Here is a 57,671-nt window from a genome sequence, read left to right on the forward strand (position 1 = left end):
ACTGATGTATTATTGCTCTTGTTAATTCCATCATAATAAAGGAGATTAGCATTATCTACAGTAATCTTGCGAGTCCAATAGCACTATATTGCGGTTTCAGTATTGATCTTACAGCGGCTTATTGAAAACAGAATATACCTTTGTTACTGTTACTAATATACAAGCTAAGAAGGAAGGTTATTATGTCTTCAAAAACTCAAACGTTTAAAGCGACAAATAAACATGTGAAAATCATTGGCCGGACCCACTATTACAACGATGTACGGTGGCTGGCCCTCTCAGGCGGCGGCATAGAATTTTCATTCTATGGCACGAAAGCGGAGATCACCCTCCAGGGCGATTCAATGGCATCAACCGGCAATAATCTGGCCAGAATCGGCATCAGTGTAAACGGCAAAAGGATTATTGACGATCAGGTGGATCAGCCGCTCCGGTCATACACGGTTTTTGAAAGCGATACTGCGCAGAACGTCACGGTAAGGCTCATCAAACTCTCCGAGGCGGCGATGTCAACGGTGGGGATTCAGGATATTGCCGTCCATGCCGCCGATGGAATTAAGCCAACTCCGGATAACGTACATACCATCGAATTTATCGGCGATTCCATTACTTGCGGCTATGGGGTCGATGATGAGCATGAACTGCATTCTTTTTCCACAGCTACAGAAGATGTTACAAAAACCTATGCTTACCTAACGGCGCAGCAGCTTGAGGCTGACTACAGCATGGTTTCGTACAGCGGATACGGCATTATTACAGGCTATACGGAAAATGGCCACAAGCTTACCACGCATCTTCTTCCGGATTACTATGAGAAAGTGGGCAAGTCTGAGGGGAAGTTTGACGATCGCTTGCTGCCCCAAGACGTACCGTGGGATTTCAGCCAGTTTGTGCCTGATCTTATTGTCATCAACCTCGGAACGAACGATGATTCTTACACGAAAGAGGATACTGCCAAGCAGACGGAATATGCTGAAGAATATGTTGAGTTTCTGAAAATGGTCAGACGAAATAACCCCCATGCTCCAATAATGTGTACGCTGGGTATTATGGGGGACAGGCTGTATCCCTATATCGAACAAGCAGTGGAGCAATTTATCCGGGAAACAGGGGACAGCAAGATTACCGCAATGAAGTTTGACGAGCAGCTGCCAGCAGACGGTTACGCAGCCGACTTCCACCCGTCCCGAGCCACACACAGCAAAGCGGCAAAAAGGCTGACTTCTCAGATTAAAGAGCTTATGAAGTGGTGATAGAAGTAACTCAAAGCAATCCCAGAGCTTTCCGTAAGGCATATTCACTTGATTGGGCGCCTTCTTTTGAATAGTGTGCCTCTGCAAACATGGGTGACAAATGATGGTACCCGGGGTAGACCTCAAGCTCCACCAAGACTCCGTCAAAAATCAGCTGTTTTACAAATAGAAGGGTTTCATCTATAAATAGATCAATCGTGTCTTACATCTAATTGAGGCATCATTTTCGTCTGACTCTGACGTGATTCTATTCACGAAGATTGGGTTAGATCGGTTGTCGGGATCAAATCAACTGCGCTGCTTAATTTCCATAATTGCCTCATGCAAAGTATCGCCTTTCCAAACCGGGCTTTGCATGAGTGGGAAAAGTACCAGACAATCGTGTTAGATTCTCCAACTATAAGTACCTCCTTTCATTTTTAATGATAGCAATAAAAAAAGGGAAAAGCTTGAAATCGAATCTCCTTTAGAATAAAATAACCTTAAAAACTAAACACTGACGATTCTGTAAGATTTATCTTTCGGACTGACTGGAAATGGTGATCTGACACTGGAATATAACGTTAATTTAGACGGCGGCATCACAGCAACCCGAATGAATCTATTGAAGCTTAGGCACTTTAGAGAAATGAGGGGGACATATGGTGGCAAAGATCAAGGTAGTGTATACTTCACAAGTTACACGAAATGGCGAAGCTTTGCCATTTTTTTGTTGTGGTTAATTGTTATTAACAGGCATTCGATAGAAACCGGGTAATGGAATCATAAGGACTTGAACGGTTATGGAGGAATCATTGCATATGAAACCAAGTATCTTCTATCCTTTAACTCATCCACAACAAAGAATATGGTCCATCGAACAGATTTACCCGCAAACCCCGCTGCACAACATTGGAGGAACCATCCGAATCAAGGGGCCTGTTCAGTTTTCGGTATTAGAAAAGGCTATTGCTCTCTTCATCCAAAGTCATGATGCATTAAGGCTGAGAATGGCTGTCCAGAACGGGGAGCCAAGGCAATACATCAATAATCATAATAATGATTTTCCATTAGATTTCATAGATTTCTCCACACACAGTGAGCCGGAACGGGAGCTTGCAGACTGGGTGGAATCCATAGCACAAAAGCCATTCGTCCTCGAAAACGAACGGCTTTTTTATTTTGCCATGTTTAGAGTCTCTGAACACGAAAATGGCTATTTGGCCAAATTCCATCATATCGTGGCAGATGGCTGGTCCATGAATATCATGACCGATCAAATAAGCAGGACGTATACCCGGCTTTTGCAGGGAGAAAAAGTGCAGGTTCAGCCTGAACCTTCTTATCTGGAGTACAGGGACCAGGAGCAAACTTATCTTGCTTCAGAGCGGTTTCACAAAAACCGGTCCTTTTGGCTCGAGAAATACCGGGCACTTCCTGATTCTTTTCTGAATGCCAGCTCGGATAGATTAGCCGGAAACAGAAAAACGTACGAATGGGGTCCTGGGCTCTCTGCCCGGATCAAGGGTTTGGCTTCAGCGCATAACTGTTCCTTGAATACCTTCTTTGTTACGGCGTATTTGCTGTATGCCCACAAGATTACGGGGCAAGACGATTTGGTCGTCGGCACGCCAGTATTGAACAGATCCGGACGGCAGCAAAAAAGCACCTTTGGGATGTATACCAGTACAATGCCGTTTCGCTATGTGATTGACGGTTCCAGTTCGGTACTGGACACGATGATCCAGATCAACAGCGAGCTACAGGCCTGCTATTTCCATCAAAGATATCCTTATAACCGGTTAGTACAAGAGCTTGAGCTTAAGAAAAAAGGTTTGGATCAATTATTTAATGTCTGTGTCAATTACTACAATACCAAGCTGGGTACAGAAATCAACGGATACCCTGTTGAGAGTGTCGAGTTCTACAGCGGGCAGCAGATGTATTCCATGCAGCTCGTGCTTAAAGAATGGACGGGCTCCGGAAGCATTACTGCAAGCTTTGACTATAAGCAAAACGATTTCACGGATGAACAAATTGATGATATGTACGGTCATCTCACGAGGCTAATCACGGCAATGGTGTCCGGCCCGGAAGCGAAGATCAGAGAAATCAGCATCCTGTCCAAGGAAGAGTGGACAGAACGGGTGGATACTTTTAATGCGACGAAAGCCTCCTACCCGCATGACAAAACCGTCTGCCAGCTGTTCGAAGAACAGGTGGAAAAGACACCCGGCGCAATCGCTGTTAGCTACAGGAATGAGCACCTGACTTACAAGCAGCTCAATGAGAAGGCCAACCAGCTCGCAGGATTTCTTATCGAAAAGGGTGTCAGCAGAGAAACCATTGTCGGTTTGTTGACCGCACACTCGATGGAAACGGTAATTGGCGTCCTTGGTATCGGCAAGGCAGGCGGAACCTTCCTGCCCATCGATCCCGGTAATCCGGCTGAGCGGCTGGGTTATATCCTGCAAGACGCCGGCGCGGAATTTCTGCTTACTAATCTCTCTCCCGTGGATGAATGTGGCTTTGACGGCCAGATCATCAATATGGAAGGGATTAAATACGATGCATACGGGACCTCCAATGTGAAGCCGGTAAGCAAACCGGAGGATTTAGCCTACGTGATCTACACCTCCGGTTCCACGGGGAGACCCAAAGGCACCATGATTGAGCACCGGGGATTAGTGAATTATATTTGCTGGGCTAAGAAGGTCTATGTGAAGCAATCGGAGGAAGTGTTTCCGCTCTATTCCTCACTTGCGTTCGATCTGACGATCACGTCCCTCTTCACGCCATTAATCAGTGGTGGGACCCTCCTTGTGTACCGGGACGATGAAGATGAATATGTCCTGTACCGGATTCTGCAAGAGAATCAGGCCACCATCGTGAAGCTTACGCCATCCCACCTATCCTTGTTGCTGGACCGGGGCAGCCTGAATTCCTCCGTCAAACGTTTTATTGTTGGAGGAGAAAATCTAAAAGTCAGTCTTGCCAAAAAGATATATGACAGTTTTGGTGGAAATATCGAGATCATCAATGAATACGGGCCAACTGAAACAGTGGTCGGATGTATGATCCATAATTATGTCCCGGATACAGACACAAGAGCAGCCGTGCCTATTGGAAGACCTGCCGATAATGTGCAAATTTATCTTTTGGATAACACGCTGGCTCCGGTCCCTGTTCATGCTGTAGGTGAAATCTATATTGCTGGCGACGGGGTGGCAAGAGGATACTTGAACAACCCTGGGCTGACTGCGGAGAAATTTATAGACTGCCCGTTTGCTCCGGGGAAGAGGATGTATAAGACCGGGGATCAAGGGAGGTTCCTGCGGGATGGAACACTGGAGTATATCGGCAGGCTGGATAAGCAAATTAAGATCAGGGGATATCGCGTTGAGCTGGAGGAGATCGAGAAGCACCTGCTCCATCATACCGGAATAGCAGAAGCGGTCGTTCTGAACCGTCAAGACAAAGGGCAGAATGCAACTCTTTGCGCCTATATCGTTTCCAAACGGAAAATTGCAGCCCAGGAGTTAAAAGAGTTCCTGATGGAGCAGTTGCCTGACTACCTCATTCCGTTACATTTTATCGAAGTACAGGAAATTCCCCTAACCGTAAACGGTAAGGTAGATACAGTATTATTGGAGGAAATTGCACTTCCGGGAAGAGAAGAGAATGCGTATGTCCAACCTAGAAATGAACAAGAAGAGCAGCTTATTCAAGTGGTTGGGGAGGTTTTACGGGTCGGCGATGTAGGGATGAAGCACAACTTTTACCATCTGGGCGGAGACTCCATTCAAGCCATTCAGATCGCTTCGAAACTGAGCCAAAGAGGCTTCAAGCTTAAAGTGAAGGACATGCTGTCATTTCCCATCCTGGAGGAGATGGCTACATTTATTGAAGCGGCGCAGTCAAAGGGGATTGAGCAGGGAGCAGCTGAGGGGAGCATATCGCTTACTCCCATCCTGTCCTATTTTTTTGCGCAGCATTTTGCAAAGGAGGATCACTATCATCAAAGCGTGATGGCAGTGGTTAAGAGGGAGATTGGGCTGAATACGCTGGAAAAAGCGTTAAGTGCACTAATCCGGCATCATGATTCCCTGCGGATCAATTGCAAGGGTGACAGCGGTGAGTTGTTCTATAATCAAGAGCATTATCATACCCGCCCATCTATTGAAGAATATGATTACTCAGACTTATCCCTGCCCGAACAAGAGGCTAAGCTGGGGGAAGAGGGGTATAGGCTGGCTGCTAGCTTCGATCTGCAGCAAGGCCTTTTGGTGAGAGCGGCTGTATTTGATCTCGGCCCTGTCCGGAAAATGCTGCTGATCGCCCATCATCTTGTGGTAGACGGTGTATCCTGGAGAATTATCCTGGAAGATATGAATACATTGGTGCGGCAGATCCATCGCGGCCAAGAAGCGGCACTCCCTTTGAAGACAAGCTCCTATCAGAAATGGGCCAAGGCATTGGAAACCAGCCGGCAGACGCTAGGGTTGCAGGAAGAAGTGTACTGGAATTCGATACTGCAGAAGCCTTTCACGTTGTCAGCGGACCATGACCAAGGAGCGGACATCCTCGCAAGCTGCCATACATTAATATCTGATCTTGGGCGGCCTGAGACTGCGGCGCTTCTGTCTGAAGCCAATGTTCCTTACAATACAGAACCACTTGATTTGCTGCTGACGTCTTTACTGGTGGCAATCAAAGAATGGACGGGCAGCAGAGATATGGTCATTGAAATGGAGGGGCATGGACGGGAGGATATCGATGAACTTGTTGATGTCACAAGGACCGTAGGATGGTTTACAAGCTTGTATCCATTCGGCATCACCTTGAACGAGGAAACCCTGTCCGGGCAGATTAAACAGGTTAAAGAGGAACGAAGAAGAGTGCCCGGTAACGGAATGGGGTTTGGATTATTGCGCCAGCTTGGCCGTATTGCAGATAACCGTCTGCGCAAGTTTATCCGTTTGAATTACCTTGGGGAATTTATTCAAGGTCACAGCGGCGAATATCTGACCCTATCGGGAGAACAATTTCAGTACAATGTAAGCGGAGACAACCATCTTACAAGTTTGCTGGACATCAACTGCTTGGTGATCGATGGCCATTTACAGCTAAATCTGACATACAGCCGGAATAAATTCCTGGACACGACCATGGAGCGGCTGCAAACGTTTTGGATCAGAAATCTGAAGCTGGTGATTGAACATTGCAGCAATACTGAAAGAAAAGAATATACTCCCTCCGACTTTGATACGGTTGATATTTCCCAGGAGGAGTTAGACAGCCTGTTCAGCTGATGGCGAAAATTCAGGATGCGAGGTTATGGAATGAAAAAAGGGATAGCGGGATGGCTCGTCTTGTTGTTGTTCACTATGGTACTGCCACTGCATGCATGGGCAGAACCGGCTGCTTCAAACAGTTTGTCTAATGAGGAAACTGCCGGCATTGAAGCCTGGATCAACAAGAATATGCGGGAAGGCAAAATACCGGGTGCATCCGTTGTTATTGTTAAGGGTGAGCAGACGGTCTACAGCAAAGGCTTTGGGGATTCCGATGTGGGAGCTAAGCGCCCTGTGACTCCGGAGACGCTGTTTGAGCTTGGTTCGACCAGTAAGGCTTTTACTGCATTAGCTGTACTATCGCTGGAAAAACAAGGTTTGCTTCATTTGAAAGACCCTGTACAGAAGTACCTTCCCTGGTTTCAGGCTGCCTATGCCGGAGAAAACGGCTCTGGTAAAAGCCGTGCGGCTGAAATTACCCTGGATCAGCTTCTTCATCATACCAGCGGCCTTCCATTTGATACGATCAGCGATATTCCCGTTAGCGGGGATGACCAGGCGCTGGAGCGTACGGTTAAGGCCGTGGTTGGGGAGAAGCTTGATTTTTACCCGGGGGACAGGTTTCAGTATGCTTCCATCAATTATGACATCCTGGGGCTTGTGATCGAAAAAGTAACGGGAGAATCATATGAGACTTATCTGAAAAATAACGTATTGAACCCCCTGGGTTTGAAAAACACCTACCTTTTCCGTACAGAAGCAGAGCAGCATGAAATGGCGAGGGGGTATAAGCTCGGATTCTTAAAAGCCCGGGAATATCAGGCTCCTGTGTATCGTGGAAATACGCCTGCCGGTTATGTCATTTCAAATGGCAACGATATGGCAGCGTGGCTGAAAATTCAGATGGGAGAGCGGGCGGAAGCAGCGATGGATGCCGGCTTGATCGGCCGCTCCCATGAGCCGGACCGGTCCGTCTTCCCCAGTCTGGACGGTTCTTCCTATGCGGCAGGCTGGTTTGTCTATCAGAAAGGGAGCGGAGAGCTTTCCCATGGAGGCAGCAATCCGAATTATTCCTCTTCCGTGGTGTTCCGCCCGGAGGAGAAGCTCGGGGTCGCCGTATTGGCGAACCTTAACTCCTCCTACACCCAGGCGATGGGGCAGGGGATTATGGAAATTCTGCACAACAAAAAGCCGCCTGAACAGGTGTCCGATCAATATGCCAGTGTAGACAAGGTTTCCCTTGTCATTCTCTGTATTGCGGTCCCGTTAATCCTGTTAACGGGCTGGTTTTTCATTATAACCCTCAAGGAAATCATCACCAAGGAAAGAAGGCTTCGCCGGAAAACCGCTAAAAATATGTATGGGCTGGCCGTGCTGCTGGGATTTTTGGGGCTGCTCAGTTATTGCTTATATAACATTCCATCTGTTTTATTTAGCGGGCTTTCATGGGAACTTGTGGAAGTATGGGCCCCATCAAGCTTTATGACTGCGATTCCAAGTTTATTCATCGGGGTCGTTTTCTTTTCCGTATACTACTTCACCACATCACTGTTCCCCAAGGCGCGGGACCGGAGCCTGTTTCCTATCATCTTCCTTAGCACCATAAGCGGCTTTGGAAATGCAATCATCATCTTCATCATTAATGAAGCACTGAATCATACGAACCGTTTTCAGACGGGGTTATTTTCGTTTTTCGTGATGGGTCTTGCTGTTTATGTCTTTGGCCAAAGGCTGGTTAGGACGAAGCTGATTACCCTGACCAATGAAATGGTTTTTCAAAAAAGAACAGATCTGATCGACAAGATTCTGCGTTCTTCTTATCAAAATATCGAAAGTATCGAAAAAGAACGGATCTATTCGGTACTAAACAATGATACGGAAACGATCAGCGGCGTTACCAATATTCTCATTTTTGGCGTGACCAGCCTGGTCACTTTGCTGTGTTGCTTCGTCTATTTAGGAACCATTAATCTGCTTGGCCTGCTGATCTCGATTGTGGTTATTTTATTTGCAGCCGGACTGTATTTTTTGGCGGGAAGACATGCCAATCAAGTCTGGGGAGAGACCAGGGATATTCAAAATACCTTTTTCAAGTTCATCAATCACATGGTCAGCGGTTTCAAGGAGCTTAGCCTTCATAAAGGTAAAAAAGAAGAGTTCCAGGAAGAGCTTAAGCAAAGCTGTGATACCTACCGGATCAAACGGATTCAGGGTGACTTAAGCTTCGCCAATGTATTTGTGATGGGAGAACTGCTGTTTACCTTTGTAATCGGAGTTGTAGCCTTTATTTTTCCGCTGCTCTTTAAGGACATTTCGAACAGCTCCCTCAGGGCCTATATCTTTGTCTTTCTGTATATGACAGGGCCGGTCCACGGAGTGCTGGATGCCATTCCGAATTTCGTTCGGGTCCGGATCAGCTGGAACAGGCTGAACGAGCTGTCCAATCAGCTGGATACGGTTGAGGAAATGTATGAAATCCCAGCTGATAATGAAGGGTCCGAAGACGGCCCCCTCCATTTGGAGGCCAGGGATATTACTTACCACTACGAAACCCAAGAAGGCGAACAGTTTGCGGTGGGGCCGCTGAATCTGAGTGTCCGTTCCGGGCAGGTTACTTTTGTTACAGGCGGGAACGGGAGCGGGAAGTCTACCTTAGGCAAATTAATAACGGGCTTATATAAGCCGGATCAGGGAGAAATTCTGCTGAATGGCCGGCAGGCAGCACCGGAGGAACTGAGCCAGAGCTTTTCTGCTATATTTAGTGATTTCCACCTGTTTGACAGGCTTTACGGAATGGAAACCGGCGGTAAAAGTCAGGAGATTCAAGAATATTTGCAGAAGCTGGACATTGAACACAAGGTCCAAATCCAGCAGGGGGCCTTTAGCACCGTCAATCTCTCAACCGGACAGCGGAAGCGATTAGCGCTTTTGATCAGCTGCCTGGAGGATCGTCCGATCTATCTTTTTGATGAATGGGCCGCAGATCAAGACCCGGAATTCCGGGATTATTTCTATCATGTGCTCATTCCGGAGTTGAAGGAAAAGGGAAAATGCATCATTGCGATTACGCATGACGATAGATATTTCGATATGGCTGACCAATTGCTGAAAATGGAAGTGGGACTGCTCGTGGGTGAGCCGGAGAAACAACATGCATAACAAGTTATGGCGGGCAGGTCTAATGATCCTTAAATGAAGGGAGGCCAAAGGGGATCGGGGATCGCATCATCCGTAATGTACACTAACTCTCTCAACTATTAGGAAAAGGTGGCAGCCGCAAATGAATACATTCGAAACGATCGGGATTATTGGCGCAGGGGTAATGGGTTCCGATTTGGCCTTGGATTTGGCAAGCCAGGGGTACCAGGTCATCCTGAAAGATATCCATGAAGAGGCACTGGACAAGGCTAAGGCGAAGATCAGAGAAGATTTCAAGCTAGTAAAGCTGATGAAAAAAGAGCTGCAAGTGAAAGAAATTGAACAAGTGCTTTCTAACATCAGGTTCACTACTACATATCAAGAGTTCCATGCCGTTCCCTTTGTGATTGAAAATATCACGGAAAACTGGGAGGCAAAGCAACAGGTATATCTCGAACTTCGGGAGCATTGCGAGGAAGATACCATTTATGGTGTGAACACGAGCTGCATTTCCATCACTAAGGTGGGTGCAATACTTCCCAATCCGGAGATGGCAATCGGCATGCATTTCATGAATCCGGTTCCGCTCAAGCAGATGGTAGAGATCATTAAAGGCTATTATACATCCGGGGATACGATCCAGAAGATCAAAGACTTTTTGAAAGCGATTGGCAAGAAGCCTGTTCTGGTCAACGATTCGCCGGGTTTTGTGACCAACCGCGTCCTAATGCCCATGATTAACGAATGCATCTGGGCCGTGCATGATGGGGTCGCTGCACCGCAGGATGTGGATAAAATTTTCCGTTTAGGCTTCAGCCATAAAATGGGCCCGCTCGCTACCGCCGATTTGATTGGGCTTGATACGATCTTGAATTCCATCATGGTTCTGTATGAGAGCTATAACGATCCGAAATATCGCCCCTGTCCGTTGCTGGTCAAGATGGTGGACGCAGGGCTGCTGGGGAAGAAGAGCGGCAAAGGCTTTTTTGATTACACTTCGGTTCTCGCCCCTAGCCGTGTGTAAGCTGGTATACCAAATCTAATGTGAAGGAACCTGAGGATGGAAATTAAAAACGGAATTAAATGCGTTGTGTGGGATTTGGACAATACCCTCTGGGATGGTGTTCTGTCCGAAGGGGATGAGGTAACGTTAAAACCGCAAATCAGGGAAATTCTGGAGGAACTGGACCGCCGGGGAATTCTGCTGTCCATCGCCAGCAAAAATAATATCGACGATGCGATGAACAAACTGAAAGAGTTTGAAATTGACCACTATTTTCTTTATCCCCAAATCCATTGGGAGCCAAAATCAAAGTCACTGGATGCCATCCGCCAGTCGATCAACATCGGCATGGATACGCTGCTGTTTATTGATGACCGGCCTTTTGAGCTGGATGAGGTAAAAAGTGTTCATGCAGCCATCAATTGCGTTCATGCCGATCGTTACCAGGAGCTGCTTGACCATTCTTCGCTGATCCCCGCCTTCATCACAGAGGACTCAGTAAAAAGAAGGCTCATGTATCTGGAGGATATGAAACGAAAACAGGAAGAAGAAGCGTTCTCGGGAACAAGCGAGGAGTTTCTAAAATCGCTGGGCATGAAATTCATCATCAGTGAGGCCGGGGAGGAGGATTTGAAGCGTGCCGAAGAATTAACCGTACGCACCAATCAGTTGAATTCGACGGGGCGGATCTACAGCTACGACGAGCTGAATCACTTTCGGGAATCACCCGGCCATAAGCTGTATGTCTGTGAGCTAACCGATAAATACGGCTCTTACGGCAAAATTGGCATCGCCTTGGCCGAGCTGACAGAAACCCATTGGCATATCAAGCTGCTGATTATGTCATGCCGGGTGATTTCGCACGGGGTTGGCACGGTTCTGCTGACGCATATCATGCAGCAAGCCAAACAAGCCAATAAAAGGCTGTTAGCTGACTTTAAGAATACGGAACGCAACAAAATGATGTACGTCTCTTACAGGTTCTCCAACTTCAAAGAGATAGCCAAGGCGGAGGACGGATTTGTTATCCTGGAAAATGATTTGACAACGATTCAGAAATTCCCTCCTTATATCGAGCTTCTCGTCAGGTAATATTGCCCGGAAAAAATAAAAAATAAAGGAGTTTTTACAATGAGCATGCATGAGCAAATCCGCAATTTTATTCAGGACAATCTGGTGGTTTTTGATGATGATGTTGAATTCAGCAATGAAGACAATATTTTTGAGCTGGGCTTCGTGAATTCATTGTTTGCCATGAAATTGGTTACGTATATTGAGAGTGAATTCAATACGACCATTGAGAGTGAGGAAATGGATATCAACAATTTCAATACGATAGATAACATCGTAAACTTTATCCATTCGAAAACGGTCTATCAATAAGGGCACAGTATGATTTATACGACGAAAAACACTGGGGCCGTTTTTAATTGGGATGAGTATTTTATGAAGCTGAAGAACGGGGAAGTTGCGGCGTTTAACGTGGAGTCGTATTTTCATAATGTCAGGGATTTGCTGAGCGAGAACGCTCACTTGCTGGCCCTGGTCTTGGGGGATGTATTGCGCAAGCTGTTGAGGGGCGTTCAGATCCAGCCGGAGCCAAGAGTCCTGGAGCTGGGGGCGGGTACAGGGTTTCTGACTCGTCTTTTAGTAACCATGTACGGAGGCAGCGGAGCTTTGGTGGATAATTGCCGGACCTCCTTTGACGCCTATAACCGGATAAAGGACAAGAGTGAGAACCGCATTACGTATCAGTTGGAAGACTTGTTTGCCTTGAAGGTGGCAGAGCCGTTTGATATTGTTTGCAGCTTTGGACTCATCGAACATTTTAAAGAGAAGCAGGAGATTCTGTCCATCCACAGAGAGCATTGCCGCCCGGACGGATATATCATTTTGATCGTACCGATGGACAGCTTTTTGACACGGGCCTATTACGAGGTTCATCCCGAAATCAACCTGGGGTATAGAGAATTGTTAACCAAGAAGACCGCATTGGAACAGATTCAGACATGTGGGCTGCAGCCGGTCCGGGCAGAAGCCAGCCAGGGCTATGTTTATGATTTTTTGACGGTTTTGTGCAAGGGATAGCTGTTGGGTCTTTTTCAGAACATACACTCTAATGATGGGATGAATGAAAAATGGCGATGACTAGAAATATTTCACACAGCATTCTGGAAGAAGTGAAGCAGTTCGTCGAGGAAGATATCCGGCCCTTCGCGGCTGATTTTGAAGCACAGCAGGCACTGCCCCCGGAGTTAATCCGGAAGATGGGGCAACAAGGATACCTGGCCGCGAGCTTCCCTGAGGAGTTCGGGGGGCTGCAGCTGGACCCGCTTGAATACGGCAGTCTGGTTGAAGAGATCGGCAAGGGAGCCTTGTCCGCTGCCATGCTTCTTACCGTAAGCACAGGTTTGGTAGGCGAGACGCTCATCCGTTGGGGAACGGACTACCAACAAGAGAAGTATGTGCTGCCCATCGCCAGGGGAGAAAAGATCGGCGCTTTTGCGTTGACCGAGCCGGGAGTGGGAAGCGGAGCGAAGGATGTTGAAAGCGCTTACGTAAAAGTCGGAGATAACTACCGGATTACAGGCCGGAAAAGATGGATATCCTTCGGCGAAATCGCTGATTTTTTTATCGTCATTGCTGCCGAACAATCGAACAAGGCCGTCAGTGCTTTTCTCGTGGACCGCAATCTGGAAGGCGTGAATATATCCAAAATGAAGGGACTGATGTCGTGCGCCGCCTCACAGCTTGCTGACGTCGAGCTAACCGATGTTGAGGTCGGACCGGAAATGATGGTTGGCAAGGAAGGGATGGGTTTTGCCGGCATCGCCAATTTTGCCTTGGACTATGGGCGCTTCAATGTAGCATGGATGGGTGTAGGTTTGGCGCAGGAGGCCTTGGATGTGATGGTTACTTACGCCAGAAAAAGAAGCCAGTCCGGGCAAAAAATCTTTCACCATCAGCTCATCAAGGGCATTATCGGAGATAATGTCACGAATGTTATGGCTGCACGTTCGTTATGCAAGGAGGCCGCGAGGATGAGAATAGACAATCACCCGGATGCTGCCATCCAAACGACAGCAGCCAAGTATTTCTCGTCTACCGTTGCCAACAAGGCTGCCGCCGATGCGATTCAGGTTCTCGGAGCCAACGGATGCAGCAGCCGGTTTCCGGTGGAACGTCTGTTCAGAGAGGCAAAGGTCCTTGAAATCATTGAAGGGACTTCACAGCTTCAGCAGCAAATGATCGCCTTGTATGGCGCGAATAAATATTATCAGCCAAAAAGGATCAAGGAAATATGAAGAAATTGGATGCAAATCATGTGAGTGACATCATCTCTCTTAGTTCGATGCAGGAAGGGATGCTTTTTCATTATTTGAAGGAGCCCAGCAGTACCCTGTATTTCGAACAGGTGAGTTTGCACATTGCATCCCGGGTTGATCTCTCCGCTTTTGAGGCGGCATGGCAGCATGTTGTCTCCAGCAATGAGATGCTCCGGGCGGTTTATCGCTGGGAAGGCGTCAAAGAGCCTGTGCAGATTATTCTGAAAGAGCGGTCCCAATTCCTGCAAATTATCGATGCTTCTTCCCAGAGCACAGATGAGCGCAGTGTATGTATTGCAAAGATTATGGATGATGACAGAAACAACAGGTTTGATCTAACGGAAGGGGCTTTCCGCGTCTGTCTGTACCTGTTCGCTGAAGCCGACTATCAAATGCTTCTGAGCCATCATCATATTTTGTTCGACGGGTGGAGTACGGGGATTATCCTGAATGAATTCATGGAAGCCTATCAGCTTTTCCTGAATCATCAGCAGCCATCCGCTGCACCCAAGAAGAGATATAAGGAATTTATCGGGCTGACCCGAAACAAGGACAAGGCGGAGCAGGAAAAGTTCTGGACCGGATATTTGCAGGATGTTAATCCCGTATGGCTGCAGGATATTCTTCCGGCCAGTCCATCCGGGAATCAGGCGGAAGGGAACAAGCAGCTTCGTATGGAGCTGCCCCTTGCTCTCTATGAAGAGATAAAGCAGGAGGGGAAATACCCGGTAAGCTGTTACCTTTATGCAGCATGGGCGCTCCTTCAGGCTTTTTATACCGACAGCAGGGACATTGTGTTTGGCACAACCATTTCGGGCCGGGAAGAGGCTATGCATGGATGGGAAGATACAGTCGGCTTATTTATTAACACGCTGCCGCTCAGGCTCAGGATTGACCCGGAAGAAACCTTCAAGGCTCTTCTGGAGAAAGTATTTGCATCTCTGAATGCAAGACAACTGTATGGCTCCACACCGCTCAGGGATATCAAACGCTACAGCGGGATGCCTTTTGAAAAAGAATTATTTGATACGATTCTGGTGATTGAGAATTATCCTTTGCAAAATAACTTGAATAGTCGGAATATGATTATCGATTCCTTCTCATATAGAGAGGAAACCAACTATCCTCTGTCCATCTCGATTACATTATGGAATTCCATTGAATTCGTTGTGGATTATAACAGCCAGATGTATAGTGAGTCATTTGTTAACGAGGCAGCATCCCGCTATCAGTTGATCCTGTCTGCGCTTGTTCAACATCCGGCAGCACCGGTTGCTGCTGCTGATTTTTTGTTTCCGGAAGAACAAAGGAAGCTGCTGCAGGAATTTACGAATACGTACGTTGCGGTTCCAGCCGAAAAAACCATTCATCGGCTATTTGAAGAGCAAGCGGACAAGGAGCCTAACCGGATTGGGCTTCGTTATGCAGGTCAGGTCTACACTTACCGGCAGCTCAATGAACAAGCCAATCAGCTGGCGAATTGTTTAATCGACAAGGGGATTAAGCCTAACCAGCTGGTTGGCATCTGCATGGACAGACGGCCTGAACTGCTGATCGCGATGCTTGGAATCTTGAAATCGGGAGGAGCTTATGTACCGGTTGATCCAATGCTGCCAGAGGAACGCATCGCAGCCATGGTGCAGGACGGGCAGATTCAAGTAATCGTCACCGTCCAGAGGTACACGGAGGCCATAATGGGCATGGATGGGAAGCAACCGGTCCGCCTGACGCTCTTATGTATGGATCAAGACATGCTGCAGGGACATTACGGTTTGCAGGACATCGGCAGATACTCCCGTGAAGCCGGCATCTCTCCTTCAACCCCGGAGGATCTTGCTTACGTGATCTATACGTCGGGATCGACCGGGACGCCCAAGGGCGTTATGGTCAGCCATGGAAACGTAGTGAATTTTATATATGGCATGGACCAAAAAATCGGATTCCGGCATGACGATAAGATATTGGCGCTCACGACCTATTCCTTTGATATATTCGTCCTGGAATCCTTGCTGCCGCTTTGTTTGGGCATGAAGCTCGTGCTCGCCACCGATGGGGTACAGAAAGACCCTGATGCCATATTGCGGCTCATCGAACAAGAGTCCATCGATGTTCTCCAAGCGACGCCGTCACGTATGAGAATGCTTGCAGACTCTTCCTTAGCCGGTTGTCTTCAGCAGCCGAGAAAAATTCTGATCGGCGGGGAAGCCTTTCCCGAAGATCTGTACCAATCCTTGCGCGGAATCACGGAGCATCAGATCTACAATGTGTACGGACCGACGGAAACGACCGTTTGGTCTACCGTGCAGGAGCTTGAGGATACCATGTCTATTGGGCAGCCCATTGCCAATACAGGCATCTATATTTTATCCAAAGACAAACATCTGCGCCCCTTGGGTTATCCGGGAGAACTATGCATCTCCGGGAAAGGTGTGGCTAAAGGATATCTTAACCAGCCCGAATTAACCGGCGATAGGTTCATTGCGAATCCGTTTCATCGGGAGGAAAGGCTGTATTGTACCGGGGATTACGCGTATTGGCTGCCGGATGGAAGACTTCACTTCGTAGGAAGAAACGATGGCCAGGTCAAAGTCAGGGGACATCGGATCGAAATTGGCGGAGTAGAAAGCACAATAAAAAGCTATCCTGCTGTAAAAGATGTGGTGGTCATCGAAGTGAAAGAGGCCCGCGACTCGGCGCTGGCCGCTTATCTGGTGACGGGCGGCGGATTTGTCCGTGAGGATTTCCAAACGTTTCTCAAGAGCAAGCTCCCGTATTATGCAGTGCCGGCTTATTTGTATGAAATCGGCGAGATTCCCTATACGAGCAATCTAAAGGTGGACCGGAAGGCACTCGCCCATATGAAAATTGACCGCATGGTTCAGCCTGGAAAGCTGGTAGAGCCGCGCAGCAAGCTGGAAAATGAGGTTGCAGAGATTTGGAAAAAGGTACTGAAGACGGAGAAAGTGGGCATATTCAACCGCTTTTTTGATATCGGCGGCGACTCGGTGAAGGTCATTCATCTATGTAATGAATTAAAGACCCGTTTGAATATGGAGGTCCCGGTTCAAACCATTTTTGACTATTCGACGATCCATGAATTTGTCAGTTACTGCAATGAAACAACGAAAAAAGCAAGCGGCGAAGCCCGGCAGCGGCTGCAACCCGAAGCACCTAAGGCTTTCCAGCCTCCAACCCTAGACTTCCAAGATACGGATGTGGCTATTATCGGGATGGCCGGCCGTTTTCCAGGGGCTGCTGACAAAGAACAGTTCTGGAGCAACCTGGTGAATGGGAAAGAAGCGATCAAATTTTACACCGACGAGGAATTAAAGGCGCTTGGAATTGACAGTGAGCTTTTGAACAATCCCAAGTATGTGAGGGCAAAAGGAAAGCTAGAGGACAGCGACTGCTTTGATGCTGATTTCTTCGGGTATACCGTTGCCGAAGCCAGGTGGATGGACCCGCAGATTCGCTTGCTCCATGAGTGTGCCTGGCATGCGCTGGAGGATGCCGGATATGAACCGGAGTCCTACCCTGGAGCAATCGGACTGTACATCGGATCTTCGTATAACATTTATTGGGTACCCGAGAACTTCAGCCCTTCCCTGTATGCTTCAGATCAGTATCAAATCTATAACATGAACAGCAATTCGTTCGCTACGCTGATTGCCTATCGCATGAATCTGCGGGGACCGGCGATCACCGTCCAAACCGCCTGCTCCACCTCGCTGGTGGCCATTGACCGTGCCTACAAGGACTTGCTCTTTGGCGATTGTGACATTGCGGTTGCCGGAGGCGCTGCGGTTACGCTGCTTGATGAAATGGGTTATATCCACCAGGAAGGGATGGTCCTGTCCAAGGATGGGCATTGCAGAGCTTTTGAGAAAAAGGCATCAGGCACCGTGACCGGCAACGGAGTGGGGCTGGTCGTCCTGAAACGCCTCAAGAATGCCCTTGCCGACGGGGATCATATTTATTCCATTATCAAGTCCACTGCCGTGAATAACGATGGAAACCGTAAAGCGGGTTACTCCGCTCCAAGCGCAGAAGGACAAGCAGCGGTCATCCAGAAGGCCATTCAGCGTTCCGGCCTTGGCTCCGAACAGATTCATTATATTGAGGCGCACGGAACAGGGACGGTATTGGGTGATCCGGTCGAAATCGAAGGGCTCAAACGGGCTTTTAACACAACTAAGAAAAATTATTGCGGACTGGGCTCCGTCAAAACGAATATCGGACATTTGGAAGCTGCCGCCGGAATCGCAGGGCTGATGAAAACGTCCATGTCCCTGCAAAAAAGAATGATTCCTGCTTCGCTCAACTGTGATGAGATCAATGCACATATTGTATTGGAGGATTCCCCGTTTTATGTGAATACCCAGCTTCTTGATTTGCGAAATGAGGACAACTATCCGCTGCGGGCGGGTGTAAGCTCGTTTGGGCAAGGGGGCAGCAATGCGCATGTGATACTGGAGGAAGCACCGCAGGTGGACTCGGGTCCTGCCCATAGACGTTACGTCATTATGACCCTATCCGCTAAAACGGAGCCGGCGCTGAACCATTTGAAGGGAAAAGTAAGAGAGTCGTTCAAACGTAATCCCAGTGTGCATTTGGCTGATGCCGCGTATACGTTGAAGGTGGGGCGGAAGAGTTTTAGACATCGTTCTGCTTTTCTCTGTACAGAAACCAAAGAAGCCATAGATATTCTTACGGCGAAAGAGACAAGCAAAAGATGGGAGGCCGTGGTTTCGGAGCAGGCCCCATCCGTTGTATTCATGTTTTCGGGCCAAGGTGCAGAATATGTAAATATGGCTCTGGATCTTTATCGTCATGAGCCGGTTTTCCGGGACAAACTGAATGAATGCTTGACGGTTTTGCAGGAGATTTCCGGTTTGCGCTATCGGGATTTTTTATTCCCGGATGAGCGGGAGCAGCAGGCAGAGGGGCATATTCACAGACAGAGCGTCTCCCAGCCTCTTCATTTTGCGCTGGAATACGCTTTGGCATGGCTGCTGATGAATTGGCAGGTTGAGCCGCTGAGTATGATCGGGTACAGCATCGGAGAGTATGTCGCTGCGTGTCTGGCAGGTGTGTTTTCCTTGCGGGATGCCTTGTTTCTGACCTATCAGCGGGGAGTCCTTATGGAGAAGCTGCCTGAAGGGCTCATGATTACGGTTCCGCTGCAGGAGGAGGCATTGCTGCAAATGCTTCCATCCACTCTGTCGGTTGCCGCTGTTAACGATGAGTCTTGTATTGTTTCTGGAAGCAAGGACAGTATTGCCGATTTTGAAGCTCGGCTCAAGAGCCAAAAAATCATCAGCATGCGATTGCAGATTTCACACGCGGGTCATTCCAAAATGCTCGATTCGATGGTAAGCGAATTCAGGGAATGTGTGATGAGTGTGACCTGTAATCCGGCGGCTATTCCTTTCGTATCCAGTGTAACCGGAGATGTCATCACACCCGAAGAGGCAGCCTCTCCGGAGCATTGGGTGCGTCATTTGCGGGAGCCTGTACGCTTTGCGGAAGGATTCAAGAAGCTTGCGTCGCAAGAGAATACCCTGTTCATCGAGATCGGCCCAGGGCGGAATCTATGCACGCTGGTTCAGCGCTTTATACAGCCTGACCGCAAGCAGAAGCTGCTCGATACCCTGCGGGCGGAGCGTAAAAAAACAGCGGATGACGAGTATCTGTTAAGGACGGCCGCGCAATTATGGGTATACGGCGTTCCTGTTGATTGGAGCCGCTTTTACAGCAATGAACAACGAAGAAGAGTTCCTTTGCCGGGCTACCCTTTTGAGAAAAAACGCTATTGGCTCCGGGATTTTCGCTATGCTGCGGGAAGCCCGGCCATTGAAGCGGCGGCAGGCCGGGACACTTATGGTGTGCAGGAAGCACCGGTGGAGTCCGAGGCAAGTCCGGTTCAAGCTGAGCGAAGTCCAATGAGCAGTGAAGCCGCCATGCTTGTCCAGATCACAACGGATATCATCGGGGGCACAGCTATTGGCGAAGATGATGATCTGTTCGAGCGGGGATTTGATTCCCTGAAGGTGATCTCCCTGATCTCGAAGATTGCAGACGCCTTCCGCGTTCATTTAACCATGCATGAGGTGTTCCAAAACCCGACGATCAGGGAATTGCTGCCAGTGATCCAGAGGCAGGCACCGGTACAAGCCGTCACCATCCCGAAAGCGCCGGAAGCAGAGTATTATCCGGTTTCCTCCCAGCAGAAAAGGCTGTATGCGCTGCAGCAATTCGATGAGGACAGCATCGCTTACAATATCCCCGGGGCATTTGTCTTGCGCGGCAAGCTGGACCCCGAACGGGTGGAAGCCGCGTGCGGCGGTCTGATCCGGCGGCATGAGGCGCTGCGGACCAGCTTTGCATTGATGGGACAAGCGCTGGTGCAACAGGTAGATCCCGATGCAGCGTTGGCCATTGAATACTCCGAACTGCCGGGGGCCGGAGTGGAAGAGACGCTGCAGGGCTTCGTGCAGCCGTTCCGGCTGGATCAGGCTCCGCTGCTGCGGATACGGCTGGTGCGTGTAGCGGACGAATGCCATGTGCTGCAGATTGATATGCACCATATCATCTCGGACGGGCTGTCCATTGAACTGCTGGTCCGGGATTTCCTGGCGTATTACGAGGGACGGACGCTTGCGGAGCCCCGGATACAGTACAAGGACTACGCCGTATGGCAGCAGAACAGGGATTCGGCGTTCTGGCAAGAGGAACGGGCGTTTTGGCTGGAGCAATACAAAGACGGCTACGAGCTGCTGGATCTGCCAACCGACTTCCGGCGTCCGCCGCTCAAGCAGTTTGCCGGCTCGCTCCGCCCGTTTGCCTGGACCGGGGAAATCAGCGGCTCGCTGCAGGCGTTCTGCCAGACCCATCAGATTACGCCGTACATGCTGCTGCTGGGCTGCTTTACTATTCTGCTCTCGAAATACAGCGGGCAACAAGAAATCTGGGTAGGCACACCGGTCGGCGGCCGTGTTGGCGTGGATACGGAAGATACAGTGGGAGTCTTTGTCAACACGCTGGCCCTCCGCAGCCGCCCGGACGGAGCGAAGCCAGTGCTGGATTATTTGCAGGAAGTACGCGAGTATTGCCTGCACGCCTTTGACCACCAAGGGTATCCCTTCGAAGAGCTGGTGCAAGACATTGAGAAGGAGCGGGACGTCAGCCGCAATCCGCTCTTCGATACCATGTTCACCTGGGAGCAGCGGGACCGGAGCCGGCTGCACCTCTCCGGTCTCCAGGTGGAGCGCTGCGATTTCCACAGCGGCATTGCCAAGTTCGACCTGATGCTGCAGGCCTGGGAAGAACAGGGGGAAATGGGCTTTAACATCGAGTACGCCACCGCGCTGTTCAAGGACTCCACGATCCAGCGGATGGGGAGACATTATCAGCAGATCGTCAAGCAGGTTCTGCAGGCTCCCGGCCGGACGATCCGGGAGCTTAGCCTGCTCGGGCCAGAGGAAGCTGAGCAGATACAGTACGGATTCAATCAGACGGAGGCGGGGTATGACCTCAGTCAGAGCATCATCGCGCTGATCGAAGAACAAGCGCAGAAAAGGGGGGGCGAAACGGCCGTTGTCTGGGAAGGACAACGCCTGACCTACCGCGAGCTGAATGAGCGGGCCAACCAGGTCGCCCGCTTGCTGCGGGATCGGGGCTGCCAGCGGGAAGAAATCATCGGCCTCCTGGCGGAGCGCTCCCTGGCGATGATTATCGGCTTGCTGGGGATCGGGAAAGCGGGCTGTGCCTATCTCCCGCTGGACCCGGACTATCCGGCGGAACGGACCGGGTATTTGATCGAAGACAGCGGGCTGCGCCTCGTCTTAACCCAGACCGCCTTCGCGGGCCGGGTGGCTGCGCTGGGCGTAACCGCTGTGGATGTGGAAGAGGAAGCAAGCTATGCCGGATATGAACGGGATAATGCTGCGCTGGACATCCGCCCTCATCATTTGGCCTATGTGCTCTACACCTCCGGTTCGACCGGCAAACCCAAAGGGGTCATGCTGACCCACGGGGGACTGGCGAACCGTCTGCGCTGGATGGCGGAGAAATACGGGATGGATGAGCAGGAGGTCGTTCTGCAAAAGACCACGTATACCTTTGACGTATCGGTCTGGGAGCTGTTCCTCCCGCTGATGATCGGGGGAGTGGTCTGCCTGGCGAAGCCGGGCGGGGAGAAAGACCCGGATTATCTGTACCGGTTAATCCAAGAGCAGGGGATAACGACGCTGCATTTCGTGCCTTCGATGCTGGCGGGTTTTGTGCATGCGCTGCCGGAGAAGGCGTCATTGGGGCAGCTGAGGCGCTGTATTTGCAGCGGGGAAGAGCTGACGCTTGAAGTGAAGGAGCGGTTTTTCCGCAGAGTCGAAGGGGTCGAACTGCATAACTTGTACGGACCCACTGAAGCGTCGATCGATGTCAGCTCCTATGAGGTACACCCGTCCGACGCTTCGATTCCAATCGGAAAGCCGGTGGCGAACACCCGCCTGTACATCGTATCCGAAGAAGGCAGGCTGGTGCCGGTGGGCATTCCGGGAGAGCTGTGCATCGGCGGCGTGCAGGTGGCGAAGGGGTACCTCAACCGTCCGGAGCTGACGGCGGAGAAGTTCAAGGCGCTGCCTGGACTGCCGGAAGAACGGCTGTATTTCACAGGGGACCTCGCCCGGTGGCGGGAAGACGGGAACATCGAGTATCTGGGGAGAAAGGATACCCAGATCAAGCTGCGGGGCTACCGGATCGAGCTGGGGGAGATCGAGTCCGCGATCCAGAAATATGACAGCCGGATCGAAACGGCTGTCGTGGTGAGCCAGGGGAGGCAGGCAGAAAGCCAAGCGCTCTGCGGCTATTTTACAGCCAGGGAGCAGATCGAAACGGGGGCGTTGAAGGAATATTTACGCCGGGAATTGCCGGCGTATATGGTTCCGGTCTTTTACATGCAATTGGATGCGCTCCCCCATACCTCCAGCGGGAAGGTTGACCGAAAGTCACTGGCGGAAGCGGCTGTAAGCCCTAGCAGCAAGGAGACGATGACAGAGGTTATCTCCAGTAAGGAAGGGCAAATGCTGGAGACCATTTTTAGAGAGACACTGGGCTGCGGGAATATTTCTCCGGCGGACAGCTTCTTTGAACTGGGCGGTAATTCGCTTGCGGCAATCGTGTTGAAAGCCAGAATATCCGAAGCTTTTCATGTGAATGTAACCGTCCTTGAGATTTTTGCAAACCCGACGATCAGGGAATTGCTGCCAGTGATCCAGAGGCAGGCACCGGTACAAGCCGTCACCATCCCGAAAGCGCCGGAAGCAGAGTATTATCCGGTTTCCTCCCAGCAGAAAAGGCTGTATGCGCTGCAGCAATTCGATGAGGACAGCATCGCTTACAATATCCCCGGGGCATTTGTCTTGCGCGGCAAGCTGGACCCCGAACGGGTGGAAGCCGCGTGCGGCGGTCTGATCCGGCGGCATGAGGCGCTGAGGACAAGCTTTGCATTGATGGGACAAGCGCTGGTGCAAAAGGTAGATCCTGACGCAGCGTTGGCCATTGAATACTCCGAACTGCCGGGGGCCGGAGTGGAAGAGACGCTGCAGGGCTTCGTGCAGCCGTTCCGGCTGGATCAGGCTCCGCTGCTGCGGATACGGCTGGTGCGTGTAGCGGACGAATGCCATGTGCTGCAGATTGATATGCACCATATCATCTCGGACGGGCTGTCCATTGAACTGCTGGTCCGGGATTTCCTGGCGTATTACGAGGGACGGACGCTTGCGGAGCCCCGGATACAGTACAAGGACTACGCCGTCTGGCAGCAGAACAGGGATTCGGCGTTCTGGCAAGAGGAACGGGCGTTTTGGCTGGAGCAATACAAAGACGGCTACGAGATGCTGGATCTGCCAACCGACTTCCGGCGTCCGCCGCTCAAGCAGTTTGCCGGCTCGCTCCGCCCGTTTGCCTGGACCGGGGAAATCAGCGGCTCGCTGCAGGCGTTCTGCCAGACCCACCAGATTACGCCGTACATGCTGCTGCTGGGCTGCTTTACCATTTTGCTCTCGAAATACAGCGGGCAACAAGAGATCTGGGTAGGCACACCGGTGGGCGGCCGTGTTGGCGTGGATACGGAAGATACAGTGGGAGTCTTTGTCAACACGCTGGCCCTCCGCAGCCGCCCGGACGGAGCGAAGCCAGTGCTGGATTATTTGCAGGAAGTACGCGAGTATTGCCTGCACGCCTTTGACCACCAAGGGTATCCCTTCGAAGAGCTGGTGCAAGACATTGAGAAGGAGCGGGACGTCAGCCGCAATCCGCTCTTCGACACCATGTTCACCTGGGAGCAGCGGGACCGGAGCCGGCTGCACCTCTCCGGTCTCCAGGTGGAGCGCTGCGATTTCCACAGCGGCATTGCCAAGTTCGACCTGATGCTGCAGGCCTGGGAAGAACAGGGGGAAATGGGCTTTAACATCGAGTACGCCACCGCGCTGTTCAAGGACTCCACGATCCAGCGGATGGGGAGACATTATCAGCAGATCGTCAAGCAGGTTCTGCAGGCTCCCGGCCGGACGATCCGGGAGCTTAGCCTGCTCGGGCCAGAGGAAGCTGAGCAGATACAGTACGGATTCAATCAGACGGAGGCGGGGTATGACCTCAGTCAGAGCATCATCGCGCTGATCGAAGAACAAGCGCAGAAAAGGGGGGGCGAAACGGCCGTTGTCTGGGAAGGACAACGCCTGACCTACCGCGAGCTGAATGAGCGGGCCAACCAGGTCGCCCGCTTGCTGCGGGATCGGGGCTGCCAGCGGGAAGAAATCATCGGCCTCCTGGCGGAGCGCTCCCTGGCGATGATTATCGGCTTGCTGGGGATCGGGAAAGCGGGCTGTGCCTATCTCCCGCTGGACCCGGACTATCCGGCGGAACGGACCGGGTATTTGATCGAAGACAGCGGGCTGCGCCTCGTCTTGACCCAGACCGCCTTCGCGGGCCGGGTGGCTGCGCTGGGCGTAACCGCTGTGGATGTGGAAGAGGAAGCAAGCTATGCCGGATATGAACGGGATAATGCTGCGCTGGACATCCGCCCTCATCATTTGGCCTATGTGCTCTACACCTCCGGTTCGACCGGCAAACCCAAAGGGGTCATGCTGACCCACGGGGGACTGGCGAACCGTCTGCGCTGGATGGCGGAGAAATACGGGATGGATGAGCAGGAGGTCGTTCTGCAAAAGACCACGTATACCTTTGACGTATCGGTCTGGGAGCTGTTCCTCCCGCTGATGATCGGGGGAGTGGTCTGCCTGGCGAAGCCGGGCGGGGAGAAAGACCCGGATTATCTGTACCGGTTAATCCAAGAGCAGGGGATAACGACGCTGCATTTCGTGCCTTCGATGCTGGCGGGTTTTGTGCATGCGCTGCCGGAGAAGGCGTCATTGGGGCAGCTGAGGCGCTGTATTTGCAGCGGGGAAGAGCTGACGCTTGAAGTGAAGGAGCGGTTTTTCCGCAGAGTCGAAGGGGTCGAACTGCATAACTTGTACGGACCCACTGAAGCGTCGATCGATGTCAGCTCCTATGAGGTACACCCGTCCGACGCTTCGATTCCAATCGGAAAGCCGGTGGCGAACACCCGCCTGTACATCGTATCCGAAGAAGGCGGGCTGGTGCCGGTGGGCATTCCGGGAGAGCTGTGCATCGGCGGCGTGCAGGTGGCGAAGGGGTACCTCAACAATCCGGAGCTGACGGCGGAGAAGTTCAAGGCGCTGCCTGGACTGCCGGAAGAACGGCTGTATTTCACAGGGGACCTCGCCCGGTGGCGGGAAGACGGGAACATTGAGTATCTGGGGAGAAAAGATACCCAGATCAAGCTGCGGGGCTACCGGATCGAGCTGGGGGAGATCGAGTCCGCGATCCAGAAATACGACAGCCGGATCGAAACGGCTGTCGTGGTGAGCCAGGGGAGACAGGCAGAAAGCCAAGCGCTCTGCGGCTATTTTACAGCCAGGGAGCGGATCGAAACGGAGGCGCTGAAGGAATATTTACGCCGGGAATTGCCGGCGTATATGGTTCCGGTCTTTTACATGCAATTGGATGCGCTCCCCCATACCTCCAGCGGGAAGGTTGACCGAAAGACACTTTCCCAAATGGAAATACATGTGGAGAAAGTGCGGTATGTTCACCCAAAAACCGGGCTGGAACGGCAAATGTCACAGCTCTGGAAAGAGATTTTGCAAATCGACAGGGTGGGTCTCCGTGACGACTTCTTCCAGATCGGCGGGGATTCCCTCAGTGTGATTATGCTGCATCAGCAGGTGAAGCAGCATGTAGACGCTGAAATCTCCATCGCCAATTTGTACCGGTACCGCACCATTGAAGCTTTTCTGGATTACCTGAGCCAAAAGCAGAATACTTCTGCCCGGCACACGGCAAGCAACGCCGGACGAAAAGAGCTGCTGCTGCAAGGCAATGAGAAAAGAGCGCAAAGATTATCAAAAAGAAAAGGGATAAACCGAGATGAGTAAACAAACAAACGGACTGGAGATTGCAGTCATTGGCATGTCGGCCAGGTTTCCGGGTGCAGCGGACGTTCATACCTTCTGGGATAATTTGGTGAACGGCAAAGAATCCATTACATTTTTCACTGCGGACGAATTGCTGGAGAGCGGGCTTGAACCGGCCGCGGTGTCCCATCCCGGTTATGTCCGCGCTAAAGGCTATCTGGAGAACAGCGATCAGTTTGACGGTTCCTTCTTCAACTACTTGCCGCTGGAAGCCGAAGTGATGGACCCGCAGGTCCGCATCTTTCATGAATGTGTCTGGGAAGCGCTGGAGGATGCCGGTTATTGTGCCGGTACGTATCCGGGCCTGATCGGATTATATGCGGGGGCGGCGGGCAGCCTCTATTGGCAGGCGCTCTCCTATGTATCGGAAAGTGCCCGGTTGCTCGGTCCATTTACCGCGAACCAGTTCGCGAACAAGGATTATCTATCGACGCTGATTTCCCACCGCCTCAATCTAAAAGGGCCGAGTCTGACCATCAATACAGCCTGTTCAACCTCTCTTGTAACCATTCACCTTGCGGCTCAGGCGCTGCTGAACGGTGAATGTGATATTGCTCTGGCGGGCGGTGTGAGCATCACCATGCCGCTGAAATCCGGCTACCTGTATCAAGAGGGAATGATACTGTCGCCAGACGGACACTGCAAGGCGTTCGATGAGGAGGGACAAGGCTCTGTTCCGGGAAATGGGGCCGGGGTAGTAGTCCTGAAGCGATATGAGGAGGCTATCCAAGACGGAGATCATATTTATGCAGTAATCAAGGGGTCGGCGATCAATAACGACGGAAACCGCAAGAGCGCCTTCACCGCCCCAAGCGTGGAAGGACAGGCCGAAGTCATACAAACGGCCCAGCAGCTGGCCGAGGTGTCGGCGGCTTCGATCCAATTTGTTGAGACGCACGGAACAGCCACGGTATTGGGGGACCCGATTGAGCTGGAGGCGTTAAAAGCCGCTTTTGGAAACAGTGCAGGTGTCTGCCGGCTTGGTTCGGTGAAGTCGAACATCGGCCATCTCGATGCGGCGGCAGGTGTCGCCGGATTTATCAAGGCAGCGCTCAGTTTACAGCACAAATTGCTGCCGCCTACTTTGCACTTCACCAAATTAAATTCAAAAATCAGTCTGGCGGATTCTCCCTTCGTGATAAATGCCAAGCTGTTCGATTTATCAGGCGCAGGCAGCACGCTCAGGGCCGGGGTCAGCTCCTTTGGGATCGGCGGCACGAATGCACATATCGTTCTGGAAGAAGCGCCCCCGCCGCCAAGGTCATCGAAGGGAAGAGATTCACAGCTCATTCTGATTTCAGCAAAAAGCAAAAGCGCTTTGGAGCAGCACAGCAGCAATCTGGCGGCTTATCTCCGTGACCATCCTGATGTGTCCTTGGCGGATTTGGCCTATACCCTGCAGGTCGGGAGAACGGATTTCGGGCACAGACAGTTTATCGTGGCAAACCATACGGGCGGGCTTTCGGAAATGCTGTCGCCGCTTGGCAAAGAGAAAGGAAAGCATTCACGGAAAATATTCACGAGTACCGTTGAACAGGAGAACAAGCCGATCGTATTTATGTTTCCGGGCCTAGGCAATCAGTACGTGGATATGGGCCTGGGGCTATATTGCACGGAGCCTCTTTTTAAGCAAGAGCTTGATAGATGTTTTGACTTGTTGGACCGCCGCTTGGATTTCTCCATGAAGGCCATTCTTTTCCCGCAGGAAGCACGGGAGGAAGCGATTGAACAGCTAAACCGGATTGATATCAATCAAATCGCGGTCTTTATCTTTGAGTATGCTCTTGGCAGGTATCTTATGGAGCTGGGGATCAAGCCCAAATATATGATTGGCTATAGCTTTGGAGAATTCGCCGCCGCTTGTCTGGCAGGCGTTTTTGAGTTGGAGGATGCCATCCGCGTGATTATCAAGAGGGGGCAGATGATTAAGGGGACGGAGGAAGGCGCTATGCTCAGCGTTCCGATGACGGAAGAAGAGCTGCGGCCTCTACTCCCGCATAACATCTCCTTAAGCATCGTGAATGGCCCTTCTTGCGTGGTAGGCGGAACCCGGACGGCAGTTGAACAGTTTGAGGAGCAACTGAAAGCATTGCGGCAGATCTGCATCCGCCTGGACACAGCTTATGCCCTTCATTCTGCGGTGATGGAACCAATCAGGGAAGCATTTGCGGAAGAAATGAAGCAAATCCGTTTGTATCCGCCGCAGATTCCGTTTATTTCGAACATCAGCGGGAACTGGATTACCGATGAGGAAGCCACCGAACCAGCGTATTGGGGCAAGCAATTAACCGATTCGATCCGCTTTGCAGATGGCTTGCAGGAGATATTGAAGGATGAAGCGCTAACCTTCCTCGAAGTAGGACCGGACCGGAATTTAAGTGCGCTTTTGAGATACTTTGTGCACCGCGATTCGTCGCATACGGTCCTTAATCTTATTCGGAATCCGCAGGAACAAGTGGAGGATCAGAACTACCTGTATACAAGGTTGGGCCAGTTATGGGGAGCAGGACACAGCATTGAATGGATGAAGCTGTATGCCTATGAGACAAGAAAAAGGCTTTCTCTGCCGACCTATCCGTTTGAACGGCAAACCTATGGGCTGGAGGGCAGCCCGTTTGACATGCTGGAGGGTCAACAGAAGGGCAAGCATTCGCTCCTGCAAAAACAGCCGCATATGGAAGACTGGTTTTATCTCCCGCTCTGGCAGCAGAAGGAACTGCCGCTGGCGGCCAGGCTGCCGGGCGGGCAGAGCTGTCTTCTTTTTGCGAACCATGATTCCATCAGCAGGGAATTGCGGCAAGCGTTATTGAGCAGCGGGCACCGCGTAATTACGGTTTATTGCGGCCATGAATTTAGTATGAACAATGACCACGAATATACGATTCGCCCGGAAGCGCTGACGGACTACCAAAAGCTGTTTGCCGACCTGGAGGAAAAAAAGGCGGAGGCGGATAACCTGATTCATCTGTGGAGCCTGGAGCAGCGGGTTTCCGCGCATTTGGATGCGGCTGGATTTCATGAAAGCCAAAAAAACGGGTTTTACAGTGTCACCTATATTGTCCAATGCCTCCATCAATATAGCAGACACAAGGGGGTTAGGATTGAAGTTGTGACGGACGGAGTTTTCTCTGTGACGGGGCAGGAAAGACTGTACCCGGAGAACGCCCCTTTGATTGGGCTGGGCCTGGTGATTCCGCAAGAAATGCAGCATATCCGGCATCTGACAGTAGACATTCAGTCTGCTTCTGTAGAAACAGGGGAAGAGGCTAAACTATTGGCACGGATGCTGTTAGAGGAGCTGGGCGGAGAATATCGTGACCGGCAGGTTTCTTATCGGGGGTTCCAAAGATGGGTTCCAATCTATCAGCCTATCAAGCTGGAACCCCAGATCGTCAAGCCGGATCTGTTTCGGACTAATGGTGTGTATGTCATCACTGGCGGAGCGGGCATGATCGGGTGGATGATTGCTGAGCATCTCGCCATAAACTATCGCGCCTCCATTGCTGTTATTCAGCGCGCTTTCCCGGTGAGACAGGAATGGGACAAGTGGCTGGCAGATCACCCTGAAGATGATCCCAGAAGCCGGACCATCCATGAAATGATGCAGGCCGAGAAGCTCGGTGCGAGCATCGCCATCTATCGGGCCGATGTGAGCGACTACGGGCAAATGGCGGACGCCATTGAGGCTATCGAAGGCGATCTGGGAGGCATTAACGGTGTAATCCATTGTGCCGCAAACATGGGAGCTGAGTTTTTTAACCCGGTTACCCAGTTGGATCAAGAGCTGTGCCGGGCCATTTTCCAGCCGAAGGTTGACGGTTTGCTGGTTCTGGATAAGGTGCTGGAGGATAAAAAGCTTGATTTTTGTCTGCTCATGTCCTCAACGGCAGCGGTCCTGGGGGGCTATGGGTTTGCGGCCTACTCGGCGGCAAGTGTATTTATGGATACGTACACGAAGACAAGAAATAAGCAGCGGCAGGTCAAATGGCAAACCATCGATTGGGAAGCATGGAGGCGGGAGACGAGGGCAGAGGCAGGATATACATCCTCGATTGGTGACCTGGCGATGAGTCCGGAGGAGGGAATTGAGGCCCTGAAACGGGTGCTGTCGGCAGAACGATACCACCATCTTGTTCACTCCCCCGGCCTGCTTGACAAGAGACTGGCTGAGTGGGTTCACCTCCAAGGGATTTCAGAAGGCAAGCCTGTGCAGTCCGGAGATGGACAAAAGAAACGGCAGCGTCCCGTGGCAATGACTGAATACGAGGAGCCTTCCAATCATCTGGAGAAGCAAATTGCAGAGATTTGGGAGGAGTTTTTGGGAATCAAGGACATCAGCATTCATGATAACTTTTTTGAGCTGGGAGCTACGTCCTTGACACTGATACGGATCAAAGCGATTTTGGAAGAGGCGCTCAGCCTTCAAATTCCTATCGTTGATTTGTTTGCCAACCCGACCATCGCAGCGCTGGCCAAACGGATTGGGCAGGTTGTGAATGGCGGGCATGACGGTCAGGAGAATACAGTGCTGAGCGGGCTGGGAAGTGGAAGATCCGGCTTAACAAGACAATTGCAATTCAGAAAACCTGCAGGGACCGATTCAGGTCCACACGATAAAGCTTGAAGGGAATTTGAATGATGCATCTTTATATTGTCCGCCACGCGGAACCGGATTATGAAAATGATACCCTCACTGCTGCCGGAGAGCTTGAGGCAAAAGCACTGGCGCAATATCTGCAGGTTCAGGGAGCCGACTATATTTATTCATCGCCGATGGGCAGGGCGTTGAAGACGATGAGCTATACCTCCGAGCTGCTAGGGATAGAGCCGCGGACTGAGAATTGGTTAAGGGAGCTGACCGATTTATGGATTGAGAATTCTCCTTGGGGGTATATAGGGGTTTTTGATATTCCGGGTGAAGTAATCAGAAACGGAGACTCATTCCCGACTCATGAAACCTGGCATCAGCTTAATTATTACCAGGAGGTGCAGGCGAAAGAAAGAGTGGAGGAGATCCGCAGAAGCTCTGACCGGTTTTTGCTGCGCCATGGATATGAAAGAATGGACGGACGGTACTCATGCATCAATCCGAGCCAGGATAAAATTGTGGTGTTTTGTCACAGAGCGATTGGTTTAACCTGGCTTGGCCATTTACTGGATATCCCGATTTCATTAATGTGGTCGGGATTCTGGATGCCGCCCAGTTCAGTCACGACGGTTGTTCTGGAACAGCGGTCGGATCGCTGGGCAACGCCAAGATGCATTGGCTTTGGGGATACTTCGCATATATTCAAACATGATTTGATGTTGAAAGCCAAAGATATCCATAATGACTGTTTTGTTAAATAGGCAGCTAACTAATAAACTCAAGGTGATTACATGAACGTATTGGATATCATTCCGATTCACCGCGATTGGAGAAATTGCACGGAGGACACCATTGTTTCTGTTGCATCCTGGCTGCAGCGGGACCATGAGCTTATGTATGCAGAATCGTGGGGATTTGCCTTTGACATCCGGCAATGGAGCAGCACGGGAAAACTATCTTCCTCCTTGAGTCCGGATTCCGGTAATATGTTTCCTTTACTGGCGCAGTACCATGGTATCGATATCCGGATCGTAGAAAACCTGAGCTTTCAAGATACGGCCGGTGTAGTCGCCAGGGAATTGGCAGAATCCAGACCCGTCATCGTTGAACTGGATACTTATGAATGTCCCTGGGACTCCGGTTATCACAGCTATCATTACCCTCATACCAATTTAATTGTCGGGTACGACGAGGCAAATCGCATGTACAGCTTAATAGATTGTTTCTATCAGAAACAATCTATTAAGCTTTCAAGTGAAAGTTGTTTTTCATACGATAGCAACCGTAACCGTGTAGCTGTATTCCAATGTTCAACCCTGCCGGAGCCCGTTGCGGATTGGAGAACCATAATTCGGCATGCCGCCAGGAGAATAAGGGGACCGGAACAAACAGATCATTCATTCCATCAGATGAGAAGTCTCGCAGCTATTTTGGAGCAATCTCCCGATTTGAACGAAGAATTCAAGCAGCATAAGCATATTTGGATGGCCCCGTTACTGTCCGTACTAAACGCTATTAGCAATGGCAGAAGACAGTTTGCAGCGGTACTGCAATATTTGAATACCAGACAACAGGAACAGGATTTCCATGATACGGTGGATGAACTGTATTATGCTGCGTCACAATGGAGCATTCTGCTCTCTATGGTGACCAAATCCTACTACAGCCCAAGGGATAGAAGTCTATTGCCCAGAGCGGCCGATAAGCTTCGAATGATCGCAGACAAGGAAGAACAGATTGCCGGTCAGCTTCTCTCAATGTGTGAAGAAAAGGCGGTAGGTCAGCAGACTATGTCCAAAAACATTATCGTGGGTCCAATCAGCGATCAAGCGGATAGGCAATTCGTGGAGCTGGCGGAATATTACAATAATAAAGGATTTGACCGTTCGCTCTCAGAGGAGAGCAAGGCGGATCTTACGCTGATGGGAGATTATTTGTTAGCCGATGATCCTCCGGTGGAATGGAAGCTGGAAGGAATGAAATTTTCCCTCCCGGTATTGAACTGCAGTAATTATGACAATATTTCATGCGCTGCACAGTCCATCAGGATTCCGGCAGGCCATTATTCTGCCATAGTGCTTGTGGGATGCTCGGAGTGTGGAAGTTACTCGGATCAGATCGAGCTTGTGTACGAGGACCGGTCCGCGTCCGTCCTCCCAATTGCATTTACAGATTTCTATATGGAACCTCTTTACGGTGAATCCATCGTTTGGTCAGGCAGAGCGGCATCCCGAAAGAACGGGCAAAACCAGCTGAATGAATCCCAAGCACATGTATTTACCCAAAATTATGCACTGGATACAACCCGGAAAATGGTAGGCATGCGACTGCCTGATTGTCCTAATTTACATATTTTTGCTATGGCCTTATATGCCTGAAATTAAAGCGCAGATGCAGAGCAGAGCAAAAAAAATGACGAAAAAACGAGGGTAATTATGAAGGAAAACACGAGAACAGGGTTAGAAGTTGCCATTATTGGAATGTCGGGTTCTTTTCCGGGGGCCAAAAACCTTGAGCAATTTTTCCAGAATGTAAAGAATGGTGTTGACAGCATTTCCTTCTTTACAGACGAACAATTGGAGGAGGCCGGAGTTCCCGCAGAGGTATACACCAAAGAGAACTTCGTCAAAGCAAAAGGTTATCTCGATGAGTGTGAGTACTTCGATAATTCCTTCTTTGGGTATACACCGAATGAAGCGCAATTTATGGACCCGCAGACGAGGCTGCTGCACGAGCATACTTGGATGGCACTGGAGGATGCGGGTTATCCGCCTGGCAGGACACAGGATACCATCGGGGTCTATGCAGGAGGGCGGCCCCACTTTCACTGGGAGGCGCTGTCCCTGTCCATGGGCTCCCGCAACGGGGCTGAGGATTTCGAGATTGCCCATCTGAATGACAAGGATTTAATGAGCACGAGAGTCTCCTACAAGCTGAATTTAAAAGGGCCCAGTTATACGCTGTTCACAGCCTGCTCTACTTCGCTCGTTGCGGTCCATGCGGCTTGCCAGGGGGTCATCAGCGGAGAATGTGATATGGCGGTAGCCGGCGGGGTATCTGTTACAAGTCCATTGAAGAACGGATATTTCTATCAGGACGGGATGATCCTGTCGTCGGACGGCCATTGCCGGGCGTTCGATGCCGCATCGGACGGTACCGTGGTGGGCAATGGCATCGGCCTGGTGATATTGAAACGGCTGGAAGATGCCTTGGACGACAAAGACCATATTTATGCAGTTATTAAAGGAACGGCAATTAATAATGACGGCAACCGCAAAGTAGGCTACAGTGCGCCGAGTGTAGATGGACAGGCAGAGGTCATTCGGACGGCCCACCGCGTGGCCGGGGTAGATCCCGGGGAGATTGGCTACATAGAAGCACACGGAACGGGGACGGCTCTCGGTGATCCGATTGAGGTCAAGGCGTTAACTACAGCCTTCTGTACCAATCGCAAACATTTCTGCGGGATAGGCTCAGTCAAAACCAACATTGGCCATCTTGACAGCGCGGCTGGAATAGCCGGGCTTATAAAAGCGGTGCTGGCCCTGCACCATAAATGCCTGCTTCCAACCTTGCATTTTGCGGACCCCAATCCGCATCTCATGCTTGAAGACAGCCCCTTTTACCTGGTAGACCGGATGAGGGAATGGGAGAGCGGTTCAGGGCTGCGCCGGGCAGGAGTAAGTTCATTTGGTGTTGGCGGAACCAACGCGCATATCGTTTTGGAGGAAGCCCCATCAGAGCAGAGCGTAAGGCCAGAGGAGGAGCAGGAGCGGCTGCTGGTTTTTTCAGCCAAAACCAAAGAAGCGCTGGAGGAGTCCATTGAAGCGTTTGTACAAGATGTGCAGAAGCATCCGGGGAAAGATTTATCGGATATTGCGTATACGCTCCAGCAGGGACGCGAGCACTTTTCCTACCGTCAATATGTAGCCTGCAAGTCACTGCTTGCCGGTTGTGCAGCATTAAGAGTGAAGGCACCGCAAGCCCTGTGGGTTGATCCGAAAAAAGCATTGAAGCCTGTATACTTTTGGTTTGCCGGGATGGAACCCAAAGAGGCGATTCAGCATTACCACAATTGCTTGCGCAATCCGTATTGCCGTGAGGAAATGGAAGCGCTCTTGCTTCAGGCGGGCGGGATGAGCGGCGCTGCGCGTGAAGGGTTTTTAGGGGATGGGAATGAGGATGCTGGACAGACGCCGGTCTTTCTCTTCCAACTGGCCTTGGCCAGATGGCTGCTGCGTGCGGGTGTGAAGCCAGCTGCCCTTATGGGGACCGGGACCGGGGCGTATGTGGCGGGCTGTTTAGCCGGTGTTTTTAGCTTGGAAGAAGCGCTGATGCTCATTGAGAAAAGAGACCGGCTGCTGGAGGAATGGCGGGGCAGCGAAGGGGATTTATTTTTGCTGGAGGCCCTTCAGTCCGAGTTTTACGAGGCATTTGATTCGATTGCCTTGTCTGCGCCTTCGATTCCGCTGCTCTCTGCGGATGCCCGAAGAAATACAGTGAATGATGTGACGCTCCCGGACTATTGGGTCAATCCATTAGGTGCAGAGGATGACGGTACAAGCTTGCCCGCAAAGGTGGAAGAAGAGGATAAGCATCTGGTTCTTGACTTCGGTACAGGAGGTGAGCCATCCGGCCCGTCGGGGCATATTAGCCTTGTGACAGGAGAGCCCAATCTCCTTGATGCGGTCGGCTGCATATGGGCAACCGGCTATCCCCTCAATTGGGACGAGCTTGCTAAGCATCACAACCCATCCCGATTGACACTGCCAACCTATCCCTTTGCCCGGAAAAGATACTGGGTGGATTCGCAGCAGATCAAGCAGTTCCAGCATAACTGGAAACGTCAAGATCCCCAAACCGGCAAGAAAAGCAAAGAAGAATGGCTGTATGTTCCCTCCTGGATACGTTCTGAACACATACCCGAGGCCGGGGAGCGGCAGCAAGGGTTATTCGCAGTGTTTGCCGCACCGGAGCCCTTTGCAGCCCGATGCATGGAGCAGCTTGAACAAATGGGACATACCCTTGCCCGGATTGAGCCCGGTGAATCCTTCAAATCAAATAAGATGTCATTTGAGATCAATCCGGAAATCTTGGATGACTTCATACAGCTGCTGGATACACTTGCCCAGCGGGGGGATGGGCCGATCCGGATTGTGCATTTTTGGTGCATGCATCCACAGGCTGCCGCCCATGAACAATTACCGGAAGCGGAAGAATACAACCGCCTGGGGTACTATACCTTATTGAACATTGCCAGGGCGGTTGGCCAGCTTCAGCTCCGGCAGCCGGTAACCATCGATATCGTTGCCAACCAGGTGGCTGAAGTCATCGGGAACGAGACGGTTGTCCCTGCAAAGGCCACATTGTTCGGGCCGCTTCGTGTTATCGCCAAAGAGTACGAGAACATTGCCTGCAGGCTGGTCGACACCGATCAATACGACCATCATCTCCTTTGCCGCATACTGTCCGAGCCGGAAGAGAACCGCCGTGCCGATTGGATCGCGCTTCGGAATAGCTATATATGGGAGCCCACCTTCAAGCAGGTGCGCCCAACCACTCCGCTGAATACAGTCTCCAAGCGTTTAACAGCAGGAGGGGTATACGTCATCACCGGAGGTCTTGGAGGCATCGGGCTCTATGTGGCCAAGTTTCTGGCAGAGCAGTATCAGGCCCGTGTGGTCTTGCTCAGCCGGTCGCAGTTTCTTCCCGAGGAGGAGTGGGACAAGTGGTATACAATCCACAGCGGGGATGATCCGGTGAGCGCCAAAATTGCCGGCTTGCGGGAAATCAAAGCAGCGGCAAGCGGATTCTGTTTGGTTCAGGCGGATATTACGGATACAGCGCAGGTCAGAGCCGTTTTTGGGCAGATCCTTGAGCGCTACGGGGCTATCAACGGGATTATCCATGCTGCAGGTGTACCGGATGGAGCGGTCATTCAGCGAAGAAGCAAGGAGATGTGCGAAGCGGTTTTTGGCAGCAAAATTTATGGAACCCAGGTCTTGCAAAAAGTCATCGAAGAGCTGTCCTGTCCGGTCGATTTTCTGCTGCTCTTCTCTTCCTTAAGCGCGCTGCTCGCTCCACCGGCGCAAGTAGCGTACAGCGCAGCCAATTCTTTTTTGGATGCCTTTGCCCTGGTTAACACCAGAAGGGGGTATTTCACCCAAGCGATCAACTGGGATATGTGGAAAAACACCGGGATGGCCAGCCTTTCGGCGCTCTCCCGTCCAGCCGGTTCTGCTCCGGGAATCGCTTATCGTTCCGAAGAGCATCCGCTGTTTAAGTATTCCCTGACAGAAAATACAGGACGTACTACGTTTCTTTCTTATTTCCATACCGGCAGAGATTGGGTCTTGGATGAACACCGCATTGTTGACCAGGCCGTGCTGCCGGGAACATGCTATCTGGAAATGGCGCGTGCAGCCTATCAATCAGCGACTTCAAATCCTGAAGCAGCCGTACTGATCCACGATGTTTTCTTCTTAACCCCGCTGGCAGCAGCGGAGAATACGGATGTTCCGGTCCGGACGGTCATTATCCGGGACACGGAAGGTTATCGGTTTACGATTGAAAGTTACTCGGGGGCTCCCAAGGGCAGGTGGGTGCTCCACGCACGCGGCTGCATGAGCGCCAGTAATCTCAAGCCCCAAAACTATGAATTGGATGTCATCCGCAATGCCTGCGAGCACAGCCGCTATGGCAGAGAGCATTACAACAACCGGCGGGACAGCAAATTCCGGTACGGTCCCCGGTGGGACAGCTACCGCTGGGGAGGATTCTCTCAGGAGGAGGGGCTGTCTTGGATTGAACTTCCGCAAACGTTCGCGGGAGATCTGGCTGCTTACGGGCTTCACCCGGCGATCCTTGATGTGGCGCTGGTGCACATGGGTCTTGCACACACCGGGGCCGGCCAGTATGTTCCGTTCGGCTACAGAAACATTACGGTCCATGGGAAGATGCCCGGAAGAGTGTACAGTTATATCCGTCACCGGACAGAACACTCTCTTGGAGACAAAATCCTGGAGTTTGATCTGACGATTATGGATGAACACGGCAAAGGGATCATGGAAATCGAGGGGTATCAGGTTACAGCTGTCACGAATGAGCAGGTCAGCGGGGGAGGCGCGGCGGCCGAAAAAACAACTGCAGTCCAGGCGGCTGCGGCAGCTTCCGACGGCAATTCGGGTTCTCTGACTCCTGAGGAAGGACTTATGATTCTGGAGACCGCATTATCGGCAGCCTATCCACAGGTGATTGTATCTACTGTTGATTTGCTTACACGGGTAGAAGCCTACAGAAGTGAGAAGGTAAGCCTGTATCAAGACAGCAGCGGCAGCTCTGCGGGGGACAAAGTGCGGGCTTCAGGGGTGAAATTGTCCGTCCAGGAGTTAGAAGATGTGATCCACAGCATTTGGAAGAGTGTTCTGGGGCATGAGCAGATCTCCAGAGACGATGATTTTTTTGATTTGGGCGGGGATTCGCTGAAGGTGCTAACGGTCGCAGAGAGGATCTATCAGGCGATCAGCATCAAGATTCCGGTTTCGGTCTTCTTTCATACCACCGTGCTGAAAGAGCTTGCCCGGCGTATTCAAGCTGCCTATCATACAACCAATGAATATGCTGCCATTCAAAAGGCTGCGCCTAAGGCTCATTATCCCTTGTCATCGGCGCAAAAACGGTTGTATTTCCACCAGCAGCTCCAGCCGGACAGCGTTGCCTACAACATCCTGGAGGTTACATCGGTTGAAGGTGATCTCGATCCGGATAAATTACAAAACGCATTTGACCTGTTAATCCGGAGGCATGCGGTATTGCGGACAAGCTTTGACATCATCAACGGGGAGATTGTCCAGATCATCCATGACCATGCCGGGTTTCAAGTGGAGCAGGTGACCGTAAAGGAAGAGGAAGCCGATCAGGTGGTTGAACAGTTTATGCAGCCGTTTGATCTGCGGTCGGCTCCTTTACTGCGTGTAAAGCTGGTCCGCTGCGGTATGCAGAAGTATGTGTGGCTGTTTGATATACACCATATCATTGCCGATAACCTCTCGGTTGAGATTCTCAAGAGCGAGCTTATCCGTATTTATAACGGTCAAGCCGGGCAGCTCAAGCCAATCCCTTTGGAGTATGTTGACTTTGTGGGCTGGCAGAACGAACAGATCAGACGCGGAGCATTCGACAAGCAAACCGGGTACTGGCTCCAGCAATTATCGGGGGAGCTGCCGGAGAACCATCTTCCCACTGATTACCCGCGGCCTGCCGTGCTGAGCCACCAAGGCGATATTTATACATGTACTTTAGAAGAAAACGTAACGCGCCGGCTGAAGCAGGGGATGAAGCGCAATACCACCACATTATTCATGAATATGATGGCCCTTTACAGTATCTTGCTGCACAAATATACGGGCCAGGATGAAGTGATGATCGGGGCCAGTCTTGCCGGAAGAAACCATGCAGATCTGGTGGACATGGTCGGCATGTTTGCCAATGTGCTGCCTTTCCGTTCCCGCATCAACCGCGAAACATCGTTTGAACAGCTGCTAACAGAGGTCAAAGCGCAGAGTTTGCGGATTTTTGAAAATCAGGATGTACAGTTTGAGATCCTGGTCGAAGCATTGGGGCGGAGCCATCAATTAAGCGAGAATCCCTTATTCAATGTCATGCTGGTGCTGCCCGATGTTGCCCCCGCCGAAGCGGCTATGGACCGGGTAAGGCTGCAGGCGTATCCGTTCCGCAACCCGTCATCCAAATTCGACTTGACCTTATGGGTGTACGATTATGACGACAGGATAGAAATGCGGATGGAGTATTCGACGGATTTATTTGCCCGCAGGACGATCACAACCATGTGCCGGCACTTGCTGGATATTGCCGGACAGGCTGCCGGGAACCCGGACATCCTCGTCAAAGAAATTAGGCTGGATTCAGGTCTTGTCCGGACGGAAACGCTGGATTTGCTTGATGACGGGAATGATTTTGCATTTTAAACAGCCAATCAACTGCAAAGGAGTGGGGTATCGTGAAAGGCAATTTCTTCGCCAATGTGCCGTACTTGAATGACGTGTACAAGAAGGAACATCAATACTGGCTGCACAAGCTGGCCGGCCTGCCTGATAAGAGCTGCTTCCCCTGCGAACAGCATACAGATCTTCATCGGGAACGCCGGATAGAGACAATACCCTTTGTACTGGACCCCGCCCATGCCGGCAAGCTGGTGCAGATCAGCAATGGCTCCGATGCCCGATTGCATGTGCTGCTGTTGGCATTCACTTCCGTGTGGCTGCTCAAGTATACGGGACAAACGGATATCGTGCTTGGCACGAGCATTTATAGGCAGCACAGTGAGGAGGATTTCATTAATACAGTCCTCCCGATTCGCGTACAGGTTCACAACGGCATGCGGATGATTGATGTGATCTCTTTGATGAAGCAGACGGTTTCCGAAGCGGCCGAGCACCAGAACTATCCGTTCGGGCTAATGCTGAAGCAGGCAAGCTTAGAACCCGGCTTTTTGGATGTATCCGTGATTGTGGACAACATTCAGGATGAGCAGTATTTATCCGGAACGATGTCCAATTTCACATTGATCGCCCACAGGGAGGAGAACGTACTCCATGGTAAAATCCGCTTCAATGCTTCGGTCTACAGTGCCGATACGGTCCGCCAATTGCTGGAGCATTTCCATGTGCTGCTGGAGCAGTCGCTACCAGACCTGCGCAGCCCTGTGCAGGAGCTTTCGATACTGACAGAGAGGGACCGGCGAATCATCGGACGCAGCAATGACACATCTGCAGGCTTTCCGGAAGAAGCAACGATTCCCTCCCTCTTTGAGGAATGTGCTGCTAAATATCCGAAGCATACGGCAGCGGTATTTGCCAATGAGCGCTTGTCCTACCAAGAGCTGAACCGCAAATCGAATCAAGCGGCCCATCATTTGCGCCGGCTTGGCGTAACGGCCGAATCGGTGGTAGCCCTGATCCTGCCGCCTTCTCTGGACATGATTATTGGTATCCTGGCGGTCCTTAAGGCGGGAGGCGCGTATTTGCCCATCGACCCGGACCTCCCGGCACAGAGGATGGACTATATCCTGCAGGACAGCCGGACCAGGCAGATTCTAACGGTTCAATCGCTCTCCTTACCGCCAGGGACGGCCGGCGGGGACTGTGAGGTGATTTTTCTCGATGACCCCAAGCTGGAGCAGTATCCCGGTACCAACTTGGAGCATATCATTCATCCTAATGACCTGGCTTATATCATTTATACATCCGGCACCACAGGAAATCCCAAAGGTGTCATGATTGAACACCGGAATGTAGTCCGGTTATTTTTTCATGAGAATAACAGGTTTGATTTCACCTGCCAGGATACATGGACCCTATTTCATTCGTTTGGCTTTGATTTTTCCGTGTGGGAAATTTTCGGCGCGCTGCTGCATGGCGGCAAGCTGCTGCTGATTCCGAAGCTGCTCAAGAAAGATTACCGGTACGTTGTGCAGGCGCTCCGAAATGAGAACGTAACCGTATTCAACCAGACGCCCTCCTCCTTCTACCAATTCATTCAGGAAGAGCTGGAAGATACCGGGGAGAAGCTGCGTTTACGTTATGTGATTCTTGGCGGAGAGGCTTTGCAGCCGGGCAAGCTGGAAGCTTGGAGAGTGAAATATCCCGGCACCCGGATCATCAACATGTATGGGATTACCGAAACGACGGTACATACAACTTTTAAAGAAATCGGGGCAGAGCAGATCCAATCGAATCAGAACAACATCGGTGCGCCTTTTTCCACAGTAGAGGTCTATATCTTCAACCGGCAGCATGAGCAAGTCCCTATTGGAACTCCCGGAGAAATATGGGTTGGCGGCGAAGGGGTAGCGCGCGGATATCTCAATCGGACGGAATGGACCGGAGAAAGATTCCGAACCTGCAGAATTGGGGAGCGTTGGATACGTCTGTACCGGACCGGTGATCTCGGCAGATATCTGCCGGGCGGTGAAATAGAGTATATGGGGCGCAGCGACAACCAGGTGAAGATAAGAGGGTTCCGCATTGAACTGGACGAAATCTCCGCCCATCTCCTGACGGTAGAGTCCATCAAGGAAGCCGTGGTGTCGGCACGGGAGATTGAGCCGAAAACCCCTGTCCTGGTTGCCTATATTGTACTAAAAGAGGGGCGCGAAGACGCTTTTGATCCAGTGGAGATCAGGCAGTATCTGCAAACGCGGATAAGCGATTACATGATCCCTTCCTTCCTGCTGCCCATTTCAAAGGTTCCGTTAACACTCAATGGAAAAGTGGACTACGGCAAGCTGAATGCCCTGGAGCTTAAGCAGCAGACTCAAGCGGTATTGACGCCGCCAAGCACAGAAATGGAGCACAGAATCGCAGAGGTTTGGAAAACCGTCCTCAGAATGGATCACATCGGTGTGCATTCGACCATCTTCGATCTGGGAGGAACTTCGTTTGATGTAATCACGATCAGCAAAGCATTGTCAGAAGACTTAGGGCAAGAGGTGCCGGTGGTCACCTTATTTACCTATCCAACGATAAGTATGCTGGCTACTGTGCTTAAGGCGGATAGTCCTGTGACGGAACTGAACGCCGATTCAAGAGAAGCTTCCATCGAGGAAGGCAAGCGGGCAAGAAGGCAAAAATTACGTCTGTTGAAAAAGTAGGGATGATACAGTGCAGAATTACAATGGCTTGGAAATTGCCGTAATTGGCCTTGCCGGCCGGTTTCCGGGAGCAAGCACGATTTCAGAATACTGGGACAATCTAAAGAACGGCGTTCATTCGGTCCGGACCTTTAGTGTGCCGGAATTGATTGCCGCCGGAGTAGAGCCGGACTTGGCTGCGAAGGCAGAGTATGTCAAGGCAAAGGGTTATCTGGAAGCAGGCAATTGTTTTGACGCCCGTTTTTTTGACTATACTCCCCTGGAAGCAGAACTGATGGACCCGCAGATGAAAGTGTTCCACGAGTGCATTTGGGCGGCTCTGGAGGATGCCGGCTACGCGGCGGAGGCGGATCAGCAGCTTATCGGGTTGTTCGCGGGGGCATCTCCGAATCATATTTGGGAAGGGCTGATGGGCTTGTCCGGCAAAAGCGGGGTTATAGGGCATTGGGCCGCCTCTCAACTGCTGGATAAGGACTATTTAAGCTTGCGGATCGCGCACAAATTAAATCTCAAAGGCCCAGCCCTGTCGGTCTACACGGCATGTTCCACCTCTCTCGTCGCCGTGCATATGGCAGCGCAGTCGCTGCTGAACGGCGAGTGCGATATCGCCCTGGCGGGCGGGGTCACGGTCACCCTGCCTGAGAAAAGCGGTTATGAATATCAGGAGGGAATGATCTTATCCCCGGACGGGAAATGCCGGGCGTTTGACGCTGATGGAAAGGGAATCGTTGGGGGAGATGGAGTTGGCGCAGTGGTTCTGAAGCGCCTGCAGGATGCCCTTGATGACCGTGACCAGATTTATGCGGTCATCAAAGGTTCCGCAGTGAATAATGATGGTCATCAAAAAACGGGATTTACAGCCCCCAGCACCATCGGACAGGCAGAGGTTATCCGGACAGCGCTCAAGCTGGCTGAAGTATCGCCGGACAGCATTGATTACATCGAATGCCACGGGACAGGGACGCCGCTGGGCGATCCGATTGAATTGGAAGCCTTGGAGCTGGGCTATAACCCGGAGCGAAGACATGCGTGTGCGCTCGGCTCAGTCAAAACGAACATTGGGCATCTGGACAGCGCAGCAGGCATTGCCTCCTTCATCAAAACCGTTCTGGCACTCAAACATACCATGCTCCCTCCATCCCTGCATTTTCAAACGCCGAATCCGGTGTTGAATGTGATTGAAAAGGGCTTCTATATTAATGACCGGCTGACCGAATGGCCCCGCAAAAATGAGCCCTTACGGGCCGGAATCAGCGCGTTCGGCATCGGCGGAACCAACGCCCATATCATTGTCGAGCAAGCACCGACCTTGCCGGAATCCTCTGCCGGGCGGGAGTGGCAGCTGCTTCCCGTATCCGCCAAAACACCGTCGGCTTTGGCGGGGCTCAAAAAGGAGCTGGAGCGGTATTCTAAGGCAGGACAAAGCCGCCTTGAAGATATTGCATATACACTGCAAGTGGGCAGAAAACACTTTCCCGTCCGCGAGTTAGTCCTGGTCAACCGGAAGAGCCACCGGGTTCTTCAATTTGCTGAAATGGCAACAAAGAAGGGCACGGCAGGATGGGAAGGTGCTCCGGTAATTTTTGTGATCCCGGACTTTACGCAGCACGTATGGAGCGGCAGCGAGCTTGTTGAACTTGAGCAATGGTATCAAGAGGAACCTGGAGCCCGCCGCTTCCTGAATCAGGCTCTGGAAATTATGAACCGGCTTGTTCCGGGCAGAGCTGCTTTGAAGCCGGAGGACCTGCGGAAACGTGAGTACAATCCGGTGCTTGCGTTTGGCAGCTATTATGCGGCAGGAAAGCTGTTCATCGAATGGGGATTGCACCCGGAAGCTGTGATAGGGAGGGGAAAAAGCCAATGGCTGGCTGGCTGCCTGTCGGGAGAGCTTTCGCTTGAAGAGGCTGTCCGTTCTTTTCTGTTGAGTCTGGATGATTGCGGAACGGAGCAGCCTGAGGCTGACCGCAGAATTGTCCGGCGGGAGGAGATTTGGCTGGTGTTAGGTGCAGAGGAGGAGGTACAGCCCTTCTTGGACAAGCAGTCTGCTAAGCCCCAAATCATCGCCCTGGACCAGCTGAACACCTACTCCCTTATGGCTGCCGTAGGTTCAATGTGGCTGTACGGCAAGGACATCAAATGGCGGGAATTATATCAATACGAGCAGCGGAACCGTCTCTCCTTGCCCACCTATGCTTTTGACCGCCAAGAGTTCCCGGTAGATACACAGCTGTTCAACCTTAAGCATCTTCTCAATCGTCCTCCATCCGGGAAGGACTGTCCCCCGGCAAGAAGTGACGATATCGGCAAATGGTTGTATGTACCCGCTTGGGAAAGCGCCGCTCTTCCTAACTATGAAGGCCGAATGCTCTCCAGGGATGCAGTCTGGCTCATTTTTTGTGACCCGGCCGGTCTGGGAGCAGCGCTGGACGATCTGCTCAAGCAGCAGCAGATCCGCTGCATTATTGTTGAACATGCAGAGCATTACGGGCAAATTACGGCAGATCACTATAGGGTGAACCCGCTGCGCAGTGAAGAGATGGACCGGCTGTACCGCAGTCTGGATACGGTTCCTGATCACATCTGCTATCTCTGGACGGTTACCTCTCCGATGGAGCCGGAGCTGGCCAATATCGAAATCGGCCAGCAATTGTTTTTGCATCATATTTTGCATCTGGTCCAATTCTTAGGTGCTGCGGCTGTTGCTCAAGAGGTGCACTTGCAGATCGTTTCAAACGGGCTATATTCAATAACGCAAGAAGAAATGCTGTGCTCCATGAAAGGGCTGCTGCTGGGTGCCGGCAAAATTATTCCTTACGAGTATCCGAATATCAAGGTTTGCCATGTGGATTTCCCGCTGGCGGAAGGTGATGCCACGCGGACAAGAGAACAGGCCCGGCAAATGCTCCGGGAGTTCCAGTTTGAGTTTCCGAACAAGCAAGTCGCATATCGCGGGAAAAGCCGGTGGATCGAATCGATTCAAAAACCGCTTTTTTTGGCCAGCCCCGGCAAGGTTTCGCTATTCAAGGAAAATCCCGTCTGTATGATTACAGGGGGGTTGGGAGGAATGGGCTTGGCGCTGGCGGAATATTTAGCCAAGCAGCATACAGCCCGCCTGGTTCTGGTGGGGCGTTCTGCTTTTCCGCCGAAAAGTGAATGGGAGCAGCGGTTGAACCGGCCAGAGGACGCAGAAATAACCCGGATCATTCGAACCCTCCGGTCACTGGAAGCGGCAGGAGCGGTGATCGAGGTGCATAGCGCCGATATCTCTGATTTCAGCGCCATGCAGCAAGTGGTTGCCCAGGCGGAAGCGCGGTTGGGTCCGATTACCGGAGTCCTGCACACGGCTGGCGTTGCGGATTATGCGGGAGTCATTCAAAGACGGACACAAGCGATGACCGACGAGGTGCTGCTGCCCAAGGTTACAGGGACCATCGTTTTGGATACACTTTTCCGCAACCGCAAGCTGGACTTTTTTGTTTTATTTTCATCCATCGGCAACTATATCTACGGCCGCAAGTTCGGACAAGTGGGATACAATGCGGCAAATGAGTTTTTGGATGCCTTTGTACACTACCGCTTACAGCACCGGGAAGGCTTTACAGCCACGATTAACTGGAACGACTGGGCGGAAGCGGGAATGTCCGTGAAAGCGATGGAGAAGAACCGCGGCCTGCACAAGGAGGTCAACGACCTTCAGTTTGAAGCCGAGGCGATCACGACAGAGCAAGGTGTGAACGTGTTCCGGTATATCATGGAGAACCAAATGAACCGGGTGATTGTTTCTGCGCTCGATTTGCCGGCATTGATGGAGGAGAGCAACAACATCAGCGTGGAGGCTATCCTGGAGCAGGAGGCGGCTGTCCATGCTGCGGAAGCTGGAACTGCAGCAGTCGGCAGCAGCACGCTTACGGAAGCTGAGCTGCAGCAGCAGATTGCGGGGATCTGGAGCACAGTCTTGGGGATAACCGCAATCGGCATCGACGAGGATTTCTTCGCATTGGGCGGGGATTCGCTGAAAGCGATCACTATCCTTTCACTGGTCTTCAAAAAGCTTGGCGTCAAGCTCCCGCTCCCTGCCTTTTTCCACAAGCCAACGATCGGTGAAATCACCCGTGTCATCCATGAGGCAAACCGGACGACTTATGCACAGATCAGGCACGCCCCCCAAAAAGAGGGCTATCCGTTAACTCCGGGACAGAAAAGACTCTATTTCCTGAGCCAAATGGAGAAGGAAAATAAACAGTACAACAATATCATCGCGCTGCAAGTAAAGGGGCCTTTGAACTTCGGAAAGTTGGAGGCTTGCCTGAATCAGTTGATCCGCAGGCATGAGAGCTTGCGAACCTGCTTCCGGAGAATCAGCGGGGAATGGGTACAATGCATTGAGGAAGAGGTTCAGCTAACCCTCGATGTTGTGGCAATCCATGGAACGGTCAATGACAAGCACATCGAGGACTGGATACAGTCATTTGATTTGGCTGCAGCGCCGTTATGGAAGATGGGTGTGTTTAAGGAAAGTGAACACCAGCATCTTATTGTGTTTAACATTCATCATATCATCACAGACGGGACTTCCAACGCCATCCTGATCGACGAGTTCACTACCCTGTATCAAAATGACGGGAACCCCGGCGCCTTGCCGCCATTAACGATACAATACAAGGATTACGCGGAGTGGCGGAATGATGGGGCGAACATCAGCAATGAAGCCGCTGAGGCCTATTGGCTGGACACGTTCTCCGGGGAAATCCCGCTGCTTCAATTGCCGGCAGACTTTTCACGTCCGGCATTCAAGACCTACCGGGGGTCCGCGGAGATGTTCAGCATCCCGAAAGAGCAGGTACAGGAAATTAAAGAGCTGGCAGCACAACAGGAAGCAACGCTGTATATGGTGTTGTTTGCGGTTTGGAATATCATGTTGGCTAAGCTGAGCGATCAGGAAGAAATCATTGCAGGCGTGCCCACCTCGGGGAGAAATCACAGCGATATCGAGCGTGTAATCGGCATGTTTGTCAATACCCTTCCGATCAGAAGCCGGGTTTCCAAAGAGCTGACGTTTGCTGAAATCCTGCTGGCCATGAAAACGAATATTTCCAATGCGCTGGAGCACCAGGATTACCCTTTTGAGGATCTTGTCAGCCGGCTTCAGATTACACGTGATTTTGGGCGGAATCCCTTGTTTGATGTGATGTTTGCTTTTCAAAATGCCAACGTACAACGGCAAGAAGCCGGACAGGTCCATCTGAATGAGCTGCAAATAGCGCCTTATCCGTATAAGGCAACCACATCGCGCTTTGATCTGACACTGGACGGCGAAGAGCGGGCCGGCGAGCTTGTTTTCACTTTGGAGTATGCTACGGATTTGTTCAAAAGAGAAACGGTCAAACGCTTTATCCGATATTTCCGTACAATCCTTCAGGAAGTGCTGAAACATCCCGCCCAGAAGATGGGTTCGATTCATCTGCTCGACGATCAAGAGCGGGACCAGCTGCTGCACCGGTTCAATCAGACCGCGGGTGAGTACCCGGAGCACCTGACCGTTCATCAGATCTTTGCGGACAGGGTGAAAGAGCATCCGCACCATGTGGCTGTCACGTTCCGCAATCAGAGCATCACGTATCATGAGCTGGACCTTCGGGTGAAACAAGCGGCATATGCTTTGCAGGCACAAGGAATCGGTCCCGATCAGATCGTTGCACTCCTCACCACGCGGTCGGTTGACATGATCGTCGGAATATTAGCCATATTACAGGCCGGCGGGGCATATTTGCCCCTTGATCCAAGCCTTCCGGCGAATAGAGTCGCTTATATGCTGGAGGACTCCCGGGTTCAAGTTATTTTGACCAACACGTCTGTAGAGAACCAGGGAAATCGTGTCGTCATCGACATGCGCAGCCTGGAGATTGGACAGGGTGCCTCCCACTCCCTTTCATTGCCGCCAGTTAACAACAACCGCAATCTGGCGTATTGCATGTATACTTCGGGAACTACCGGCTTGCCGAAAGGGATTCTGGTTGAGCACCGCTCCTTAATGAATTTTTTATCAGCGATGTTGGACATGCTGTCCTTCGGGAAAGATGAGGCGTTTTTATCTTTAACTACGGTCTCATTTGATATTTTCTGGTTAGAGAGCATCCTGCCTCTGTTAGCCGGATATCGGGTGGTCATTGCCGATGAGCTTCAGCAAAAAGATGTACACGCATTGCTGACCCTGGTAAAACAAGCGGAGATCAGCGTAATGCAAACCACGCCGTCGCGTCTGAAGCTCCTGCTGGCTGATTCAGAGCAGGCGAAAGCGCTAAGCTCCTTGCGTTATTTGCTTGTCGGAGGGGAGCCCTTGCCGCAGGCCCTGGTAGAGCAGGCAAGAAGGATCATGAACAGCAGCCGGATATTTAATCTGTATGGTCCAACGGAAACCACGGTTTGGTCAACGGCACAAGAGGTGACGGCAGGTCCCGTAAATATCGGCCAACCTATCAGGAATACACAAGTTTATATTCTCAATGATGAGCTTCTGCTTCAGCCCATAGGTGTTCCCGGCCTCTTGTATATCGGCGGTCACGGTGTTGTGCGGGGGTATCAGAACAATCCGGAGCTGACGAACCAGAGGTTCATTGAGAATCCGTACCGTCCGGGTGAACGAATCTATTGTACGGGAGATATAGCCAAGTGGACGGAAGAGGGTACGATTGAATATTTGGGAAGAGCAGATTTCCAGGTGAAAATCCGCGGCTACCGCATGGAGCTGGCGGAGATCGAGAAGCAGCTCGATACTCATCCCGCCATTGAAAAGTCTGTGGTCCGTGCCCGGCAGGATGCCCAAGAGGAACAAATACTGGTTGCGTATTATACAACAGCCCGCGCCGTTTCGGGCGGGGAGCTGCGGGAGCATCTGCAGAAGTTTTTGCCGGTGTACATGATTCCGCAGCATTTTATGCAGCTCGATAAGCTTCCCCTCATGATTAGCGGCAAGCTTGATGTGAAGGCGCTGCCGCCTGTAACGGGTACTTTGGTTCAACCGGGCGAAGCACGCAAGCCGCAGGATGAGGTGGAGACGAAGCTTCATGAAATTTGGCGGAAAGTAATGCGTATTGAGGATGTCGGTGTACAGGACGGATTTTTTGAAATGGGCGGAAATTCGATTCAAATCATGCAGCTCGTTTATGAAATCAACAAATGTTTTCCGGTGTCCTTTCAGTTTACTCATTTTATTGAACGGCAAACGATAGAGAGAATAGCGGGTTTCATCAAAGAGGCCATACAAGAGGAGCGGGAGCAGGAATTGCCGTTCATTGCTGCTGATCCTGCCAACCGGCATGAACCGTTTCCATTAACCAATGTGCAAATGGCATATTACCTGGGCAGAAGCAGCCATTTTGAATTGGGCGGTGTTTCGACCCACTCGTATCTGGAGATTGCAACGGAGCTGGACATCCGCCGGTTGAACCAATGCCTGAATATCCTGATTCGAAGACATCCCGCGCTTCACACCGTGTATTTGCCGGATGCCACACAGCAGATTCTGCGGGAAGTGCCGGAATACCCTATTTGTGAATACGATCTGAGCGGATACGCCGAAGAAGCCAAAGACCAGAGAATTGCTAAAGAAAGAGAGCGGATGTCTCATCATATCTTCAATCCGCAGGTATGGCCGCTGTTTGAAATTGTGTCCTTTCGCTCTTCCCCGGAGGAGAGCCTGCTGTGCGTCAGCTTTGATCTGCTGATTATGGATGCTTACAGTCTGGAGATTCTGCAGAATGAGCTCCTGGCGCTGTATGCTGACCGCTCATCGCCACTGGAGGAGCTGTCCATTACCTTCCGGGATTACATTGTAGGCTACCAGCAGATGAAAACCACCAAGTGGTACCTGGAAGACAAGGAGTACTGGCTGCACAAAGTGGACGATTTCCCTTTGGCTCCCAGCCTTCCTCTGCTGATACAACCGCAGCACGTCAAAAATCCCTATTTCAAGCGGAAGTCGAAGCAATATTCGCAGCAGCATTGGCGGCAACTGAAACAAATTTCGCAAAACCATAATTTGACCCCTTCGGCGGTGTTATGCACTGTCTATGCCGAAGTGTTGGCGAATTGGAGCAATCAGCTTGAGTTTGGCTTGAATCTGACGCTGTTTAACCGGCTGCCCTTGCATTCTGACGTAGACAAGCTGATCGGGGACTTCACCTCTCTGTTGTTGTTGGAGGTCCGTATGAATCCCGAAGATTCATTCTGGGAGAAGGCGGGCAGCATTCAGCAGGTGCTGATGGAAGCATTGGGCCATCGTCATTTCGACGGTATTGATGTGATGCGGGAAATCAGCAAAAGGAGAGAGCTGGGGAACAAGGCGCTGATGCCGATCGTGTTCACAAGCGCATTATTTGAGAATGGTGAAAACGGCGGGGAAGCAGCAGAGGAACAAGGCGGTGCCTCTGACGGGAAGCAGGACACTGGCGGAATCACGCAAACATCCCAGGTCTATCTCGATAACCAGGTGGCGCTGATCCATGGGACAATGGTGATTAATTGGGACTATATCAGCGAGCTGTTTGATCCTGCCCTGATGGATGCCATGTTTGAGCAATATCTTGCGCGGATCGAAGCCATTTTGCATTCCCGGGAGGAAATGGGCTTTCCGGCGGTCCCGGCGTCCGACTACGCCAGTATTCAGGCCTATAACCATACCGAAGAGCCGATACCAAGCAAGACCTTGCACGGGCTTTTTGAAGAAGCCGCCCACCAAACTCCATATGCGGCAGCCATTGAAGCCGATGACGCAAGCATTACCTATAAAGAGCTTGATGAGAGAGCGGACCAGGTGGCCGGTTGCCTGCGGAGTCTTGGGGTAAGCGCCGGTGATAGGGTTGGTGTGATTGCCAGGAAGGAAATTGCTACCTTTATTAATCTGTTAGGCATCCTAAAAAGCGGCGCTGCCTATGTGCCGATTGATCCGGAATACCCGCAGGAACGGGTGGACTATATTCGAAACCATAGTCAGTGCAAGCTTGTTCTGGAGACGGATTTTTACGAGAAGACCCGTAGAGGACAGCAGCCGGTGGAGCTGCAGCCTAACGCCCATCTACCGGAAAGCTTGGCTTATGTAATCTATACGTCGGGAAGCACAGGGAATCCCAAAGGCGTTATGATCAGTCACCAGGCTGCATGCAATACGGTGCTGGATATCAATCAGAAGTTCCAGGTGGATGCAGCAGACCGGATATTGGGCATCTCTTCGCTTTGCTTTGATCTCTCTGTTTATGATATTTTTGGAGCATTTGCTGCCGGGGCCACGCTTGTATTGGTGAAAGACCAGAAGGATATCGGGCAGCTTGCCGCTGCCTTGTCAGCCGGAAAGATCACCATCTGGAATTCTGTTCCCGCGATCATGGACCGGGTGGGAGCAGAAATAAGAGCGCAGGGCATATCTCAGAAAAATCTTGATTTACGGCTGGTGCTGCTGAGCGGAGACTGGATTCCCCTTCATTTGCCGGAGACTGTCAAGCAGTTGTTCCCTGCGGCCAAGCTAATCAGTTGTGGAGGTGCAACGGAAGCGTCCATATGGTCCATCTATTATCCAATAGACGAGGTGTTGCCGCAGTGGACAAGCGTTCCCTATGGCAAGCCTTTAGCCAACCAGCAATTCTATGTCCTCAACCGGCAGTTGGGCTATTGCCCGCTTGAAGTGCCCGGCGAGTTGTATATCGGGGGAAGGGGAGTGGCAAACGGCTACCTGAATGATCCCGGAAAGACCAGCCATTCCTTTATTCATCATTCCGAATTGGGGTACATTTATCGAACCGGCGACTACGGAGTATTGCATCGGGATGGCTGGATGGAGTTCCTGGGCAGGAAGGACCAGCAGGTGAAAGTGGGCGGCTACCGCATCGAGTTGGGCGAAGTGGAGGCGCAGCTGCAGCGTTGTGAAGGGGTCCGGCATGCGGTTGTGCTGGCAGCAGACGGGGAAGAAAAGCGGTTGAGCGCCTATCTGATTCCAGACAGCCATTCAGCAGACCAGGCAGCATTCGTCAATGAAGTCAGAGCGCGTATAGCCAAGGTTCTGCCCGATTATATGATCCCGTATTCTTTTGCCGTGCTGGAGCAATTTCCTCTGACTGCGAACGGGAAAATAGATGTACAAGCGCTGCTGAAGCTGCAGCCCTGCGGCAATAAGCAGACCTCAGCCTATACGGCTCCGCGCAACGAGGTTGAAGAGCGCATCGTAAACATCTTTAAGGCGCTTCTGGAAGCGGACCAGGTGGGTACACTGGACAATTTCTTTGAGATGGGCATCAACTCCGTCCAGATCGCAATGATTAACAATAAGCTGAAGCAGGAATTCCAGAAGGAGATTCCTCTCCTCACTCTGTTTGAATACGCAAATATTCACGCGCTGGCCGAGTATTTATCCGGGAATGACCAGAATGAGACGGATGAAATGCCGCAGGAACAACTATCCACGCGGAATCAAGGGAGAGAGCGGATGAAACAACGAAGCGCCAAAAGAAGGGGGCATACGGACAGTGAATAAATCTCAGGTGCTGCAATTTTACACGGAGTATACTCCGAACACAGACCCATTCAGCCTGCGCTATCTCTTCGATGAGCTGCCAAGTGATCTGAGCGGGTTATGCAGATTGATTAAATGTCAATTGATTCATCCTGGGATGGTGAAGAAGGTAAGACATTTGCTCACTTCCTATACCAAAAATGAAGACGAGAAATTCTATACCATTCATGACATGCTCGAAGCATTGGTGGAACGCAATGCCAATGGAATTATCGATGAGCGGCTGCCCCGGGAACGCTTGATTGTCTCCTGCCGGTACCATTCGCTGCTGCTTATTTCCATGCTGCGTTCCATGGGAGTTCCCGTGCGCGGCAGAGTCGGATTTGCAAGGTATCTCTCAGAGCATCAATTGAAATATATAGATCACTGGATTTGCGAGGTGTGGAACGAAGGCGAATCGCGCTGGATCAAAGTGGACCCCGATATGGAAATCGTCGATCTTCAAGGGGATGATTTCCTGTTGGCCGGGGCTGCCTGGTTAATGGCCAGAGACAAAGAAATCAACCCGCAGCTTTTTGGCGTGAAAAAATCATGGGGAATGCATTATATCCGCAACAACCTCTGTTATGATCTGCATGCTGTGCTTGGCCGGGAGCTGCGGTACTGGGATTATCCTCCTATTTGCCAAAAGGAAATAGAGGATATGGATTTCGAGGAGCTGCAATTGCTCGATGAAGTCTCCATATATCTTCAAGACCCGGATGCGCACTTCGGGCAGTTGCAGGCACTTTTTCTGGAGAATGAATCGCTGCAATTCAAAGGGTAGGAGAGCCGAAGGATCAAGAAAGCGATGGTGTTAAATGATGGACAAATTGAAAAAGTACATCTACGAGCTTGTTGCATCCAAGAAGCTGACTGCCAAGGAAGCGACGGAGTACATCACATACCTGCAAAACGGAAATGAGCATAGGAGCGAGGAGATTGCGGTTATCGGAATCTCCGGGAGGTTTCCAAAGGCAGATAAGGTAGAGCAGTTCTGGGAGAATCTCTATTCCGGCAGAGATTGTCTAGATACCTTTCCTGAAGAGCGGTTTCAGGATGGACAGGCCTTGGGACCCGGCGGGCATGTGACAGGCGGGCGCTTCAAAAAAGGCGGATATTTAGACGAGATCAGTTTTTTTGATGCAGAGATGTTCCGCATTTCGCCTAAGGAAGCCTTATCGATGGAGCCATACCAGCGGATCATGCTTGAAGTTGCTTATGACACGTTAGTCAATGCAGGCTATGAAACGCAGGATATTCTCGGCTCCAGAACCGGGGTTTTTATCGGGCGGGACCACGTAACAGGGATTGAGTACCGCAACTATGCCGCACCCGATATCTTTCGTTTAACGGGGGGCTGGCCGGGTATCTTGGCCAGCAGAATCTCCTATGTATACAACCTGAAGGGGCCGAGCGTTGTTTTTGATACCTCTTGCTCCTCCGGGTTGGTAGGACTTCATTTTGCTTGTGATTCTTTGCGCAGAAATGAATGTGACATGGCATTTGTAGGCGGCATTAGCGGCCTTTTTTATTTTCCCCCCGTCAAGGAAGACGGTTCCCTGGATCAAGTCGAATCCGCTGAAGAAATGATCCGGGCTTTTGACAAAGATGCAGAGGGCACGGTTTGGGGAGAAGGCTGCGGCGGGTTGCTTTTGAAGCCGCTGTCCAAGGCGGTCGCAGATAAGGATGTGATTTACGCGGTCATCAAAGGCAGCGGAATCAACAACGACGGCCTTTCCAAAGGCATCACCGCACCGAATGGGGAAGCGCAGGAAGAACTGTTGAAAAAGGTATGGAAGCAAGCGCAAGTCAACCCCGAAACGATCCGTTATATCGAGACTCACGGGACGGGAACCGTCTTGGGAGATTCGATCGAATTGAATTCGATCATCAATGCTTTTCAAGCGTTCACCCCCAAGAAGCAGTTCTGCGGTGTGGGTTCGGTAAAAACCAATATCGGCCATTTGGTCGGGGCTTCCGGGATCATCTCCCTGATAAAAGCCGTATTGATGCTGCAGCATGGGGAAATTCCGGCCTCGCTGCATTTTCAGGCGCCTAGTCCGTATATCAATCTGGCAGATTCGGCCGTATTCATCAACGATCAGCGGAGCAGGCTGGAGAAGCGGAACCACCCGATCCGGATCGGGATTAACTCGTTCGGATTCAGCGGTACGAATTGCCACGTTCTGCTTGAAGAGCCGCCGGTGCCTGTATATGAAACAAAGGCGGAGAATAACGTATTCCTGCTGACTTTATCCGCCAGAAGCGGCCAGAAGCTGTTAGAGGCTGCGCAGAGCATGCAGCATTTCTTGCTCACGAACCGCAGCATTAATCTGGCCGATCTGTGCTGCACCGCAAGCCGGTTCCGCAATCATTTCACTAGCCGGGTGGCTATCATGTTCAGCAGCTATGAAGATTTGCTGGCCAAACTGAAGATTATTAAGGAGACACGGGATCTTTCCCGGTGGAACGATCATCCCGGAATCAGCTGCCAAACCCATGAAGTGGTATCGGATACGAAATCATGGATAGAAGCTTGGGAGATCAGGGAAGGCGAAAAAATCGCACTGGATAAAACCGCAAACGAAGTGATTAAGGAGCTGCTGCAAAAGAAAGCAGGCAATGAAATGCTCTGGGAGCAGGTTGCCCGCTTCTACCTCAAGGGCGCCAGCATTATTTGGCGTATGCTCTATCCTGACGGCAGAAAACTGGCTATGCCCGGCAATGTTCTGGAACGGACGAAATATTGGCCGGCTAAAGCCAAGCGGGAAGAGGTATTCCAGGATGAACTGTATTATAAGGCTGAATGGGTAGAAGAGCACAGGCAGACCGCAAATACGGGAGCTGCCCGTGATACGGTCCTGCTGATTGTGCATGAGACGGATACAGCCCTATGGGAGCCGCAGCTTTTCAGGAAAATACGGGGAAAGCGTTGCATCCTTGTAGAAATCGGCAGACCCTATCAAAAAATAACCGGCACGCATTATTATGTATCCAATTCAGCTGAGGATTTCTCCGCACTCTGCGGGGAGCTGGATATTTCGGCCCTGGAGCAAATTCTGTATGCAGCGCCTTCCCGGGACGGACTCCCGGATTCTCTGGAGGAATTCAAGGATAGCTTCAATCAGACAGTGATGAATCTGCTGTACCTGGTGAAAGCCCTGCAGGCTGCCAATAGCCTCAATAAGAATCTGGACATGGCCTTGATTACACAAAATGCCCATGTCCTGCAACCCATGGATACGGTTTCCGACCCATTCGCCCATACGCTCTATGGAATAGGGAAATCAATCCTGCAGGAAAACCGTTCCTTTCATGTTCGGCATATCGACATCAGCCATGAGCCTGCCGATATGGATTCACTTCTAGCAGAGCTGGAAGTGCCTTCTGCCGACTATTCGGTAGCGCTGCGCCATGGCCGCCGATACGTTGAAGTCATCAAGAGGGCGGATATGGCGGAAGAAGCCAGTGAAGCCGCAGGCATAGAAGCGGGAGACACTTTCCTGATTACCGGCGGCTTGGGGCTGCTGGGAATTGAGGTCTGCAAATATCTAAGCCAAAAGAACAGAGTGAAGCTGATCGTCCTCGGAAGAACGGCTATTCCTGACAGAGCATCCTGGCCATCGGTCATTATGGAAAATGAAGATAAACAGCTGCTGAAAAAAATCAATGGCATTCTGGCTATTGAAGCTCTGGGCTTCACGCTTGATTACCATTGTGTAGATATTTGCGACGAAACCCAGCTCCGGCGGACCGTCCAGCTGATCCGGGAGCATCACGGGAGAATAAACGGTGTATTCCATTGTGCCGGAGTTGGGGTAGGGGACATCGAGGATTTTGGCATGAGTGAGCAGGAATTTGAACAAAGACATGCGGCGAAAACCTATGGAAGCTGGCTGGTACACCAGCTTACAGAGCCGTTCAATACCGGGTTTACCCTGTTGTTTTCTTCGGCCGTCAGCATTACTGGCGGAAGAGGTTCGCTGGCCTACACGGCGGGCAATGCTTTTATGGATGGCTTGGCGGAAACCATCAAGCTGCAGGGGCCAAACGTGATGGCCATAAACTGGTCCACCTGGGAAGCGACCGCATCCCATCTTTCCTTGCAGGAGGACAAGCATTTCTTTGAGTTCCTGTCCACCCATCAGGCATTGCAGGCACTGGATCTGGTTATCCGCCGCCGGATGTTCCGGACCATCGTCGGCAAGCTCAACGTTCGGAACAAGCTGCTTGAATTGGAGAACGTATGGCCTTTCCGGTTGGCGGATGAGATCAAGCAGACACTGTTCACGAAGACACACCGTGAGGAGCAGCCGATCCGG

At 51.4% G+C, this 57,671-nt stretch carries 17 protein-coding genes (1 of these 17 only partly in view); all 17 read left to right on the plus strand.

The annotated features are described in order from the left end of the window. Positions 1–182 precede the first annotated feature (182 nt). Positions 183–1,253: an SGNH/GDSL hydrolase family protein gene (locus PGRAT_RS07680; RefSeq protein ID WP_025707634.1), complete on the plus strand. Its 1,071-nt coding sequence runs from the start codon at positions 183–185 to the stop codon at positions 1,251–1,253. A gap of 800 nt (positions 1,254–2,053) precedes the next feature. Then, positions 2,054–6,544: an amino acid adenylation domain-containing protein gene (locus PGRAT_RS07685; protein ID WP_238326878.1), complete on the plus strand. Its 4,491-nt coding sequence runs from the start codon at positions 2,054–2,056 to the stop codon at positions 6,542–6,544. Positions 6,545–6,574: 30 nt separating this feature from the next. Beyond that, positions 6,575–9,685: a cyclic peptide export ABC transporter gene (locus PGRAT_RS07690; protein ID WP_025707636.1), complete on the plus strand. Its 3,111-nt coding sequence runs from the start codon at positions 6,575–6,577 to the stop codon at positions 9,683–9,685. Between the two features lie 121 nt (positions 9,686–9,806). Then, on the plus strand, positions 9,807–10,688 hold the full coding sequence (locus tag PGRAT_RS07695) for a 3-hydroxyacyl-CoA dehydrogenase family protein (RefSeq protein WP_025707637.1): 882 nt from the start codon (positions 9,807–9,809) through the stop codon (positions 10,686–10,688). A 36-nt stretch (positions 10,689–10,724) separates the two neighbouring features. Next, positions 10,725–11,759, plus strand: a complete 1,035-nt coding sequence (locus PGRAT_RS07700; protein ID WP_036706091.1) for an HAD-IIIC family phosphatase — start codon at positions 10,725–10,727, stop codon at positions 11,757–11,759. Between the two features lie 39 nt (positions 11,760–11,798). Further along, positions 11,799–12,050 (plus strand): acyl carrier protein, encoded by a 252-nt coding sequence (locus PGRAT_RS07705; protein ID WP_025707639.1) that lies wholly within the window; start codon positions 11,799–11,801, stop codon positions 12,048–12,050. 63 nt (positions 12,051–12,113) lie between these two features. Then, positions 12,114–12,755 (plus strand): SAM-dependent methyltransferase, encoded by a 642-nt coding sequence (locus PGRAT_RS07710; RefSeq protein WP_025707640.1) that lies wholly within the window; start codon positions 12,114–12,116, stop codon positions 12,753–12,755. Between the two features lie 50 nt (positions 12,756–12,805). Continuing rightward, the gene (locus tag PGRAT_RS07715) at positions 12,806–13,972 is read left to right on the plus strand and encodes an acyl-CoA dehydrogenase family protein (protein WP_025707641.1); all 1,167 of its coding nucleotides are present in this window, start codon (positions 12,806–12,808) and stop codon (positions 13,970–13,972) included. Further along, on the plus strand, positions 13,969–26,508 hold the full coding sequence (locus PGRAT_RS07720) for a hybrid non-ribosomal peptide synthetase/type I polyketide synthase (RefSeq protein ID WP_042266329.1): 12,540 nt from the start codon (positions 13,969–13,971) through the stop codon (positions 26,506–26,508). The genes PGRAT_RS07715 and PGRAT_RS07720 overlap by 4 nt, the downstream gene beginning before the upstream one ends. Further along, entirely contained in the window at positions 26,501–31,171 is a 4,671-nt protein-coding gene (locus PGRAT_RS07725) for a type I polyketide synthase (RefSeq protein WP_047171580.1), read from the plus strand. Before PGRAT_RS07720 ends, PGRAT_RS07725 begins: the two co-directional genes overlap by 8 nt. Before the next feature lie 11 nt (positions 31,172–31,182). Continuing rightward, complete coding sequence (locus PGRAT_RS07730) at positions 31,183–31,896, plus strand: histidine phosphatase family protein (RefSeq protein WP_238326781.1); 714 nt, start codon at positions 31,183–31,185, stop codon at positions 31,894–31,896. Between the two features lie 30 nt (positions 31,897–31,926). Beyond that, positions 31,927–33,513 carry a BtrH N-terminal domain-containing protein gene (locus PGRAT_RS07735; RefSeq protein ID WP_025705086.1) on the plus strand — a complete coding sequence of 529 codons (1,587 nt, stop codon included), beginning with the start codon at positions 31,927–31,929 and terminating at the stop codon, positions 33,511–33,513. Positions 33,514–33,570: 57 nt separating this feature from the next. Beyond that, positions 33,571–40,122 carry an SDR family NAD(P)-dependent oxidoreductase gene (locus PGRAT_RS07740; protein WP_025705087.1) on the plus strand — a complete coding sequence of 2,184 codons (6,552 nt, stop codon included), beginning with the start codon at positions 33,571–33,573 and terminating at the stop codon, positions 40,120–40,122. Positions 40,123–40,154: 32 nt separating this feature from the next. Beyond that, a complete protein-coding gene (locus PGRAT_RS07745) occupies positions 40,155–42,806 on the plus strand; it encodes a non-ribosomal peptide synthetase (protein WP_025705088.1) in 2,652 nt (883 codons plus the stop codon). A gap of 10 nt (positions 42,807–42,816) precedes the next feature. Then, on the plus strand, positions 42,817–53,328 hold the full coding sequence (locus tag PGRAT_RS07750) for a non-ribosomal peptide synthetase (RefSeq protein WP_025705089.1): 10,512 nt from the start codon (positions 42,817–42,819) through the stop codon (positions 53,326–53,328). Then, positions 53,321–54,133, plus strand: a complete 813-nt coding sequence (locus PGRAT_RS07755) for a transglutaminase family protein (protein WP_025705090.1) — start codon at positions 53,321–53,323, stop codon at positions 54,131–54,133. The genes PGRAT_RS07750 and PGRAT_RS07755 overlap by 8 nt, the downstream gene beginning before the upstream one ends. A gap of 34 nt (positions 54,134–54,167) precedes the next feature. Further along, positions 54,168–57,671, plus strand: partial view of an SDR family NAD(P)-dependent oxidoreductase gene (locus tag PGRAT_RS07760; protein WP_244884052.1) — the start only. Its footprint extends 4,161 nt past the window's final position; only the first 3,504 of its 7,665 coding nucleotides appear in the window; the start codon lies at positions 54,168–54,170; its stop codon lies off the right edge, out of view.

The sequence above is a fragment of the Paenibacillus graminis genome (genome assembly GCF_000758705.1).
In the GTDB taxonomy this organism is placed as follows: domain Bacteria; phylum Bacillota; class Bacilli; order Paenibacillales; family Paenibacillaceae; genus Paenibacillus_AQ; species Paenibacillus_AQ graminis.

Excerpts from the sequence above, each read along its gene's own strand:
- PGRAT_RS07685 (WP_238326878.1), top strand. The coding sequence starts at position 2,054 with ATGAAACCAAGTATCTTCTATCCTTTAACTCATCCACAACAAAGAATA.
- PGRAT_RS07725 (WP_047171580.1), top strand. The coding sequence starts at position 26,501 with ATGAGTAAACAAACAAACGGACTGGAGATTGCAGTCATTGGCATGTCG.
- PGRAT_RS07700 (WP_036706091.1), top strand. The coding sequence starts at position 10,725 with ATGGAAATTAAAAACGGAATTAAATGCGTTGTGTGGGATTTGGACAAT.
- PGRAT_RS07690 (WP_025707636.1), top strand. The coding sequence starts at position 6,575 with ATGAAAAAAGGGATAGCGGGATGGCTCGTCTTGTTGTTGTTCACTATG.
- PGRAT_RS07680 (WP_025707634.1), top strand. The coding sequence starts at position 183 with ATGTCTTCAAAAACTCAAACGTTTAAAGCGACAAATAAACATGTGAAA.
- PGRAT_RS07715 (WP_025707641.1), top strand. The coding sequence starts at position 12,806 with ATGGCGATGACTAGAAATATTTCACACAGCATTCTGGAAGAAGTGAAG.
- PGRAT_RS07735 (WP_025705086.1), top strand. The coding sequence starts at position 31,927 with ATGAACGTATTGGATATCATTCCGATTCACCGCGATTGGAGAAATTGC.
- PGRAT_RS07740 (WP_025705087.1), top strand. The coding sequence starts at position 33,571 with ATGAAGGAAAACACGAGAACAGGGTTAGAAGTTGCCATTATTGGAATG.
- PGRAT_RS07720 (WP_042266329.1), top strand. The coding sequence starts at position 13,969 with ATGAAGAAATTGGATGCAAATCATGTGAGTGACATCATCTCTCTTAGT.
- PGRAT_RS07695 (WP_025707637.1), top strand. The coding sequence starts at position 9,807 with ATGAATACATTCGAAACGATCGGGATTATTGGCGCAGGGGTAATGGGT.
- PGRAT_RS07710 (WP_025707640.1), top strand. The coding sequence starts at position 12,114 with ATGAAGCTGAAGAACGGGGAAGTTGCGGCGTTTAACGTGGAGTCGTAT.
- PGRAT_RS07705 (WP_025707639.1), top strand. The coding sequence starts at position 11,799 with ATGAGCATGCATGAGCAAATCCGCAATTTTATTCAGGACAATCTGGTG.
- PGRAT_RS07730 (WP_238326781.1), top strand. The coding sequence starts at position 31,183 with ATGATGCATCTTTATATTGTCCGCCACGCGGAACCGGATTATGAAAAT.